Source organism: Serratia grimesii (genome assembly GCF_900186025.1).
GTDB lineage: Bacteria > Pseudomonadota > Gammaproteobacteria > Enterobacterales > Enterobacteriaceae > Serratia > Serratia grimesii.
Map to the genome: position 1 here is coordinate 3,461,214 of NZ_LT883155.1, position 57,671 is coordinate 3,518,884.

51 protein-coding genes, 3 tRNA genes and 1 other RNA gene (2 of these 55 cut by a window edge) are annotated in these 57,671 nt (G+C 51.4%); 20 read left to right on the forward strand and 35 right to left on the reverse strand.

Going from position 1 to position 57,671, the window contains the following annotated elements:
• On the reverse strand, positions 1-509 hold the 5' portion of the coding sequence (gene rsuA / locus SGBXF1_RS16335; protein WP_130381450.1) for a 16S rRNA pseudouridine(516) synthase RsuA. It extends 205 nt beyond the left edge of the window; the window shows 509 of its 714 coding nt (coding positions 1-509); it begins with the start codon at positions 507-509; the stop codon falls past the left edge of the window.
• Between the two features lie 308 nt (positions 510-817).
• Here rsuA and radD point away from each other — a divergent pair, with 308 nt between their 5' ends.
• Both radD and rplY read left to right on the forward strand, forming a co-directional pair.
• Positions 818-2,575 carry a DNA repair helicase RadD gene (gene radD, locus SGBXF1_RS16340; RefSeq protein WP_186427191.1) on the forward strand — a complete coding sequence of 586 codons (1,758 nt, stop codon included), beginning with the start codon at positions 818-820 and terminating at the stop codon, positions 2,573-2,575.
• 206 nt (positions 2,576-2,781) lie between these two features.
• Complete coding sequence (gene rplY, locus SGBXF1_RS16345) at positions 2,782-3,066, forward strand: 50S ribosomal protein L25 (protein ID WP_037420864.1); 285 nt, start codon at positions 2,782-2,784, stop codon at positions 3,064-3,066.
• Between the two features lie 84 nt (positions 3,067-3,150).
• Here the strand turns inward: rplY and yejK are convergent, their stop codons facing one another.
• Positions 3,151-4,161, reverse strand: a complete 1,011-nt coding sequence (gene yejK / locus SGBXF1_RS16350) for a nucleoid-associated protein YejK (RefSeq protein ID WP_037420866.1) — start codon at positions 4,159-4,161, stop codon at positions 3,151-3,153.
• A gap of 357 nt (positions 4,162-4,518) precedes the next feature.
• Here yejK and SGBXF1_RS16355 point away from each other — a divergent pair, with 357 nt between their 5' ends.
• The 5 genes from SGBXF1_RS16355 to SGBXF1_RS16375 all read left to right on the forward strand — a co-directional run bounded on the left by SGBXF1_RS16355 (position 4,519) and on the right by SGBXF1_RS16375 (position 7,211).
• Positions 4,519-4,746 carry a YejL family protein gene (locus SGBXF1_RS16355; protein ID WP_006317912.1) on the forward strand — a complete coding sequence of 76 codons (228 nt, stop codon included), beginning with the start codon at positions 4,519-4,521 and terminating at the stop codon, positions 4,744-4,746.
• 9 nt (positions 4,747-4,755) lie between these two features.
• The gene (gene yejM, locus SGBXF1_RS16360) at positions 4,756-6,537 is read left to right on the forward strand and encodes an LPS biosynthesis-modulating metalloenzyme YejM (RefSeq protein ID WP_037420869.1); all 1,782 of its coding nucleotides are present in this window, start codon (positions 4,756-4,758) and stop codon (positions 6,535-6,537) included.
• Between the two features lie 78 nt (positions 6,538-6,615).
• Positions 6,616-6,692: transfer RNA gene (locus SGBXF1_RS16365), tRNA-Pro, on the forward strand.
• A 3-nt stretch (positions 6,693-6,695) separates the two neighbouring features.
• Positions 6,696-6,825: non-coding RNA, RtT sRNA (locus tag SGBXF1_RS16370), on the forward strand.
• A 143-nt stretch (positions 6,826-6,968) separates the two neighbouring features.
• Complete coding sequence (locus SGBXF1_RS16375; RefSeq protein ID WP_037420871.1) at positions 6,969-7,211, forward strand: DinI family protein; 243 nt, start codon at positions 6,969-6,971, stop codon at positions 7,209-7,211.
• 275 nt (positions 7,212-7,486) lie between these two features.
• Here SGBXF1_RS16375 and SGBXF1_RS16380 read toward each other — a convergent pair whose 3' ends face one another.
• The 17 genes from SGBXF1_RS16380 to SGBXF1_RS16460 all read right to left on the reverse strand — a co-directional run bounded on the left by SGBXF1_RS16380 (position 7,487) and on the right by SGBXF1_RS16460 (position 24,797).
• Entirely contained in the window at positions 7,487-9,463 is a 1,977-nt protein-coding gene (locus tag SGBXF1_RS16380; RefSeq protein WP_186427192.1) for a phage tail fiber protein, read from the reverse strand.
• Positions 9,460-10,617 (reverse strand): tail fiber domain-containing protein, encoded by a 1,158-nt coding sequence (locus SGBXF1_RS16385; RefSeq protein WP_186427193.1) that lies wholly within the window; start codon positions 10,615-10,617, stop codon positions 9,460-9,462. Before SGBXF1_RS16385 ends, SGBXF1_RS16380 begins: the two co-directional genes overlap by 4 nt.
• Positions 10,618-11,403: 786 nt before the next feature.
• Positions 11,404-12,051: a hypothetical protein gene (locus SGBXF1_RS16390; protein WP_186428525.1), complete on the reverse strand. Its 648-nt coding sequence runs from the start codon at positions 12,049-12,051 to the stop codon at positions 11,404-11,406.
• A 334-nt stretch (positions 12,052-12,385) separates the two neighbouring features.
• Positions 12,386-15,553, reverse strand: a complete 3,168-nt coding sequence (locus SGBXF1_RS16395) for a TipJ family phage tail tip protein (protein WP_186427194.1) — start codon at positions 15,551-15,553, stop codon at positions 12,386-12,388.
• A 53-nt stretch (positions 15,554-15,606) separates the two neighbouring features.
• On the reverse strand, positions 15,607-16,233 hold the full coding sequence (locus tag SGBXF1_RS16400; RefSeq protein WP_186427195.1) for a tail assembly protein: 627 nt from the start codon (positions 16,231-16,233) through the stop codon (positions 15,607-15,609).
• Positions 16,234-16,684: 451 nt separating this feature from the next.
• Entirely contained in the window at positions 16,685-17,389 is a 705-nt protein-coding gene (locus SGBXF1_RS16405) for a C40 family peptidase (protein WP_186427196.1), read from the reverse strand.
• Between the two features lie 8 nt (positions 17,390-17,397).
• Entirely contained in the window at positions 17,398-18,150 is a 753-nt protein-coding gene (locus SGBXF1_RS16410) for a phage minor tail protein L (RefSeq protein WP_186428526.1), read from the reverse strand.
• 9 nt (positions 18,151-18,159) lie between these two features.
• Entirely contained in the window at positions 18,160-18,498 is a 339-nt protein-coding gene (locus SGBXF1_RS16415; protein WP_061807991.1) for a phage tail protein, read from the reverse strand.
• A complete protein-coding gene (locus tag SGBXF1_RS16420) occupies positions 18,498-20,792 on the reverse strand; it encodes a phage tail tape measure protein (protein ID WP_186427197.1) in 2,295 nt (764 codons plus the stop codon). The genes SGBXF1_RS16415 and SGBXF1_RS16420 overlap by 1 nt, the downstream gene beginning before the upstream one ends.
• Positions 20,785-21,006, reverse strand: a complete 222-nt coding sequence (locus tag SGBXF1_RS16425; protein ID WP_186427198.1) for a hypothetical protein — start codon at positions 21,004-21,006, stop codon at positions 20,785-20,787. Before SGBXF1_RS16425 ends, SGBXF1_RS16420 begins: the two co-directional genes overlap by 8 nt.
• Positions 21,007-21,023: 17 nt before the next feature.
• On the reverse strand, positions 21,024-21,389 hold the full coding sequence (locus SGBXF1_RS16430; RefSeq protein ID WP_186427199.1) for a phage tail protein: 366 nt from the start codon (positions 21,387-21,389) through the stop codon (positions 21,024-21,026).
• Between the two features lie 126 nt (positions 21,390-21,515).
• Positions 21,516-21,971, reverse strand: a complete 456-nt coding sequence (locus tag SGBXF1_RS16435) for a hypothetical protein (protein WP_061807994.1) — start codon at positions 21,969-21,971, stop codon at positions 21,516-21,518.
• A 44-nt stretch (positions 21,972-22,015) separates the two neighbouring features.
• Complete coding sequence (locus SGBXF1_RS16440; RefSeq protein ID WP_186427200.1) at positions 22,016-22,408, reverse strand: HK97-gp10 family putative phage morphogenesis protein; 393 nt, start codon at positions 22,406-22,408, stop codon at positions 22,016-22,018.
• The gene (locus SGBXF1_RS16445; RefSeq protein ID WP_061807996.1) at positions 22,405-22,794 is read right to left on the reverse strand and encodes a hypothetical protein; all 390 of its coding nucleotides are present in this window, start codon (positions 22,792-22,794) and stop codon (positions 22,405-22,407) included. The genes SGBXF1_RS16440 and SGBXF1_RS16445 overlap by 4 nt, the downstream gene beginning before the upstream one ends.
• Before the next feature lie 161 nt (positions 22,795-22,955).
• The gene (locus SGBXF1_RS16450) at positions 22,956-23,396 is read right to left on the reverse strand and encodes a lysozyme (protein ID WP_186427201.1); all 441 of its coding nucleotides are present in this window, start codon (positions 23,394-23,396) and stop codon (positions 22,956-22,958) included.
• Positions 23,393-23,704, reverse strand: coding sequence for a phage holin family protein (locus SGBXF1_RS16455; protein ID WP_061807998.1), 312 nt, complete (start codon positions 23,702-23,704; stop codon positions 23,393-23,395). Before SGBXF1_RS16455 ends, SGBXF1_RS16450 begins: the two co-directional genes overlap by 4 nt.
• A 730-nt stretch (positions 23,705-24,434) precedes the next feature.
• Positions 24,435-24,797, reverse strand: coding sequence for an antiterminator Q family protein (locus tag SGBXF1_RS16460; protein WP_061807999.1), 363 nt, complete (start codon positions 24,795-24,797; stop codon positions 24,435-24,437).
• Between the two features lie 175 nt (positions 24,798-24,972).
• On the opposite strand from SGBXF1_RS16460, the gene SGBXF1_RS16465 reads away from it, so the two are divergent.
• The gene (locus tag SGBXF1_RS16465; RefSeq protein ID WP_186427202.1) at positions 24,973-25,659 is read left to right on the forward strand and encodes a S24 family peptidase; all 687 of its coding nucleotides are present in this window, start codon (positions 24,973-24,975) and stop codon (positions 25,657-25,659) included.
• 136 nt (positions 25,660-25,795) lie between these two features.
• Here the strand turns inward: SGBXF1_RS16465 and SGBXF1_RS16470 are convergent.
• The 4 genes from SGBXF1_RS16470 to blaSPR form a co-directional block, all read right to left on the reverse strand.
• A tRNA-Thr gene (locus SGBXF1_RS16470) sits at positions 25,796-25,871 on the reverse strand.
• A gap of 6 nt (positions 25,872-25,877) precedes the next feature.
• Positions 25,878-25,965 (reverse strand) — tRNA-Ser (locus tag SGBXF1_RS16475).
• A 156-nt stretch (positions 25,966-26,121) separates the two neighbouring features.
• Complete coding sequence (osmE, locus tag SGBXF1_RS16480; RefSeq protein WP_037420878.1) at positions 26,122-26,451, reverse strand: osmotically-inducible lipoprotein OsmE; 330 nt, start codon at positions 26,449-26,451, stop codon at positions 26,122-26,124.
• Positions 26,452-26,654: 203 nt separating this feature from the next.
• Positions 26,655-27,551, reverse strand: coding sequence for an SPR family subclass B3 metallo-beta-lactamase (blaSPR, locus tag SGBXF1_RS16485; protein WP_037420882.1), 897 nt, complete (start codon positions 27,549-27,551; stop codon positions 26,655-26,657).
• A 79-nt stretch (positions 27,552-27,630) separates the two neighbouring features.
• On the opposite strand from blaSPR, the gene SGBXF1_RS16490 reads away from it, so the two are divergent.
• The gene (locus SGBXF1_RS16490) at positions 27,631-28,533 is read left to right on the forward strand and encodes a LysR family transcriptional regulator (RefSeq protein ID WP_037420884.1); all 903 of its coding nucleotides are present in this window, start codon (positions 27,631-27,633) and stop codon (positions 28,531-28,533) included.
• A 6-nt stretch (positions 28,534-28,539) separates the two neighbouring features.
• Here the strand turns inward: SGBXF1_RS16490 and SGBXF1_RS16495 are convergent, their stop codons facing one another.
• Positions 28,540-29,007, reverse strand: a complete 468-nt coding sequence (locus SGBXF1_RS16495; protein WP_186427203.1) for a nuclear transport factor 2 family protein — start codon at positions 29,005-29,007, stop codon at positions 28,540-28,542.
• Positions 29,008-29,119: 112 nt separating this feature from the next.
• Here SGBXF1_RS16495 and SGBXF1_RS16500 point away from each other — a divergent pair, with 112 nt between their 5' ends.
• Entirely contained in the window at positions 29,120-29,698 is a 579-nt protein-coding gene (locus SGBXF1_RS16500) for a TetR/AcrR family transcriptional regulator (protein WP_186427204.1), read from the forward strand.
• Here the strand turns inward: SGBXF1_RS16500 and SGBXF1_RS16505 are convergent.
• Positions 29,692-30,108, reverse strand: coding sequence for a VOC family protein (locus SGBXF1_RS16505; RefSeq protein WP_037420893.1), 417 nt, complete (start codon positions 30,106-30,108; stop codon positions 29,692-29,694). The genes SGBXF1_RS16500 and SGBXF1_RS16505 overlap by 7 nt on opposite strands.
• 153 nt (positions 30,109-30,261) lie before the next feature.
• The gene (gene ompC, locus SGBXF1_RS16510; RefSeq protein WP_037420895.1) at positions 30,262-31,392 is read right to left on the reverse strand and encodes a porin OmpC; all 1,131 of its coding nucleotides are present in this window, start codon (positions 31,390-31,392) and stop codon (positions 30,262-30,264) included.
• A gap of 711 nt (positions 31,393-32,103) precedes the next feature.
• On the opposite strand from ompC, the gene SGBXF1_RS16515 reads away from it, so the two are divergent.
• The 4 genes from SGBXF1_RS16515 to rcsB are packed head-to-tail and all read left to right on the forward strand — an operon-like array spanning position 32,104 to position 37,085.
• Positions 32,104-32,508 carry a DUF4186 domain-containing protein gene (locus SGBXF1_RS16515; RefSeq protein ID WP_073963469.1) on the forward strand — a complete coding sequence of 135 codons (405 nt, stop codon included), beginning with the start codon at positions 32,104-32,106 and terminating at the stop codon, positions 32,506-32,508.
• A gap of 55 nt (positions 32,509-32,563) precedes the next feature.
• Positions 32,564-33,718 (forward strand): MFS transporter, encoded by a 1,155-nt coding sequence (locus SGBXF1_RS16520; RefSeq protein WP_037420900.1) that lies wholly within the window; start codon positions 32,564-32,566, stop codon positions 33,716-33,718.
• A gap of 21 nt (positions 33,719-33,739) precedes the next feature.
• A complete protein-coding gene (gene rcsD, locus SGBXF1_RS16525; RefSeq protein WP_186427205.1) occupies positions 33,740-36,442 on the forward strand; it encodes a phosphotransferase RcsD in 2,703 nt (900 codons plus the stop codon).
• On the forward strand, positions 36,435-37,085 hold the full coding sequence (rcsB, locus tag SGBXF1_RS16530) for a response regulator transcription factor RcsB (protein ID WP_037420903.1): 651 nt from the start codon (positions 36,435-36,437) through the stop codon (positions 37,083-37,085). Before rcsD ends, rcsB begins: the two co-directional genes overlap by 8 nt.
• Positions 37,086-37,137: 52 nt before the next feature.
• On the opposite strand, the gene rcsC is transcribed toward rcsB, so the two are convergent.
• Together rcsC and gyrA are read right to left on the reverse strand one after the other, a co-directional pair.
• A complete protein-coding gene (gene rcsC, locus SGBXF1_RS16535; RefSeq protein WP_186427206.1) occupies positions 37,138-40,008 on the reverse strand; it encodes a two-component system sensor histidine kinase RcsC in 2,871 nt (956 codons plus the stop codon).
• 160 nt (positions 40,009-40,168) lie between these two features.
• Positions 40,169-42,820 (reverse strand): DNA topoisomerase (ATP-hydrolyzing) subunit A, encoded by a 2,652-nt coding sequence (gyrA, locus tag SGBXF1_RS16540; protein WP_037420909.1) that lies wholly within the window; start codon positions 42,818-42,820, stop codon positions 40,169-40,171.
• A gap of 212 nt (positions 42,821-43,032) precedes the next feature.
• On the opposite strand from gyrA, the gene ubiG reads away from it, so the two are divergent.
• The 4 genes from ubiG to yfaE all read left to right on the forward strand — a co-directional run bounded on the left by ubiG (position 43,033) and on the right by yfaE (position 47,949).
• Complete coding sequence (ubiG, locus tag SGBXF1_RS16545) at positions 43,033-43,758, forward strand: bifunctional 2-polyprenyl-6-hydroxyphenol methylase/3-demethylubiquinol 3-O-methyltransferase UbiG (RefSeq protein ID WP_037421060.1); 726 nt, start codon at positions 43,033-43,035, stop codon at positions 43,756-43,758.
• A gap of 437 nt (positions 43,759-44,195) precedes the next feature.
• Positions 44,196-46,484 carry a class 1a ribonucleoside-diphosphate reductase subunit alpha gene (gene nrdA, locus SGBXF1_RS16550; protein ID WP_037420912.1) on the forward strand — a complete coding sequence of 763 codons (2,289 nt, stop codon included), beginning with the start codon at positions 44,196-44,198 and terminating at the stop codon, positions 46,482-46,484.
• A gap of 70 nt (positions 46,485-46,554) precedes the next feature.
• Complete coding sequence (gene nrdB / locus SGBXF1_RS16555; RefSeq protein WP_061808010.1) at positions 46,555-47,685, forward strand: class Ia ribonucleoside-diphosphate reductase subunit beta; 1,131 nt, start codon at positions 46,555-46,557, stop codon at positions 47,683-47,685.
• 3 nt (positions 47,686-47,688) lie between these two features.
• Complete coding sequence (gene yfaE, locus SGBXF1_RS16560) at positions 47,689-47,949, forward strand: class I ribonucleotide reductase maintenance protein YfaE (protein WP_037420919.1); 261 nt, start codon at positions 47,689-47,691, stop codon at positions 47,947-47,949.
• Positions 47,950-48,131: 182 nt separating this feature from the next.
• Here the strand turns inward: yfaE and SGBXF1_RS16565 are convergent, their stop codons facing one another.
• Complete coding sequence (locus tag SGBXF1_RS16565; RefSeq protein ID WP_037420922.1) at positions 48,132-49,328, reverse strand: nicotinamide mononucleotide deamidase-related protein YfaY; 1,197 nt, start codon at positions 49,326-49,328, stop codon at positions 48,132-48,134.
• 244 nt (positions 49,329-49,572) lie between these two features.
• On the opposite strand from SGBXF1_RS16565, the gene tyrP reads away from it, so the two are divergent.
• Positions 49,573-50,781, forward strand: a complete 1,209-nt coding sequence (tyrP, locus tag SGBXF1_RS16570) for a tyrosine transporter TyrP (protein ID WP_037420925.1) — start codon at positions 49,573-49,575, stop codon at positions 50,779-50,781.
• A gap of 48 nt (positions 50,782-50,829) precedes the next feature.
• On the opposite strand, the gene SGBXF1_RS16575 is transcribed toward tyrP, so the two are convergent.
• Positions 50,830-51,372, reverse strand: a complete 543-nt coding sequence (locus tag SGBXF1_RS16575) for a YfaZ family outer membrane protein (protein WP_037421065.1) — start codon at positions 51,370-51,372, stop codon at positions 50,830-50,832.
• A gap of 335 nt (positions 51,373-51,707) precedes the next feature.
• Between SGBXF1_RS16575 and katA the strand changes: the two genes are divergently transcribed.
• Positions 51,708-53,144: a catalase KatA gene (katA, locus tag SGBXF1_RS16580; RefSeq protein ID WP_130381474.1), complete on the forward strand. Its 1,437-nt coding sequence runs from the start codon at positions 51,708-51,710 to the stop codon at positions 53,142-53,144.
• Positions 53,145-53,186: 42 nt separating this feature from the next.
• Here the strand turns inward: katA and menE are convergent, their stop codons facing one another.
• The 5 genes in view from menE to menD are tightly spaced (at most 11 nt apart) and all read right to left on the reverse strand, a layout consistent with a single transcriptional unit that may run on beyond the window.
• A complete protein-coding gene (gene menE, locus SGBXF1_RS16585) occupies positions 53,187-54,572 on the reverse strand; it encodes an o-succinylbenzoate--CoA ligase (protein WP_186427207.1) in 1,386 nt (461 codons plus the stop codon).
• Positions 54,560-55,531: an o-succinylbenzoate synthase gene (menC, locus tag SGBXF1_RS16590; protein ID WP_186428527.1), complete on the reverse strand. Its 972-nt coding sequence runs from the start codon at positions 55,529-55,531 to the stop codon at positions 54,560-54,562. The genes menE and menC overlap by 13 nt, the downstream gene beginning before the upstream one ends.
• 11 nt (positions 55,532-55,542) lie before the next feature.
• Entirely contained in the window at positions 55,543-56,400 is an 858-nt protein-coding gene (gene menB / locus SGBXF1_RS16595) for a 1,4-dihydroxy-2-naphthoyl-CoA synthase (RefSeq protein ID WP_037420936.1), read from the reverse strand.
• 11 nt (positions 56,401-56,411) lie between these two features.
• Positions 56,412-57,179: a 2-succinyl-6-hydroxy-2,4-cyclohexadiene-1-carboxylate synthase gene (gene menH, locus SGBXF1_RS16600; protein WP_037420939.1), complete on the reverse strand. Its 768-nt coding sequence runs from the start codon at positions 57,177-57,179 to the stop codon at positions 56,412-56,414.
• A protein-coding gene (gene menD, locus SGBXF1_RS16605) for a 2-succinyl-5-enolpyruvyl-6-hydroxy-3-cyclohexene-1-carboxylic-acid synthase (RefSeq protein ID WP_186427208.1) crosses the window boundary here: on the reverse strand, positions 57,179-57,671 show its end. Its footprint extends 1,181 nt past the window's final position; 493 of the gene's 1,674 nt are visible here — the last part of the coding sequence; the start codon falls outside the window, past its right edge — the gene reads right to left on this strand; the stop codon is at positions 57,179-57,181. The genes menH and menD overlap by 1 nt, the downstream gene beginning before the upstream one ends.

The window sequence follows — 57,671 nt, forward strand, 5'->3', positions numbered from 1 at the left end:
TCAATTTTTTCCAGTTGCGCAGGTCGTGTCAGATCTTTTTCGTTATGCAGTTGCACACCGTCGGCAAATTGTTGCGCAGTATCTTCCGCCAGTGGATGTTCCAGCGTCACCAAATAGGTTTTCTCACAATGATGCTTCGGTGAGGTAATACGGTGTGACCATTGACCGTCGTCGGTCATCAGCACCAAACCCGTGGTATCAATGTCCAGGCGGCCAGCAGCATGAAGCTTGTAGGCAACCGGCTCATCGAGAAAATACAGCACCGTCGGGTGATCGGGATCGTCAGTAGAACAGACGTAACCCTGTGGTTTGTTCAGCATAAAGTAACGTGGGCCGTTCTGACGCTGCAGTGGATTACCGTCAAACGCCACTTCCTGCTCCGGCGTTAGCTTAAGTGCGCCGCTCTTCACCACTTCACCATCCACGGTGACGCGTTTTGCCCGAAGTTCACGCGCTACCAGCGCGCGGCTAACACCTAACTGCTGAGATAAAAACTTGTCCAGTCGCATTGAATCTGCTTTGCCTGTCGTTGTTATGATCGCATTGATCGTATTGCTAAAATATGACACCCGCAGTTGCACCAAGTGCAACAGGGCAGGATCGAAGGGGGGGAAACAGCGATTACTGTCACACGAGTATAGCGGCGGAAACGGCACCCTGACAGAGCTAATTTCCACATGTCTCGCACCACAAGCGCTCAGAAGGCATAATATAGAAATTATTTAGCCGTCAGGGGAGTAAAATGTCACTGTTTTTTTGGGTTCAGATGTTACAAAACCTGTTCCTGACGGCACCCATCAATTCAAGGCGTTAATTTATGGCCTTTACTTTACGCCCTTACCAGTTGGAAGCCGTCGAAGCCACCATCAAACATTTCCGCCAACATCCGCAGCCCGCACTGATCGTGCTGCCCACCGGCGCGGGCAAAAGCCTGGTGATAGCCGAGCTGGCAAAACGCGCTCGCGGCCGCGTATTGGTGCTGGCCCATGTAAAGGAGCTTGTGGCACAAAACCACGCTAAATACTGCGCCTATGGGCTGGACGCAGATATCTTTGCTGCCGGATTACAGCAAAAAGACAGTGCCGGTAAGGTGGTATTCGGCAGCGTGCAGTCGGTGGCGCGTAACTTGCCGCTGTTCGACGGCGCCTTTTCCCTGCTGATTATCGACGAATGCCACCGCATCAGCGACGATGACGACAGCCAATACCAACAGATTATCCAGCATCTGCAAAAAACCAATCCGCAGTTACGCCTGCTGGGCCTGACAGCGACCCCTTACCGACTGGGGAAAGGCTGGATTTATCAGTACCACTATCATGGCTTTACCCGCGGCGATGCCAGCAGCCTGTTTCGCGACTGCATTTATGAGTTGCCGCTGCGTTATATGATCAAAAATGGCTATTTGGTCCCGCCGGAACGCCTGGATATGCCTATTGTACAGTATGATTTCAGCCGTCTGGAGGCCAGAAGCAACGGATTGTTCAGTGAGGTTGACCTGAACCGTGAGCTCAAACAGCAAAATCGTATCACGCCACACATCATCAGCCAGATCGTTGAATATGCTGAAACCCGCAAGGGAGTGATGATTTTTGCTTCCACCGTTGAACATGCACGTGAAATCTACGGCTTACTGCCACCTGGCGAAGCGGCACTGGTCAGCGCCGAAACCCCTGCCGCTGAGCGTGATGCACTGATTGAGGCGTTCAAACAGCAGCAATTACGCTACCTGGTCAATGTCGCGGTGTTAACCACTGGCTTTGATGCGCCGCACGTCGATCTGATTGCCATTCTTCGCCCGACTGAATCAGTCAGCCTGTATCAGCAAATTGTCGGTCGTGGGCTGCGGTTGTCGCCCGGCAAAGAAGATTGTCTGATCCTCGATTACGCGGGTAATCCGCACGACCTGTTCACGCCGGAAGTCGGTGTCAGTAAGCCACGCAGTGACAGCCAACCGGTACAGGTGTTTTGTCCCGGTTGCGGTTTCGCCAACCTATTTTGGGGTAAATGTACCGAGAGTGGCGATATCATCGAACACTACGGACGCCGTTGCCAAGGCTGGCTGGAAGACGATGAAGGTCATCGCGAACAATGCGATTATCGTTTCCGCTTCAAAATTTGCCCGCATTGCGGCGCAGAAAACGACATTGCGGCCCGCCGCTGCCATCAGTGCCAGGAAGTGTTAGTCGATCCCGACGATATGCTAAAGGCAGCATTGAAATTAAAAGATGCCCTGGTACTGCGTTGTGGTGGTATGGAATTACAAAGTGGTCGCGATGAAAAAGGCGAGTGGTTGAAGGCCACCTATTACGACGAAGAAGGTACCAGCACCAGTGAACGCTTCCGGTTACAGACACCGGCGCAGCGTAAAGCCTTCGAGATGCTGTTTTTACGCCCTCACCAGCGCGCACCGGGGGTGCCATTCAGTTGGCAAACGGCTGCCGACGTACTGACTCAGCAAGCGCTACTACGCCATCCAGATTTCGTTGTGGCACGCAAGCGCGGGCAATTCTGGCAGGTGAGGGAAAAAGTGTTCGATTATCAAGGCCGCTTCCGCCGTGCCAATGAACTGTACTGATGTTGGCGGCAGGCACATTGGGTAGGTTTCCATTGCCCTGTGGCTGGCTTTCCGTTAAAATGCCGCCCGCTTTGCCTGGGTTCGCCCGGCGCTAAAGCAGGTTATACCTTATGCATTACAGGCTAGGGTCTGGAAGGCAGCGGGTAAATCGAACTTGCTACTGGGTCGCCTGTAGCAGGGTAAATTTTCTTTTAAGAGAAAAAACAATGTTCACTATTAAAGTAGAAGTACGTAAAGACCAGGGTAAGGGTGCGAGCCGCCGCCTGCGTGTTGCCAACAAATTCCCAGCTATCGTTTACGGTGGCGAAGAAGCTCCAGTTTCCATCGAACTGGACCATGATTCTGTTAAGAACATGGAATCCAAACCAGAATTCTACAGCGAAGCAGTAACTCTGGTTATCGACGGTAAAGAAACCAAAGTGAAAGTTCAGGCTGTACAGCGTCACCCGTTCAAGCCGAAACTGGCTCACATCGACTTCCGTCGCGTTTAATCGCAACGAAATCGAACCTTTCGGGACGCCGAAGTAGAAAACGCCGCAATTGCGGCGTTTTTTATTGTCTGCGATCTGGTGTAGTTACTTGTTGCCGCTGTTAAATCGACGTTGCAACTGATCGCGCAGGTTCGGCGGAGTGCCTTTAATCGTCAATGTGTCAGTCGCTGCATCCCAGAAAACGCGTTCACCCAACAGCATGGCGTCAAAGTTCATGCTGATACCGCCACCGCTGCCAGCAAATTTGGTCAACTGGCGCAGCGTACCGCGATCGGCAGGGAAGCTGTCTTCCAACTGATAGCCCTGCTCGCTGGAGAACTGCAAAAAATCCTTTTCGCCTACCGGCGCGATCTCTTTTGACAGTTCTTGCAGTTCAATCTCTTCACCCGCCTGCAACTGTTCATTGCAATAGCTGTAAACCTGCTGGCGAACCGACTGACGTTCGTTCTTATCCAACTGCGCGTCGGCACAATAATCATCAACGGCCTGCAGTAAGCCCCGGTTTTGGGCCTTGGTGTCCAACCCTTCAGACGCCGCCAGGAAATCCATGAAGAAATCGGATACCTTACGCCCCACGCGCCCTTTCAGGAAGGTCAGATAGCGGGTCGACTCTGGATTGGTTTCCCATTCGGTCAGATCGATACGCGCCACGATATCGGCATGGTTGATATCGAGATAATGCGTGGTGTTGATATCCAGCTCTTCATTAACACGCGAACTGTTGCGACTGTTCAGCACCGCGATCAGCAAGTATTCCACCGCCAGGTAACGGTACTGACCGAACAGCACTACGCCACCTTCAGCAAACGGATACTTGGCCAATTCATCGCGCAGGCGCCCCGTCGCTGCTCGGCTGAACGCCAGAAAATCCTTATCTTCCTTACGGCAGGTACGCAGCGCATCCGCCAGCTCACTGCCTTCATTGAACAGGCCATAGGCCTTGCTCTTGGCACTGTAGACACGGTGCAGCTCTTCCATCATCTCTTCCACCGCCGCATTGGTGGGAAGCAGAGAATCGCGTAGCACCACGTCCAGCGTTTGTTCGTCGCGTTTGACCAACTGGTGCAGAGCGATCTGGTCGATATCCAGACTCATGGTAAATCCTCCTGTTCTTTAGCCGCGTATTCAAACACTGAAGTCCCTGCCCTGCAACTTTAAAGACCAGCGAGAAAGTGAAATTCAAAGGGCAATTCCCAAGGTTGTTGGCACGACCATAGGACGGGTAATGTGGGAGTCCTGATGTACGAATGCCGGTTCGTTGATGTGAGAATGAGCCTGAAAGGCGCAGATTTGAGCGCGGCTTGCAGGGCAAGCTCTCTCAGAGAGTGCGATGAATCCAGAACAGCCAGCGTTGCTGTTGCATCAAGTATGAAGGGGATCGATAAAAGAGCGGAAAATCACTGCCCTATACGGTAAGATATGGGACTTTGTCAGGCTACGAAGCGCAATTTTATGCCACAATCATCCCGTTACAGTGACGAACACGTTGAACAGCTGCTCTCTGAGCTGGTTAATGTTCTGGAAAAACACCATACTCCCACCGATCTATCTCTGATGGTGCTGGGCAACATGGTAACTAATCTGATCAACACCAGTGTTGCTCCCGCGCAGCGGAAAACATTGGCAAGATCGTTTGCAGAAGCTCTGCAGGCTTCTATTCGTGAAGATAAAGCGCATTAATAAATACTTATGGTGACAAACCGTCAGCGTTATCGTGAAAAAGTCTCCCAGATGATTAGCTGGGGGCACTGGTTCGCCTTATTCAATATTCTGCTCGCCCTCGGGTTGGGCAGCCGCTACCTGTTTGTCACCGACTGGCCCTCTTCCCTGCTGGGTCGGGTTTATGCCCTGGTCAGCTTACTGGGGCATTTCAGCTTTATCGTTTTCGCCGGCTACCTGTTGGTGATATTCCCGCTCACCTTTGTGGTGATGTCGCAACGGTTGCTGCGGTTTATTTCCGCCGCGCTGGCCACTACCGGGCTCACATTACTGCTGGTAGATAGTGAAGTGTTTACGCACTTCCACCTTCACCTTAATCCCGTCGTATGGGAACTGGTGATCAACCCTGATCAGAGTGAGTTGGCGCGTGACTGGCAGCTGATGTTTATCTGCGTGCCCGTTATATTCCTGGTGGAGATGTTGTTTGGTACCTGGAGCTGGCAAAAGCTGCGCAGCCTAAACCGTCAACGTTTCGGCAAGCCGCTGGCCGTGCTGTTCATCAGCGCCTTTTTTGCATCGCACCTGATTTATATCTGGGCTGACGCCAATTTCTATCGCCCGATCACCATGCAACGAGCCAATCTGCCGCTGTCATACCCAATGACTGCGCGTAAATTCCTTGAGAAACACGGGCTGCTCGATTCGCAAGAATATGAGCGCCGGTTGGTACAACAAGGGAATCCAGAGGCCGTTGCGGTTGAATATCCACTTAGTGACCTGAGCTATAGCGACAAAGGCAGTGGTTATAACCTGCTGATGATCGTGGTTGATGGCGTACGGGAACAGGATATGAAGCAGGATATGCCTGCCCTTACGCGTTTCGCGCAGGAAAATGTCCGTTTCAGTGATCATTACAGTTCAGGTAATCATGCTGATACCGGTCTGTTTGGCCTGTTCTACGGCATTTCACCGACCTATCTGGACAGCATTCTCGCTTCACGCAAACCGTCAGCGCTGGTTAGTGCGCTCAGCGCCCAGGGCTATCAGTTTGGTTTGTTCTCATCTGATGGCTTCAATGCCAGCCTTTACCGGCAGGCACTGCTGACAGACTTCTCACTGCCAGCACCGACCAAACAAAACGATTCGGTCACAACGCAGCAATGGCAAAACTGGCTGGCCGACCAGAGCGGTAATGGCCCATGGTTCTCTTACATCAATTTCCGCGGTGCTGAACCCGCAGCCGATGAGAAAACCCCTGCCCCCGCTGATTTTATTCAGCGCTACCGCACTGGCGCGCAAGATGTGGATGCACAAATTGCACAGGTAATCAGCACGCTGAAAGAACGCGGCATGCTGGATAAAACCGTTGTCGTGATTACGGCAGAACACGGCGTTGAATTTAATGATACCGGTAAGGGCAACTGGGGGGCTGGTAGCAGTTTCAACCAGCAGCAATTGCAAGTGCCGTTGATAATCCATTGGCCAGGTACCCCGGCGCAGACCATCAATAAACTGACCGGTCATAACGACGTGATGCGCACACTGATGCAACGCTTGCTGCACGTGAAAACAGCCCCTAATGACTATTCTCAAGGGGAAGACCTGTTTACCGCACAGCGCAGGAACAACTGGATTGCCACGGGCGATAACAATCTGTTAGTTATCACCACACCAACACAAACCCTGGTGCTGGACAACAATGGCACCTACCGTGCATACGATAAGAACGACAAAGAGATAAAAGACGAGAAACCACAACTCGCCCTGCTGTTGCAGGTGTTGACCGACGTGAAGCGTTTTATCGCCAACTAATTGCTTAAAATACAATCAGTCAGGCGTGAGTAGTCTTGCTTTGGCGTTCGGAAAGGGTAGTATAATTTTCCATAGTATCGGCATGTAGCGCAGCCTGGTAGCGCACCGTCATGGGGTGTCGGGGGTCGGAGGTTCGAATCCTCTCATGCCGACCAAATTTGAACACCTGCGTTGAAAGGATAAGAACCTCCGAAGGAGGTTTGAACCGAGTGCAGCGAGATCACGTTGCTTTAGCAACAGCCCGTAGGGCAAGCATCGAAGATGCGCGTAATCCTCTCATGCCGACCAAATTGAAAAACCTGCTAAAAAGCAGGTTTTTTTATGCCTGCAAATCGCTCTTCGTGCACAGGATAAAATTATCTATTTTCCCTTGCCAAGACCGCATCGCCAAGCCAATATACTGTATATTAAATCAGTGTTGTAGGTAAGTTATGTTTGTAGAATTGGTGTTTGACAAGCGCAACGTTGATGGACTGCCAAATGCGGCAGAAATTATCCGCCTCGAGCTGGAAAAACGAGTTCATACGCTGTTTCCAGATGCAGAAGTCCGGGTAAAACCAATGCAGGCCAACGGGTTAAATTCAGATGCCAGCAAAAGTGATCGTGAGAAGCTGAACCGGATGTTAGAAGAGATGTTTGATGAATCGGATCAGTGGCTGGTTACTGATATTTGATAGAGACAGGCCGTTTTCGAGGAAATTAAGAGTAACTTGTACCATAAACACCTCGAATAAGCTGAGTTGGTAGCTAGCTGTTCACTAAAAATGAGATTGGGAAAGATGATTATGCGCCAGCACTGTCTATCAGACACAAACAGTGCCAGCAGCATTTTCAGATAGGAATTAGTAGTAAAGCAAAGCAGTCGATACGTTGCCAAATTTCAACTAATCAACGTCCAGAACATTGTCAACGTATGCACCGCCGTTAACGCTAAAACTCATTTGCAAGTTCAACCATCCAGCAATATGCCATCGGAAACTGAAAGGGCTGGCATTTTAAGGCGCAGATCTATCCAGCGACCATCCGGAATATCCATTGGCTCACCGGCCACTATCGCCGCTGTATCAACATCAAAGCGGCGTTTACTGACCTTCACATAGATTGTGCCGTCTTTGCCGGCGCTGGTTTCAACAAAGCATAGGCGGTTACCGTTAACGTCCTGGGGGACCTCGATAGTCCAGCCCTCTACCGCCAGCCCCAGCGAACCGGTGATCTGGTACACGCCGGTGGAAACTCGCTCTGCACCAACCCCACTTGCTTCGCCGTTGACGGCCACACAGCCAACTGGCGTGAAACCGCCATCCAGGTAATCAGCCTGCATTTTTTCTACCGCGCAGGACAGCCTGGCTATCGGCGAGGCCTTTTTGATAAAACCGTTACTGTCGACCGTAGTGTTAGCTTCCGACCACATCCAGACCCATGGTGAAAATGTGGATCCGCTCCAGCTTCGCACCGCGATTTTACCCACCTGAGATGAATTAACGCCATAGCCGTAACAGGTCTGTACCGTTCGATAACTATCGTCGGTCCCCGCCTGCGTGACAGCCCACGAACGTGTATCGAGGAAGTAGGTGCCGGTATCCTTGAACGGATTGCCAATCGGATCTGTGGCAACATAACTCCGTCGGCTTTGCATTTGTGCGTTAAAGTTACCTTTAACCGCCGCCGTGACGCCTTTACTCAATCCCCAGTCTTTGAGGTTTGAGATGTCTGCGACCGTAGGTTGATCGGCAGTGCTAAATAATCGAGACCAAGTGATGGCCGATGGCAGCACATTATTTGAAGTACCCACCCAAGCCTGTCGCAATGCCGAGATGGCGAAATACGAACATGATGGCCCGCCATCCACCGGCAGTGTTAATAATCCCCCAGACACGTTGCCCGGCCGATTAGCCGTCGCAGCCGTGTAGCGTTGAATCGAGGATTTATTGTCTTTCGAAAATGCATCAACCACATGAATTGGGCCTGTACCAAAACCAGCAAGCGCTGATTGAGCAACGGTGGCATAATCAGGTAATGCCAAACCTTGCGAAAACGATACGCCGGTACGAATATCAATTTTCATCACCCCGACCGGATCCGTCGATTGTTTTTCCGCTCGGTGTTCCCAACGCAGACCCGCCGCATTGGCATAAGTGATTTGCTCAACGGTGTACCAGCAGTTGATGGTAAAGGCGTTAACTTTCACATAAATATCGTAGTTATCACGGCTAGATTCAATAATCTGAATATCTGAAATCGTCGTTCCGGTATCGTTGATAAAAATGCCGCCAATGCGATTGACCTTATTTGTTGTATCACTGGCGCTAAGATTACCCGTTCTTAGCATTAATCGTGACAAGCCTGAATTATAAGTGAACCCGTTAAAGCCGCTTGAACCATAAAAATCAATCGCAATACCAACGCCATTTTGCCCTGCATTTTTAAAACGCCCAAGCAGGAACCATACAGCAACATTGGTATTGTTTTCCGGGAATTTGAATCGTGCATTATCAAAGGCAATTGCTACCTGAACGGCACTCTTTGCCGCATTCTGTTCACTGACTTTCGCCGCCACAGCGGATGAAGACGCTTTGCTAGCAGATGCTGCCGCTTCTATACGTAGGCGATCGACGGTTTGCACAATCTCTGGCGTGATGTCGATTTCACCCGGGCGCCCCAAGAAATCATTGAGCGTGCCTGGCAATGAATCGTTATAAACCTCAATGGTGCCTACCCGATCAGGCTGTGCACCGTAAACCGAGATGATAACATCATAGGCGCCCGGTTCTACGGACAGGGAGTATTTACCGCTTGCATCCGTCACCGACTGAGATTTTGCCAGACTCAATACCGTTGACGAAGTTTTTACTGCGCGCATCGTAATGGTTACGCCGGAGCGAGGGTCACCATACGGCCCCTTTAACACACCGCTGATTAATGTCATTTCAATTTCTCCATTATTTTTTCGATTAACTCGTCCTGACGTTCTATTCTGTCCAGAGCCTGATTAAGCGCTGTCAGAGCCACATACCCCAGTGTTGAATAATCGACAGATTTTACTCGATTAATAGTTTCCCCGTTTTGCAACTGTAAAGAACCGCCTTCAGCAACTACCTGTGGCAATTTCTCTTCAATCTCTTGTGCTACCCCACCGATAAATGGTTTGCCATCGCGCTTGCCGGTATAAAGCTTAAGCCCGCGAATGAGTGCTATAGGGTCTTTTATTTCTTCTACTTCAGTTTTAATTCTACGATCTGAGCCGGTAACCCAATTTCCGGTTAGGTTATTCATGTCACCATTATTTTGCAGACGGACTTCATGCCACCTTCCAGCCCAGTCCTGAAAAGAAATAAACCCATAATCGGTGACATTTAACTCTTGCCGCAATGACATTGTCATTTGCTTAACAACACCCTGGGCCTTAATCTGCGATGTAATTGCTGGCCCTTGAACTGTTCCTGAATTACTTGTGAATGTATTTGTCGCAGTAATTGACGTAGAATAGTTATCTGCAGGGCTCAATTGCACTGCACTTTTGAGTAACATGTAGTCATCAAACGTGACCGATTTCCTAAACCTCGCATAGCCACCGACATCAAGATTTGCCTCTTGCCCTGTAATAAGGGAACCTTGTAAAGATAGCGCACCTTTTATTTCCTGGGCAGTAGTAACAGTCTTGTCTAATTTATCATTAAGCGAATTCGTAATATTACTCCAAGCCTGACCGGTATAGGTGCCTCCATCTGGCAGTTTGACGGTAATATTTCCCGCACCCCTGAATATCTGCTGCCAGTTGTCTTTATCGTAATTCATACCACGCATGGCCTTGGCCGTCTCAGCTGCCAACTGGGCAGTAATGACGTTCATCGCATCGCGTGGCACGGCATACCAAGCTGCAATGGCCTGCGTTGGCCCGTCATAAGCTTTGACTAATACCACCTGTGTGGCGTTATCTACAGCTTTCACTGGCAGTGTATAGGTGATACCGCCGACAACGCTCACAATCATATCGCCGGGTTTTAACTCGGTATTGAACGCCGTGTCAGCGCCTTTCACTATTGCAGAGTTATTTGTTAGGGTTAGAGTGCCTGTAGGCATGATGCTCTCCTGAACTTTGGAAATAAAAAAACCGGCACGGTGGCCTAGTGTTATAACCTTGTTGTTCTACTGTTGAAATTAAGCATGAAATGATTGCTTCGCTAATTTTTCATTCACTTTTTTCTCCAACTTCAAAAAATGAATAAATAGTAAATAGCAATTCACCATGTGATATTTTATTAAATTAAATTCGACTACATAACGGAATGATTATGATACTTCAAACCAATTCTAATCCATCGATAATTTCACATTTCAAGTACTATGTATTAAGTCTGCAGATAGCGAGGTTATCGCATTGAAAATGGTTGTCAGAAATTTATTTTACTTCCTGCCGTATGAGTACAAAACATCTCATCTTAATGCCTTGTAACCTTTGAATTCTAAGATATGATAAATTTTTCCACATTCCTGCATAACTTTATGCTAAAGCAAGAATCCGCAAGCGCTCAAGCTCTTTAAATTATCGCCATCCACTCTCGAAAAAAATCTGAGTGCCGCATTTTTAATTACCTCTCTCTCCATGATTCTCCGGTTCTTCACTTGATTATCTACAGAGCTGCTGAATATATATTTAGGTTATTTATTACTCTTACATTTCAAGTCATCTCTGAATCACTAATGTAGCATACAATATGTATAAACCCTGAAAGGCTAAAATTAAAAATCATTTCCAGGCAATTAATTTAATTTTCCATAGCATTAGATATCAAAACATACATTAAATTATAATCTCTCGCTTAATTTTCAGCTTTGAATTTAAGTTAACTTTCAAAAAAAATTGTATTACTCTAGATTAGGAAGTATTGCATATGGAATTCTCAAGCCATACGGTCGCATTGTTTCCTTCCAGGAATTCTGATGTTTACTTATCCATTGACATGATAACGCACCACCGATAAATTGGAAGAAAAGCCCGCTATATCCAGTAACCTCTCCATCGTAGGAGATATTTCCCGGCGCATTACTTGCCAGTAACCATGTATTTACACCAATTCCCTGAGTGTATGCATTATTATCCAGATCAAAATTTTTTGGAATGTCAAAGAATCCAATAATGCGTGGAATTTTCGCTGAGTGTACGACGGACCAAACTAGCTCACCCTCTGCATTAAATACATCTCTATAACCACTTTCAACAGGCATATCACTACGTGTTCTCGCCATTCTCCCGGCATTCACAGTCATCAGGTCTGTATCGCCGAAAATCATTTTTGCACCACTGTTTGGCTTAAACCATCGAAGGCTTTCATTTATAGGGAAACGATTTGATACATATCCCATATCTGAACTATTACCTATAGTTGTTGATATTTGATAAAAACCAACATCTGAGATGCCACCATATATCATGCTATCTTGATAATAGGTACCCTTATTGTTTGAATCAATCATAAGAGCACCATGTTCATTCCAATACTGAAATCCGCTCACCATTCCTCCTTAAAGGAAACTGAACACATCTATAGTTACCGTTACTGTCTGATTAAAGCTGGGATCTATGCAGTACAGCCGCATACCGCCATCGTAGGCACGAGTCATATAACGGTCCGGGGGATGGGAAGCATTGCTAGTTGATATAATAACGCCGAATGAACCACTTTCAATTGATCCCGGATAGGGGGCTGTTGTTTGAAAGGACTGCGCAGGCATGGATATCTGCATCCTGCCAATATAGCGAGTATTATAGTCTCCGAGATCCACAATTAATTTTCCGCTAGCATCCCAGCACTGAATTCCTCCAGTCATAATCTCACCTCACCTCACCTCACCAAAGCCCAGAGCGCATACGAAGCCTGCCATTAGAATCAAAAATTTGTTCAAGAGTGCTAGTGATAACTTTTCTACCCGCGCCATTACTGCCGTTAATCTCAAAATTCCCACTCTTATCCAAGCGCCACCCCATCCTGCCAGCAACATAATCATTCGACTGAATATAGTTCCCTATCTTCGCGTTGCTTATAGTCCCGTTTTGAATTAACCCTTCATTAATAAACACTTGTCCATCCACCACGGCAAACGGCGAATACTGATTATTGTTTCCCCCGCTCATCAGAACGAACTGATTGGCGTTAAACCCAACGCGGGTTGTCACTGGCTTGCCGCTCTCGGCCAATACCGCGATAGACATACCGGCGTTGTAGAAGGTGCCGTTCACCCGAACGCCAGCTTTCAGTGTGTGGATGGCCGTCGCGCCGTCTGCATCTACCGTCGCTGTCAGTTTGTCCTCAAGTACCGCCGTCACGCCGTCAATCTGCGCCTGCACCTGGGTTTTCATCTCAGCCAGACCGCGATCAACTTCCGCAATCGTGGTTTTCACCACCAAAATATCGGCGCGCACTTCGCCGTACTGCGCCCATTGGTGCTCTACCGTCGCGTTGTTGGCCAGCGCATTCTGCAAGATGGCGCCGATGTTGGTGTCGATATCGCCCACCAGACGTTCACCGTCTTTTGTGGTCAGCAGATCGTCGCCGATGCTCTCGAGATAATCGCCGGCGTCTGCATTCGCCTGCCCGTCGATCCAACCGGTCCAGTCGCCCTGATTGCCGGTGCGATCCTGCAGCCGCGCACGGAACCAAAAAGCCTGCCCTGCCTTCAAGCCAGTCATGCTATGGGTATGGAGCGGATATGGAATATCGGCCAGCAGCAGGGCGTTGCCGCCAGCAGCGTTATCCGCGTATTGGATTTCAGTTTTCAGCGTATCTTCAGCGCCAGCGGGGAAACGCCAATCAAGCTGGATTCCCCACAGCAGCGGGGATGCCTTGAAGCCGACCGGCATCGGCGGCTTACCCTCTTTGCCCTTGAGGTGAGTTTCCATCGATGCCGCCCAAACAGACGAAACGTTGCTGGCGTTGATGGCTCGAGCCCGTACAAGGTAACGCCCAGCATAAATACCCGGCACTTCGAAACCGAGCGCGGACGTACGCGGTACCGACACCCAGTTACCGTTATCCTTGCGCCACTCCGCCTCATAGGCGATCGCACTCTCAACCGCGCCCCAGGCAGCGCGCATCGTGGTGACGGCAATACCTTGGCTCACGGAGGAATAACTGTCTATGACAATGTTTTTCGGCGGCGCCTGAACACCGGGTGGAATAATCGAGATTGGACGTTCATCGATACGCGCGCCGGTATCGATACGGCCATATTTATACGGATCATGTTCCATCGCGTTGATCGTGAAGGTGTTATCGCCATTATCGGCGATGCCCGCCACGCGATAGAGCTGAACGGCCAGATCGTCCGCGTCGATCGACCAAGCAGACTCAGGTGTCGGTATCTCGCTGTATGCAGTGGTGACCGTCACGACGCGCTCATTCACCGCCTGTACCGTGCGCGCCTGTGCCTTGCCGGAAGGTAGGTTAACGAGCAGGCGATCGCCAGCTTTAGCACCCGGCTTTCTGTCCAATGTCAGTTTACGGCCATCCACGCAGCTGATGCGTCCGCCAATTGCCCGGCCTGCCAGCATCTGGTCCGCCACGCCGACAATATGCCCCGGCATAGGGATCATGCCATCCAGACCGACGGAGAAGCTCACCGTGCGGTCTTTGCTGTTGGTCAGTAACGCCCAGCGCCCCCGGCGATTAGCCTCACTTTGACGGGTACAGCCGATAGCTGTTAACTCTGTCTGGTTAACGTCATAGCGACGGACCAAGTCATTATCAAAAACAGCCTCAATCGCGTCAGCATAATGGTTGGCGGGATCGGACCAACTAACCATCGCCGTGCTATAGCGGGTGCGCTCGCTGGCAGATGAATAGGTAAACTTGCCGTCAATAACGTTAGCGCGGGTATAGGTGAAGTCCATATCGCGCGGCATATCCGCCAGGGCGACCATTTGGTTTCGCCCCCAATAGGTCATACCCCGAAAGATACCCGCCAAATCGCTCAGAACTGTCCAGGCATCCTCGCGCGATTGAATGTAAACGTTACAGGTGAAGCGCGGTTCGGTACCGTCGCCGCCCAGCCCGTCAGGAACAAGTTGATCGCAATACTGCGCAATACGGTATAGCTCAGACTCGGATACCTGGGAGGCGTCGATGCGATCGCCAAGACCAAAACGCTCAGCCAGCATAATGTCGTAAAACACCCACGCCGGGTTATCGCTGTAGGCCCACTTGAAGCCACCGGTCCAAACACCGTTATAGCTTCGTGTTTCTGGGTCATAGTTATCAGGCACACGGATCAGGCGGCCGCGCGGTTTGCAGCTGATCTTCGGAATGTTCGGGAACTGTTTGGAATCGAACTCGACATACAGCAGTGCCGTGTTCGGGTAGCGCAGTTTGGCGTCGATGATTTCGGTTAGCGCCCCGAGATTCATGCGATCGACGATTCTGGCGCTGTTAGCATTGGGCGTCAGCCGGCGTACGCGCAACTGCCATCCCGTAGTGGCCTTCGGCAAATTGATGCGGTGTGAACGTTCATACAACGAGGTAGTTTTATCGTCGATCGCTGCCGTTAACACCTCTTGGTAGCTGCCGCCGTCAGTCGCCACGTCGATGGCATATTCGATGCGATAACCGTTGACGTCCCCGTTGTCTTCCTGCTTTTGCAGCATGGGCCAGCCAAGCCGAAGGCGAACGGCGGAAAGTTGCAGATTCGAGACCGAACGCACCCACGGTGTACCGCTTTTCAATTCGCTGCCTATCACGATCTCATTTTCGACGGCGGGAATGCCCTGGATATACTCCTGCACCTGCGAACCAGGACGGAATTCCCAGCGGAAACCGGGAAAGTTCTCCGTTCCGTCGCTGCTCAATACCGGCGTGCCATCAACAAAAATGTTCGTGCCATCCAGCCCGCCGGCAAACTCCCCTTCGCCCAATGCGAATAGCATCTTCGCTCTGGCGATCGACTGAATGCTGTCCGGCGATTCTACCGGCGTGTGGCCGCCACCGCCGCCGCCTTTTCGCCCACGGATAATGTTCTGTGCCATATTTCGCCCATAAAAAAAGCCGCTATTGCGGCTGTCTGTTCAAACGGATGTCGTTATTGCTGGTCTTCGGTATAAATGCCTGCGGAGATAATCGCCCCGCCAATCTCACGCGTGCCATACAACACGCCGACGGGGTTGCCCTGCGCCGTTGTGTTGACCGGGCCACCAAAGGCATAGCTTGGTTTATTTTCCGGGCCTTGCCGCATGCGCAACCCCCCCATTTGCGGGGAGAGCATTTGGAGGATGCCGCCGAGGGCGAGGGAAGCGCCGGCCATCGCTGCCATGCCGGTGGCGCCACCAGCAGCAAATGCTCCCATAGCTCCCGCAGCAGTCCCCGCAGATATGTACATAGCGACGGCTACAAGTGCCACACCCAGCACAGTCTGGAATAGACCTGCACGCTTGCTCCCAATCACAACGGGAACAAGGTGAATATCTTCCGTCCCTTTGGTTAGCTCCAGCTCGTCCTGCCGGACATTACGCTTACCGACAAAAATAGAAAATGTCAGGCCGCGTTTGTGAGCTTCAAGCATGTAGCGTTCGAAACCTGGTAACAAGTTCTTCATTGCATCAATGGCTTTGGGTACCGTCGTAGCACGATACTTGAATTCTCTCCCAAAAGCTTTGATCAACGGTCCGTGAAACCTTACCGTTCTGAGTGGAGTTTCAATTAACGACATGTATTTTCCCTTATAAAAAACCCACCGATGGTGGGTTTTATTGAAAATGTATGTTTACAGACATGACTTAATGTCAGATATAACCTCACCATTTCTATTGGTTATTTCCCCCAATTGGTGTTTGCGGCTTCACCTCTATACACAACTTGCCACTGAGCTTCTTTCTCTAATATATCTATATAGCCACTACCGTTAATTAGCACCAGTGCAATACCACTTTCTAATTAGGCTTACTTACTATTTCTATACGCATACCATTGAATGTACGCTTATCTGATTTTTTCTATAATGCAGGCAGCCAGATAATTTACATCCTTTTTAGACGTAAACTCTGCCCTAACCCTTTTGTTAGCTCTGGGTTTGCACAGCTTGCCTGCATCAGTAAGGTAATGGGTAATACTAGTTTTTTTATTAATATTCCCCTTATTGTTTTCAACATCGTAACAAAGGACTACATCATTTCTCTATGCCGCAGCACCTTCACCGTGCGTTCTTTCCAGTAGCCGCCATAGGGCACCCGCTGGCTTAACATACCGTACATATGGTGCAGTAGCATGCCATCTTCCAGCAGAATGCCGGCGTGATTGGCCACCGGCGCCGAGACCTGCATGATCGCCATATCCCCCGGCAGCGGTGGGCCGCCGAACTCACGAAAACCACATTTGTGCCAGTTATCCAGATAAAGATTTTCCTCCCGCTCCCACCACGGATAATCAACGCGATAATCTCGTAATTCGATGCCATGCTGCTGCCGGAAATAGCTCATGATAAGCCCCCAGCAATCAGTATGCCCCAGCACAAACTGGCGCCCGACTAACGGCAAATCTCCACGCGGCATAATCGTGCGTAGATCGCCCTCCGGCCAACTGGCGATCACCCAAGGCAACTCTAACGCGTCACATTGTGCCTTATCCAGCTCGCTCGGCTGCGTGGTGGCATCAGGGTGGCTGTGCACAATCATGGTGATCGTGCCCCACCCGGTAGCGGCCACATAGTCTTCAGGCGCCAGATAAAACTGTTCGGTGGGATCCTCCGCCAAGTTACGGCACGGGAAATAACGCTCCACGCGGGACTTTTGCGCCACCACGCCGCAGCATTCGCGCGGATACTCGGCCATCGCGTGCGCCATAATGGCCGCTATGGTTTTCTCTTTCATCTCTCCCCCTACTGCCGGATTAATGAGGCACCGGGGAACCCACCGAACGGCAACGGTTCGTTCTCGCCAAAACGTTTTTGGCAATCGCTCAGTAGCCCGCCGCAGCGATCCTTGCTCGGGTCATCCACCGGATTGCCCTTGTCGTCAAAGTATCGGATACCGGCATAATCGCAGCCCTTGCCGGTGCGATAACCGCCGCGCGAGCACCAGGTACACAGGCTATGAATTTGCCGGGTCGGAATGCGCAATCCCCGTAGGTCTGTCGGGCTGGAGAGCTCGAACTCCACCGCTTCGTCGCTTTCCGTCGCCTTGCGGTCGATATAGAACACCTGCAGCTTTTCCTGCAGCGGATCAGCTGTAGGATTGCCCTCAGGAAAATTATGGGCATCGAGATAGTGCATCAATGTATCGTGGATCAGCACTTTGGCCTGTGCCATATCCTCGAACTGCAGGCAGAGCGCCGTAATCAGGCCGTTTATATTGGCCACCGTCAATTTAGGCGCGCTGCTCTGACTGTCAGAAGAGATTTCAAGCCCCTCGACACTAAACGGCCACGGCCCGTACTCCTTGCCCTGCCACCAGATCGATTTTGCAGGTAGTTTCGTTTCGTCTCCGCCTGCTGCAGCCAGTTCTTCCGGCGTATAGGGCAGTGTGTCACTATGAAAGCGTAGAATATCAGCACCGAACTTTGTCCCGTCCACTTCAACAAGGCGAACGCGATTGCCCGGCTCCAACTTCTGCAGGTCTGTATTCAGCATGATTAATCTCGGTTAAACGTGAAACGCCTCGGTAAACGTGGCCGTCAGTGAATAGTTATCGCCGCCCATGGCAACAGGCTTATAGCCTTCGCAGCGGTAGAGGCCGGGAACATTGGTCGGTGGTGTCCATTGAAAAGATCTCACCCCGTAATGATTTTCCAAGAAGACGATGATCGGCGTGATGTAGTCATACTTACCGACAAAGGTCAGATCCCAGGAACGCACGATCGGATTAATGCCGTCGCCGGAGACCTGCGCATATCCGTCGCCGAACTGCGCCTTTCTGACGCGAAAACGCATATCGCCGGCAGCATTGACGCGCGCCGGAAATTCAAATGTTTGAATACCCATTACATCCCCTTGATTGCTTTCCAAATCGGCTGGCCCGGCATCAGGTTTCTGTTGATCACCTTCTGGCTCTCCTGCGCGGCGATACTCCCCATCTGCTTGCCAAACTCTCCCCAGCCAGGATCGGCCTGTGTACCGACGTTGCCACCGCTCTCGATCGTAATGTACACATTCGGCGCCGCCGCAGCCTGTTGGCCACCGCCCATCGCCCTCACCCCCAGAGAACCATCGGCGCCACGCTTGAGTGGCATGATGGCTTCAGGCCCAGCCTCGCCCATTACCCCTGCGCCTTTGGCGAAGGCGAACAGAGTCGGATTGTTCACCACCTGCCCGCTGTAAGCACTCAGCGAAGGAGATGCATAAACCCCACCTTTAGCGTTGGGAACGTAACCTTGCCATCCCGTAGACATACCCATCGCACCGGAACCTGCCGCACCAGCGCCAGCACTGGCTGCACCACCCATTAAGCCGCCGCCGATGCTCATAAAGGTAGAGAGAATGGTTTTCGTCAATAACGCTTGCATCGCCATATCGATAAGTTGCTGAACGACAGACTGGGTAATGGAAGAAAACAACCCAAGCATATTTTGTTTAAAACTCTGCGTGCCGGTCAGCAGATCAAACATCATGCCGGAGGTGCGCTCCCGCGTCATATCCACCAGCCCCAACGCCATCTTGTGCACGCGGCTCTGACCACCGTACAGGCTTAGCGCTTGCTGATACTGAGCGTCCGACGATTCCTGTGTCACCGCCTGCATCAGTTGCTCATAGCGCTGTTTATCCAGAAAGCCCTGCTGATAGTAGGCCTGGTATTGAGCCTGTTGCTGCACAAGTTGATTATTCAGGCGAGCGACGGGATCTACATCGCCCGCGATATTCAAGCGCGGCGCGGCGAGCGTGTCAGTTTCGGCCTTCAACCGCTGGCGCTGAGTTTCTTGCTGCTGGATCCGGCTGGCGGTCTGGTATTCGCGTTCGGTCAACAGTCGCCCGTCATACAGCGCTTTCAGCTCCTTGCTGACTTCCTGACCCTTGCGCACCGCCGCCTGCCCCGGAGCGTACTGCTCGGCCAGCTGTTGCCGCTGCTGCTGATACTTCTCGGTATTCAACGCCATCATGCGCTGTACATCCGCTTGCCCGGCGCCAGCGGCTTTGGCAGTTAATACCAGCTTTGCCTGTGCGCTTTGCTCATCCAAAGCGATCTTGTCGAGGCTGCTCAGATGCGCCCGCTCCATCTCCTGACGTAACTGCTGATACTGCTCAAGAGCCTGCTGCTTGCTGTTATCACTGAAGGTACGATCGACAAAAATAGCGCTTTCTTGATGGTTTTTAGGTTTGTCAGGCTTAGTCTCAACATGGCTGCCGTTGCCATTTAGTGCATTGACGGCGTTGTTTCGACGGGTTCTGATCGCTTTCTCGCTCTCAATGGCATCTTCCAACTGCCCTCGCAAAACGTTCCGTTCTTTCCTCAACTCTTCTGGATCTGAATAGAGGAACCCAAAAGTCCCCTTGCGGCGACGTTCCAGACCCGCAAGGCGGGTATCACTCAAATACGACAACTGGCCTTCAATCTTCGTTTTCTCCTCACGAAGATTTTTTAACTGATCGTCAAAACTATCAATTTTAATGGCTAATTTCGCTTTGGAGAGCTTATGAAGATCGTCGGCAGTTTCAACTACCGCATCTTTCAATGCCAAAGCCGATTGGCGCGCCAATTGGTTCTGCTCATGAAAATACAACATCCCCAAGCCCGCCTGGATGGCAACACCAACCGGGCCGCCAAGCGCACCCAACGCAACATTGGCAACGCGGGATGCGGCACCCGCCCCACTCGTCGCCTGCGCTGCGCCGCGCGCAGCCGCTGCCTGACCGCGCCAAGCCGCCGCGCTGTCATTCAGACCTGAGGCCAGTTTCAGCACCTCCTCGGTTCGGCTACCTCCCCCATCCCCAGAACCATTACTCGCCTGCCGAGCCGCTTCGTCCAGTTGTTTCATCTGCGCCGTCGCTGCCGTAGTGACGGAAGAAAGTTCGGTAAGCACCTGTCCATACTGCCGGGCGGTGGCAACGAGCTCCCTCAGCGACAAGTCAACCCCAGCCAAACCTGCCAATTTTCCCGCCAGGCCGCCAAGAGTACTGCCGATACGTTGATAGGTTTCGTCGGTCTTTTTCGCGTCCTGTTGAGCCTGACGATTGAACTTTGTGGATTGATCGCCGGCGGTACGGTAAGCCGCCGTCAGTTTGTTTTTAAAGTTGGCGTCATTCAGGTACAACCCGACCGCCAACGATGCTACCTCAGCCATTTCCCAGCACTCGCATAACGTCAGCACACTGCATATCAATACTGCTTTGCGCGGGCTGAACGGATTGGTGAATAGGGGCACTCTCCACCGCATCGGCCGTCATGCCTTGCAGTTTAAAATATGCCCGCCAGTGATTCAGGATTTGCGCCGGCAATGCGGCGATCTTGCGCGGATCCGGCTCACCCCAGCGATCGGCCAGTTGGAACACCAGCATCAGCCAGGGCGAGTCAGTCAGTTTTTTTCCGCGTCCTCCAGGCTGCCGACCGCATGGCGTTTGACGGCACCGATGGCTTCGACCAGCGTCGGGTTGTCGTGCGCCACCAGCAGCTCATCCACGCTGGGCAGCGCGCTGGCCGGAATGCGCTTGCCGTCTGGGGTCATAAAGCAAGACAGCAGGAGTTGAACGTTGAGCTTTGCCGCCTGGCTCATATCGCCGCTGTCGATGGCGGCTTTCATGCCATCTTCGTTTTCCTGCAGTTCCGCGGCTTTCAACCGACGGATGAAGGTCTTGGTGCCAAAAATTTGCGTTTCAATCACATGGTCGTCGGATTTCAACAGCGCCGCTTTCAGGGCCTTAAGATCATATTTCTCAGTCATGATTATTCCTTATTCATAATGCGTGATTTATGCAAATGATCGCCGCAGGTCATACTTGCCTGCGGCGCAAAACATCGCGCCAAACGCCTGGATACGATAGTTCACTCAACGCGACTTTTCGGTTTGTCACACCTTCGCTGTTACCGCTCCCCAGGTGTTGCTGTTCTGTTTGCCCTGTACGGTAATTTGAATAACTTCACTCGCTGGGGCGGTGATCTCATTCATTTTCCAACCGGACAAAGACAGGATAGAAGTGGAAGTGCGGCCATTCGGCAGCTCAACATAAAACTGCACGGTTTCACGCTTATCTGCGGCATTCAGGAACGCAGCAAAATCGGTATTGGCAGGATCGTCGATAAAGCCAAGGGATTTCTCAGCCCCCTCAGGCAGGTCGGAAATAAACTGTTTCGTGGTATCAAGCAGCGTCGTGCAGTCAACAAAACTGCCCGTTTGCCCCATTTCACCTACTGCTTTACAGTTCGTCAGTGCTTTCATCGTCGCCGGCGTGGCGCCTACTGTGCCCCACTTAACGATAGTTCCAGCAGGCAGCATGGCGTACTCTGGCGAAGTTTTATCAGCCATAATTTTTCTCTCTCTTTTTTGATGAAGAATGGTGGTAGCAGTCGCTACCGGTTTTCTATGCCATAGCGGATGTTGGCCGCCAGGATGCGTAACACTTGAGTTTTGTTGTGATCCAGTGCTGGCCGGATAAATGGAGCGGCAGCTTGAGATGCCGTGCCGTATTCCTGTGCCAATGCTTTTTGGTAATGCTGTTTACTGGGGCCGACACGCAGGGTCAGTACTCCCCAACCGGCAACACCAGAAACGATGGCGATGCTGTCGCGCAAATATGATCTGTTTTCCATTGCGCTATCGCCGATATACTGCGGCATATCCCTGAGTACCGGAGCCAAAGCGGAACATCCGGCGTCATGCAGAATTCTTGAGGCGACATCACGCTTCACGGTCTCCAACCTACGTGCCAGCTCAGCCATGCCGGAAACGTTGGCACCGATCACGCTGCATTCTCCGAATGACAAATGATGTAATCGCGCACCATGCGGTATTGAATGCGGTTATCCGCCAACGTTGTGGCACCTTGCAAGATAGTGCTGCGTGTCACGGCCTGCACCGGCCAATGCCCAATATGACCATGCTGAATCCCTTCCCAGGCGGTAAGAATGATCTTATCCAGCGCGATTAACCGGGCGTAGTCATCAATAACGTACAGCACGATTTGAAAGCGACTCTGCACCAGCGAGGTATTAACCAAACCGGTATTAAGCTTCAAATCGCTGATTTTCTGATAAGTCACGCCTTCTAGTCCGGGATCCGACAGCACCAGCGGATATACCGGCATATGAGTTAATTCCTCCAGCGCAGTTTTAATTTCAAATTCAATCATTATGAGCATCAGCCTCCGTTGTCATATGAAGTCGAGTAGCTTGAGGTGTAGGCGAGCTACACATCGTGGTCTATCGGTATTCATGGTTTTTTACGATAAGAAGTGCTGTGGCATAAGCATTCAGCAAGCAATAGAAAGCTTGGGGAAGAAGGAGCGGGAATTTAGGATAAAAACAATGCAGACTCCGCTGCGCGCCTTGTCACCAAACCATCGAGTCTTATACCACCGGCATTTACCCACCGACCAAACTCGTTAGCTGCACCTTGCTTATCACCAGCATTCACTCTGCGAAGCAAAGTCGAGGACGCTAGCGAACGTAAGCCGAGGTTATAAGCAAAGCTCACCAGAGCATCAAATTGCCCCTGGGTGATGGATACATTCACCAATTGATTGACACCTTGTTCAAACTGAACAAGGCCACACCTCAGTAGACGTTCAGCCATCGTCTGATTAATCTGCATGCCGGGGCCGATTTTCTTGCCTTCTACCGGATGCGTCCAGCCATAACCGATGGTCCAGACACCCACCGAGTCCTGATATGCCTTCAAGCGCAACCCTTCCGCATGCTTAATCAGTGCCATTCCGTTTTTACTGAGTTTCATTGGCTTCCTCCTGACACTTTGTTGAGAAATCGGCGTTCCAACGATTTAATCAGCGACGCGCCTGACCAACCAGCCATGCCGCAAACGCCGCCCATCACCTCCGATGGCCAGTCGTAATGCAACGCAATCATCACCATGGTCAGACCAGCGAAAATAGAGACAAAGAGCTGTAGAAATAGCGTTCGCCAACTGAACGCCTCACCGTTCAATACCTTGAATGAGTAACTGGCTATGGCGCCCAACAAAGTCATGCCAACGGCGATCAGCATAGAGAGGATGTTAGGCTCACTTTTCCAGGGCATTTTCATAACCTCCCTCCCACTACCGGGGCATTGCCCGAACATCGGGAAATTGAAATAAAAAAGCCACCCGAAGGTGGCCTCATTTTGACTGATACAATATTCACATCATATCGGCATACTACATTTTTTAAATATCGTAAAAATCACCAATAGCTGGCGACCTCATACTGCAATTTCAACCCACAGGCTAAAAAAACAAAATTACGCTAAAGCGATATTTTAAATTTGGTTATTGCGTCAAACAATTAACTACTTTTATCAGATTACAGCCATTTTTGCGTACGCGTTAGTTTTTTTTAAACTATTTTAGCCCTAAAAAAGAAACACCAGCGACGTAAAAAAACTTTCACTACCGTGCAAGCAACTGCCATTTACATCAGATTATCAGTGTTTTTGCGTACGCGTTATTTTTTATGTAAAAACATAACAACATGACATTACTGATGCTTCACGATCAAAATGTAATACACTGAATTGTAATTATTTTTATCAATAGTGCATTTGAAAGAGGAGATAAAAAAACAAAACCCCGCCTTGGCGAGGTTTATGATTGGGTAATTGCGTACTGACTCATCACTAATATCAGACTACAAGAGTTTTTGCGTACGCGTTAGCTTTTTATTATTAAAATTTTACCCACTTATTCAGAATAAAAATCAGCTTTCAATTGATGATTTTAGTTCTCTTTAAAAATAATGCCAACACAACGAGGGGAATAAAAAGTACCTAGAGAATTTCAGTAATCCATACTCAACTTCACATCCAGCATCGCCAGACATCCCCCCACGAAACCTTCAGCAGTTTGCATCTCTTTTCGTATCGTGCCATCTGAGCATTTTCTCTTTCTCGCTATTTTGCGAAGCGATACCCCATAGACATGATGTGCAATCAACAAATCGAACTCTTCAGGTTTGTACTTCTTCAAGCGAATGACGCAGCCGTCGATAACCAACCCATCATCATCGCAGCAGGATAGTTCACCACATGAAGTATGCGGTAATAATCCCTTAAACCCAGCGGCAATTGGAGAATAGTCAATCCCGCTGCTATCACGGGCCCACACTCCCCACCGTTCCAAAATTTTGTGCATATCTCTCATACTGACCTCTCCGGGGGTTGCCAAACCGCCAATGACTCCGTGTCACCAAATGTTGAGAAACTCTCACCCCAACCGATTACTGTATAAATAAACAGTATTAAGTATACCCAAAGGTATTTTTTTATCAACACCAGAAAGTCATTTACCTAACGGTAAATTTGGGTACGATGGCCCTATGAAAAACGAGCAGAAAAATCAACTACAGGAAACACGACGGGAGCGTCTTTCCTCCCTGATCAGCAGCCTTGGCGTTGGGGGACAGAAGCGTCTGGCAGAAGCCCTTGGCATCGCTGCTGATTACGTTTCCAGAATGCTCTATCCAGCTGGTAAAAAAGGCAAGAAAGGTATCAGCGGAGATATGGCCAGAAGGATCGAGCAATTTTTCTCTATCCAAATCGGCTGGCTTGATGGCTTGGAACAACCTGAAAAACGCCGTAGCCCCAGCACCCTACAGCAAAACCAAGATGCCCATATTAGAACTCTGCCATTATTGGAGTGGGAATTGCCTTTGTTGTATGGCAAAAATCGAAAGAACAGCATCGTAAAATACCCTGCCGTCGTTAATTGCAGCTCCAGTGCTTACTGGCTGACGGTGCGGGACAACACGATGAGTGGTTCTGTGGGTGTAAATTACCCTAAAGGATCATTAATACTTGTAGAACCAATAACATATGGAGTGACGGAATTAGTTTCCGGTGACAAAGTCATTGCCAAAAAACAAGACTCTGACGATCTTGTCTTTAAAATTTATGTCGAAGACGCAGAAAATAAATGGCTTAAGGGGATTATGCCTGGGCTCCCCCCGTTGAATGGTAATGAGTACGATATCCTTGGAGTAGTGTTGGGCGCCTGGCTCCCTTAGTAAAATCGCTATTCCATTTCCCCGACGACCAAAATAACTCACTGACTTTCAATTGATTACCGGAAAACGAAAAACCCCAGCAATCTTAAAGATTACTGGGGTTCGTAGACGTTGTGAAACGTCAGTACAACTTATATGGTGCCGGCTACCGGAGTCGAACTGGTGACCTACTGATTACAAGTCAGTTGCTCTACCTACTGAGCTAAGCCGGCTAAATTTGGCGGAAGGACAGAGATTCGAACTCTGGGAGCTGTTACACTCGACGGTTTTCAAGACCGTTGCCTTAAACCACTCGGCCATCCTTCCAATGGGCGCAGATATTAGCGCTACCGTTATGAAATGTCTATCGTTTCATTCGAAAAAATGCAGGAAAAAGTGCGTTTGGTTAAACTTCGTGCCGTCAGTGGTTAAAAAATGAAAAACCCCGCATAAGCGGGGCTCAATTATTCAGCAACAGACAGATTATTTAGGTTGGGAGTCATAGTCTGAACAGGTCTGATATCCTTTATTCATTACATGACCGGTATCGTTGTAGCTGACAAAATAGGTCTGCACTTTACCGTCACGCGGTGCCACCGCATAAGTATCACATGTGCCTTGTGCATGAACCAGGGTAGCTGTGGTTGACGGTGGGCCCGCAATGGCCCGAACTTGCTGCTTGGTCATCCCTACTTTTACGTCGCTGACCACCGGCTCATCAACATAACTGGCGGCACGGTCATACGCAGTACAGCCAGCCAGGATGGAAAATGCCGCCGCTGTGCAAACGGCTAAAACCAGCTTCTTCGTCATAGCTTGTCCTCTTAGAGTGCGTTTATTGTCCCCTAACTCTAGAAGAAGAAAGGCTTTTCGACAAATGCCGCTTTGTCTCTCGGTGCGCTTTTTCATTTTGTCAGCAGATTACGCAACAGGTCACGCCCAAAACACCAGCATTTGCCTACGGCGATCGGCCACTATTTCCTTCTTGGCCGGATCTGTCCCCCAGGCTGCGGGGTTTAAATATCCTTCTGCTGTTTTGCTAACTGCGCCTCAAATACTTTTTGTGATTCTTTCACATAGTGCTGCAACCCCTGACGATCGACAAAAGCATCCAAATCTCCTGCTCGCAGCCGCACCATTTTATTTTCCAGATCGAAGCGTGTTCCCTTATTGGCGATGAAGATATCTGCCTGCTGCTCCGCAAGTCGAGCAAAGCTACCGCGAATATCCTGCACCAAATCGGGGTAGTTTTTATTGTCGATCAGATAATAATCCGGCGTTGCCAGACTGTCGGCATAGACCAGTCGGTAGTTTTGCTCCCCCTGACGTAACGTGGTTAGCCACGAGGTTGCCCCCGGCAGATGACCTGGCGTCATCAGCGCTGTTAACGTCAAACCGCCCAATGTAATGCTGTCGCCTTCACCAACAATAATATCGGCCTTCACTGGTGGGAAGCTCAGCGCATCACCGAGAGCAAAATCCTGCTTTCCTCCCAGCGCTAGCTGCTCGGCATTCGCTGCGCTGGCAACAACTTTCGCCCCGCTCCATGCCTTCAACCGCGCAATACCACCAGCCTGATCAAGGCGTGCATGGCTATTGAGGATATAACGCAAGTCCTTAATGTCGAAGCCCAACGCCTCAATGTGCGCTTTTATCGTTGGTGCGCTGGCATCTAATGCAGCGTCGATCAGAATCAACCCTTCCGGGGTGCTCAACAATACAGATGAAAGGTTGCGGGTACCGACATAATAAACATGCGGGAACATCTGGAATGGCGCGACCGGCTGCGCCCATTGTTCAAACAATGTATACGGAGGAGCGCTGGAAAGCGGCTGTGCGGGATTGAGCTGTGCCTGTGCGTTGAAACACAAAGTGATAGTCATGGCAGCCAAAAAACCAATGTTCTTTTTCATATTCCAATTCTATGGAGGTAAACGGGGCTGAAGTATACTCAGAGCAATATTGAGGCGTATTCAATTTATAAGGCCATTAATGAACATCCTGCAAATGGACATGAACCTGCTGAAAGTGCTCTATCTCTTGACCATCACGGGCTCCAGTCAGAAAACAGCGGACAAGCTGAGCATCAGCACTTCAGCAGTCAGCCATGCGTTAGCCCGCCTGCGTGAGGTACTGGATGAGCCGCTATTCCGCAGAGAGGGGCATACCCAAGTCCCAACCCTGTTTGCTCTATCGTTGAAAGAGAAGCTGACGCCGCTGTTCTCTTCGCTGGACAATGAACTGTTCGGCCATATGCAGGACACACCACGACACTTCACCTTAGTCGCCCCTCCTGCACTGCATCCGATTCTACTGCCGCTTTTGGCGCAGAAAAGCACGCTCGCCAATGCAGATATTCGCTGTCAGAATTTTGAGCGGCGTTCATGGCGAAATGAACTCCTTGAAGGCAGTATCGATATGGTGATCGCCGTCGGCGATCACCAACAGCGAACCAGTGCACTGCGTTATGAACTCATTGGCAGTACACGTCTGGTAGCAGTATTCGGGCAGCCCTTGCATCAGGCGTTACAGCATAAGAGTGGACTGCGATTCAGCGAATTGGCTGACTACGCACACTATTACTGCCATCCGTGGCCGCAGGAAGAAAATGAGCTGGACCGCCAATTAAAACGACAGGGATTACAGCGTAGAATTCAGCTCAGTTGCGCCGATTACGCTCAATTACCCCCAGTGCTGCGGACGGCCCCTTTGATGGCTGTCGTTCCGCTGCCCTGGTTCAACGCCCAACCCGATAAACAAGGACTACACGCACTCCCCATTCAGGACAATCTGGCGGTTGGCCATCTGTTTTCACATTATCGTCAGGGTGAAATAGAGTGGAAAAAAAGGCTTATATCCACTCTTCATGCAGAACTGCGGCCCTATTATCAGTAACAACAATCAGAAGCCAAATTCACTCAGCGCCGCAATATCATCCGGACGACGGCCAAGCGGCCAGTGGAATTGGCGATCCTGTTCGTGGATAGGCATATCGTTGATGCAAGCATGTCGGTTAATCATCTGACCGTCTGGATTAAACTCCCAGTTCTCGTTGCCAAAACTGCGGTACCAGTTGCCGGAATCATCACGCCATTCATAAGCAAAACGAACCGCAATACGCGCCCCATCAAATGCCCAAAGCTCTTTAATCAGCCGATACTCCAATTCTTTCGCCCATTTCCGCTGTAAGAATGCACACACAGCGTCCCTGCCATCAACGAATTCAGCCCGATTACGCCACTGGGTATCCACAGAATAGACCTGCGATACCCGTTCAGGATCGCGACTGTTCCAGGCATCTTCAGCCAAACGGACTTTCTCAATAGCCGACTCACGGGTAAACGGGGGTAACGGGGGTTTAATGCTCATCACTCACCTCTCAGGTTTTAATCATGTAGACAAGTCTGTCTACGCAATTAAGCTAGCGCATGTAGACAGACTTGTCTACAATCGCTGTAATCAATATTTCTGGAGATGTTTGATGCCTGTTGCCAGCAACACTCTACCGCCGCGCCAGCGTATTCTGCTGACAGCCCACGATTTGTTTTACCGTGAAGGGATACGTGCTACCGGGATCGATCGCATTATTAGCGAGTCAGGTGTGGCTAAGGTCACGTTTTATCGCCACTTTCCTAGCAAAAACGAGTTGATTGCAGCGTTCCTGGCTTACCGCCATGAACAATGGTTGAGTTGGTTCAGCGCATCGCTGGAGAAACATGTGGCCCAGCGTGGGGATGTGCTGCTCGCTTTGGTACCTTGTTTTGAAGAGTGGTTTACCGATCCACAATATCGCGGTTGTGCTTTTATCAATACGGCAGTCGAACTAGCAGAGATGCTGCCGGAAAGCCTGAACATCGCGCACCAACACAAAAAACAGATGGCTGAAGAGATAGCCCGCCACCTTCCCGCGGGCCCGCAGCAGGAACAACGGGCAGAGATACTGGCGATGCTGATCGACGGAGCGATCGTCAAAGTACAAATTGAGCAGCAAGCACAGCATGCACTGCTGCTGCTCGGAGAGATGTTGAAGACGCTGGCTACAGTCTGGAACACTCAGTAATTGGCCCAGATCCCCGGCGTCACTAACTCCAACAGATGATTGTCGGGGTCCCGGAAGTAGATACTTTCACCACCGTGATCCCAACTCATGCGCCCTTCGATCTCAATGCCATGCACCGTAAGGTGTTGCTCCCAATGCGGCAACTGTTCTTTCGTCACCGCAAGTCCAATATGCAGCGGTCCATTGCCATCATGTGGAGGAATATATCCTTCGGGATAATGTGCCCCCTTTACAGAATCACCCTCAATAAACAACAACAACACACTTTGCTGACCCACGTTGTAGGCACGGAAACGCGCGTTAGCCACCATAACCGGCAGCTTTAACACTTCCTGATAGAAAGCAGCGGCACGCTCGATATCTTTGACATACAACACGGTTTCAATCACCCGCTCAATATTGAGTTCCATACTAACCTCCTGATTTATTTGTATAGAGGAAGTTTAGGTAAACGGCAGAACATCAAAATGGCAATCCGTGCCGCATTAATATCAATTCGTGCCAAATCACAGGCAAAAAAAACGCGGCCCGAAGGCCGCGTGGTCACATTCACACTCTGTTGCTTAGAACTGGTAAACCAGGCCCACGGCAACCACGTTGTCGGTGTTGATACCGGCAGCTTTGGTGAAGTCATTCTCATCCAACAGGTTGATTTTGTAGTCAACGTAGGTGGACATGTTTTTGTTGAAGAAGTAGCTGGTACCCAAGTCCACAAATTTGACCAGATCTTCGTCGCCATAATCCTTGCCGTTAGCTGCCAGACCCAGGTTTTTACCTTTAGTTTGGTTATAACCAACAAATGGACGCAGACCGAAGTCAAACTGGTAATGTGCATAGGCTTCGAAGCTTTGTGCCTTGTTGGCATAGCCATATGCATCACTGCTTGAAGACCCGAAACGTGCAGCATTGTAGGATTGAGTGAACATCACGGCCAGGTAAGTGTCGTTGGCGTCATATTTCAGACCACCTGAATAACCTTCTGCGCGATCACCACGGCCCATGATGCCGCTGTAACCGTCACCGCCGTTCTGCTGGGTGGTACGTTTAGAGTTGAAGAATGCACCTGCAGCGCTGATGCCATAGCCCAGATCGTAGTTCACCGACATGCCGTAGCCGTCGCCGTTTTGACCCAGTACATCACGGCCATTGTTAGACTCTTCACCGCTGCCGTTTTTACCTTGGTACTGCAGGGCAAAGTTCAGGCCGTCTACCAGACCGAAGAAGTCGGTATTACGGTAAGTCGCCAAACCGCTAGAACGCTGGAACATGAACTGGTCAGCGCCATATGTGGAACCATCAAACTCAGGCTGCAAGTCGGTATAAGCGGCTACGTCATACAGCACGCCAGTATTACGACCGTAGTCGAATGAACCGTAGTCACCAAACTTCAGACCGGCAAAACCGTAACGGGTAAAGTTTTTGTTGTCCTGGCTTTCCGCGTGATTGAGGTTGGCCTGATATTCCCACTGGCCATAACCGGTCAGTTGATCGCTGATTTGTGTTTCGCCGCGCAGGCCGAAACGCATATAAGACATGTCACCATCTGAGCCACTGTTATCGGAGAAATAGTGAAGACCATCGATTTTACCGTACAAATCCAGTTTATTACCGTCTTTGTTGTAGATTTCCGCCGCGCCTGCTGTGCCTGCAACCAGCAGAGCGGGTACTATCAGAGAGAGTACTCGAAGTTTCATTGTTATTATCCTCGTTAATTATGTCGAGCTATGGCCACTGCCCTTTTGAGCATTATTAGCACGACTGTGCATTACCATTCTGGTAACAAGGGTAATATTAATCCAGAAAGAAAATGATACCAAGTATCCGATAGTGTTTCATTGTGATTAATAAAGGTTTCCAAATGTAAACTTGAGCGAACTTCCACAAAACATTACAGACAAACAAAATAAGGCACATAATGCCAAAAAATACACTTATAGATATAAAATCATGTAGTTATACAAAACTTTAAGAAAAAACAGACTGCCATACAAAAGTCATTTCCAATAAGCACATTGTGCCAAAAACACCGCTTAACACTGCCGTTATAATAATCCCGCTATCATCATTATTTTCATTATTACCTTCATTATCTGTAAGATAATTTCTGAACACTTCGACCGGCTTCTGGCCGGTTTTTTATTGCCTCACATTTTTCTCATATTCTGCTTTTACCGCACTTTTCGCTAAAAAATAATCACCTATAGAGATCATCCCGCCAATTAACTTCCGCACTAATCGCTAATCTTTTCTTCTATTATAGTCTACATATTAAGCGCATTAATTTGGAAAGCGTTCTATTGCTTAAATACCTACCACTTGAGCTGTAAAACTGTTTAAGACGACAACATTGGCCGCACAGTGTCTATTTTGATAGTCTGCAATAAATACCCAAATGAAAATGACCTATGCTACTTCAACCCGAAGCGCTATGGCGCCGGCTACAGAGTTCCCCTTTCCGCGCCAAGTTCCGTCTTAACGTCAAAGACCAACTTTATTTTGAAACCAAAGGCCTGCCGCTGATCCTCAGTCACGCACGAGACTTTATCGAACAACGACTTGCCGCACCCTTTCCAAAAAATGACGGCAAACAAACGCCCATGCGAGGACATCCGGTATTTGTCGCCCAGCACGCCACAGCCACCTGTTGCCGCGGCTGCCTGGCCAAATGGCATAATATTCCACAAGGCCAAGCACTGGACGAACAACACAAGCTGTATATTGTGGATGTCATTGCCCTGTGGTTGGAACACAGAGCCAGTGTAAAGGCCGATGACAGCGCAAATCCTTTCGACCCGGATCGCGGATTGTGATAAAAACACTCCATAACTTTTAGCCCGTACTCCCACAATAGATCCTGATGCCCACATGACATCCACCTTGTGCAGTGAACAGCAAAAACCTGGCGTCCCGGCGCAGATAGCCACGCGATTGGCCTTTTTTGTTGCCGGTTTCGGCATGGCCGCTTGGGCACCACTCGTGCCATTTGCCAAAGCACGTATTGGTATAGATGACGGCTCCCTGGGTTTGCTGTTGTTGTGCATTGGTGCCGGTTCGATGTTGGCAATGCCATTAACCGGTTATCTGACCGGTAAGTTAGGCTGTCGCCCGGTTATTTTGCTGGCCGGTCTGGCATTGTGTATTGATTTACCCCTGCTGGTGCTGATGAATACCACGACAGGTATGGCGCTTGCCCTGCTGCTGTTTGGAGCGGCGATCGGCATGATTGATGTGGCGATGAACGTACAAGCAGTGGTGGTCGAACGCGCCAGTGGCAAAGCAATGATGTCGGGTTTCCACGGTTTCTTCAGCGTTGGTGGCATTGCCGGTGCCGGCGGAGTCAGCGTGATGCTATGGTTGGGATTATCGCCCTTGCTGGCAACGTGGATCACCGTATTAACCATTGCCGCGCTATTGATGCTAGCCAGCCGCAATTTACTGCGTGAAAGCGGCGGCGAAGAAGGTGGCCCAATGTTCGTGCTGCCACGCGGTTGGGTCATGTTTATCGGTATTCTGTGCTTTATTATGTTTCTCGCCGAAGGTTCGATGCTCGACTGGAGTGCGCTGTTCCTCACCACATTGAGGGGAGTCGATCACAGTCAGGCAGGGCTGGGCTATGCATTATTCTCTATCACCATGACCATCGGCAGGCTGAACGGCGATCGGGTGGTGAACACGCTGGGTCGATATAAGGTATTGCTGCTCGGCAGTTTATGCGCGGCGATCGGCCTCAGTCTGGCTATTGTCTTCAATAACGCCATAATTTCGTTGGTAGGGTTTATGCTGGTCGGCCTTGGGGCCTCTAATGTGGTACCGATTTTGTTCAGTGCAGCAGGCAATCAGCATGATATGCCCGCAAACCTGGCCATCGCCTCCGTCACCACAGTGGGTTATGCCGGTATTCTCGCTGGGCCCGCGCTGATCGGGTTTATCGCACAATTCTCCAGTCTGACAGCGGCTTTTGCCTGCGTTGCAGTATTACTTCTGGCGGTTACCGCCAGCGCCAGAGCCGTAACCCGTTGATTCAGGAATGCGCAGTCAACTATGCAAAATAAACAACTGACGATTAGCTCAAGCAACATTACCCGCTGCTTCCTGTTATTTTCTGTACTGCTGACGATTGCTATCGGCCTGTATGGCTACAACTATACCAATGCCTGGCTGGCAGAAAAAAAGTATGCACTGAATAGCATCGCCAATGCCTTGCAAAAACGCATTGATAGCTACCGTTACGTCACCTATCAGATCTACGACAAGTTCGGCAATGCATCATCTTTGAACGTGGATCCCAGCTTGCAGGAAACCCGGTTGCGCCCGGACGTTTATTACCTGGAAAAACCGCATAAAAAAACGGATGCGATTATTTTTGGCAGCCATGAAGAAGGCACCCTGGCGATGATCGCCAATATTTCAGACTATCTGGATACCCGGTGGGGAGCCAAAACTGAAAATTACGCCATGTATTACCTCAATGGTCAGGATAACAGCCTGAGTTTAATCACCACTCAACCGCTGAAAGAACTGGCCTCACGCTTCAAAGAAAGTTACCTGACGACGTCGGCAGAGGATCGCCGGGCAGAGATGCTGCAGCAGGCTAACATGCTCGATGAACGTGAAAGCTTCTCTGCCCTGCGTAAGCAGCGCTTCCAAAATGCTTATTCATTTTCAATCCGCACCACCTTTAACCAACCGGGGCATCTGGCCACGGTGATCGCCTTTGATCTACCGATTAATGACATCATCCCGATCAATATGGCCCGCGCCAACTTTATGCTGCTGCCTGACGATATGAACCTGGATGACAGCGCCGTTTCGGTAGATACGGCTACCAATGCCGGTGTCTCAATGACCGGCAACTGGGTCGAGTTCAGCGCCCCACTGCCCAATGCGCCGCTGAAAGTGGTTTATCGCGTTTCTGCAATCAACCTGGCCATTGACCTGCTACGCAACAATATCTGGCTGATCGTCATTAATCTGTTGCTGTTGGCGCTGTCGATGGTGGGCATTTACTTTATCCGTCGCCAATACATTCGCCCGAGCGAAAATATGGCGGTTGAGCTGGAAACCGAGCGCGCACTGAATCAGGAAATCATCGCCAGTTTACCCTCCGGCCTGCTGGTGTATAACTTCACCAGTAACACAGTGATCGCCAGCAATAAGATTGCCCAACACCTGCTACCTCACCTCAGCCTGCAAAAAATCGCCCATATGGCCGAACAGCACCACGGCGTTATCCAGGCGACAGTCAACAATGAGGTGTATGAGATTCGTATCTTCCGTAGCCAACTGTCACCGGAAACCTATCTGTTCCTGCTCAATGATCAGGACAAGGAAGTGATGGTGAACAAGCGCCTACAGCAAGCACAACGCGAATACGACAAGAACGTACAGGCACGTAAGCTGATGCTGCATAACCTGGGTATTGAGCTGAACCAGCCAGTGCGTCAAATGCATGACCTGGCCGACCGCCTACGTACCCAGCCGGATGAAGAACAGCAGCAAGCACTTCTGAAACAACTGACGGCACAATCCTCATCGGTGCTGGGGCTGATTGAAAATATCACCCTGCTCACCCGTCTGGAAACCCAGGACTGGCAACCTTCGCGCCATCCCTTCAGTCCGTCGGTCTTGATTGATGAGTTACTGCGTGAAGCCTTGCCGTCCATCAATCAGAAAGGGCTGACGCTGTTTAACCATTTCCAGCTTGATGTTGAACAGCACTACGTGGGGGACGCCAACGCGTTACGCAAAGTGCTTTCACTGTTGGTGCATTACGCCATTATCACAACGTCCTGTGGCAAGATCTCGCTGGTGATCGATCATGAACCTGAACACCCCGATCGTCTGGTGTTCCATATTAATGATACCGGCTCCGGTATTTCCAATGAGGAAATCAGCAATCTGAACTACCCGTTCCTCAGTCAGACGTTGGTGGATCGCTTTAATCATGGTTCCGGCCTCACTTTCTTCCTATGCAACCAACTGTGCAAAAAGCTTAACGGACAGTTGGATATCCGCAGCAAGGTGGATATCGGTACCCGCTATACCATTCGCGTGCCGATGGAGATGGAAAAAAAGGATGCGGAAGCACAGGAAAAACTGCTCGATGGCGTAACGGCGCTGCTGGACATCACCTCTGAGGAAGTCCGCGGCATTGTTACGCACTTGCTGCACGCCTATGGCGCAAGCTGCATCATTGCCGATGAACGTCAGATCAACCGCGATTACGACGTGCTACTGACGGATAACCCACAACGAGCCGACGATTATACTTTGCTGCTGACCAGCGATGAGGCCGGATGGCAACAGCTTGAAAAACGGTACATTCGAGTAAACTATAACCTGAGTGGTGCAATGATCGACGCCGTATTAATGCTGATTGAACAGCAAATGGCCGCTCTGGAACAGCAGGAAAGTGCGCTTTCACTGACCACAAATGACATCCAACTCTATGAAAAACAATTGAAATCAAGTGATTACTATGGCCTGTTTGTCGATACAGTACCCGACGATGTCAAAAAACTGTATACTGAGGCGGGCAGCAGTGATTTCAATGCTCTGTCACAGACCGCACATCGCCTAAAAGGCGTGTTTGCCATGTTAAATCTGCTTCCCGGTAAGCAACTGTGTGAATCGTTAGAACAGCACATCGCAGACGGTGATGCGCTCAAGATCGAGAATAACATCAGTCAGATTGATTTTTTCGTCAGTAGACTGCTGCAGCAAGGTAGCCAACAACATGAATAACCTGAACGTAATTATTGCTGATGACCATCCTATCGTACTGTTTGGCATCCGGAAGTCACTTGAGCAAATTGAATGGGTGAATGTCGTTGGGGAGTTTGAAGACTCAACAGCACTGATCAACAATCTGTCCAAACTGGACGCTAACGTCCTGATCACCGATCTTTCGATGCCTGGTGATAAGTATGGCGACGGCATTACGCTGATCAAATACATCAAACGCCATTATCCGCAATTGTCGATCATCGTTCTGACCATGAACAACAACCCGGCAATTCTTAGTGCCGTGTTGGATCTGGATATTGAAGGCATCGTGTTGAAGCAAGGTGCACCAACTGACCTGCCGAAAGCACTGGCCGCATTGCAGAAAGGCAAAAAGTTCACGCCGGAAAGCGTCTCCAAACTGTTGGAGAGAATCAGCGCCAGTGGTTACGGTGATAAGCGTCTGTCACCGAAAGAGAGCGAAGTACTGCGCCTGTTTGCCGAAGGTTTCCTGGTGACTGAGATCGCCAAGAAACTCAATCGCAGCATCAAAACCATCAGTAGCCAGAAGAAATCGGCCATGATGAAGCTGGGTGTTGAGAACGATATCGCACTGCTCAACTACCTCTCTTCTGTCAGCATGGCACCGCTGGACAAAGACTAAAGTCGTCCGGTTGTTCACAGAGGGCGCGGCATTATGCCGCGCCTTTTTGCTTTTAAGCCTTCTCCTGCTCGATACGCAGGCGGCGTACCTGTTGACTGTAATATGCCAGCGTTTGATCTAACGTTTCTAACGTCACCGGTTTGGACAGACAATTGTCCATCCCCGCCTCGATACAGCGCTGTTTCTCTTCCGCCAACGCATTCGCCGTCACGCCGATTACCGGTGAGGTAAAGTGCAATTGACGCAAACGCTGAGTCAGGAGATACCCGTCCATGTTCGGCATGTTAACGTCGGTCAGCACAATATCGACCCTGTTGTGATTGAGTACATCTAATGCATCGACACCATCATTGGCCGTCACTACCTGGTACCCCAACGAGCTCAACTGATCGGACAACAACCGGCGGTTAATCGGATGGTCGTCCACCACCAGCAAATGTATATCGCCGTTATCTACTTTGCTGGCCTTAACCGGCAACGGCAATTGCATCAGGGTATTGCCACTTTCATCAAGGGTACCAAATAGTCGGTTGAGCAACGTGAGGGTTTCACGCGGCGTCGACGTACTGTGCATCCAGTAACCCGGCCGGGTTTCCTGCGACGGGCCAATATGCTCAATAGAGAATTGGATCTGCGCCAGCAAAGGCGTACTGACCATCAGTGGATGGTCACTGAGCATCACATCACTGGCGGCAGTCTCCTCTCCCTGATGGCGCAACACCCTAGCGCCATAACCGCCCAGAATTTCCATCAGATAGCTTTCTAGCCGTTGATTGCGGATATCCAGCCACAAGGTTCTACCTTGCCAGGTGTCACTGGCCTGCGGGATCGGGAACTGTGCATTAAACAGAGGGATACGGATAGTAAACAAACTGCCCAATCCCGGCTCAGACTCAACAGCAATGTCGCCATCCATCATGTTGATCAGCTTTTCACAAATCGCCAGCCCCAGCCCAGTCCCCTGGAAATGACGCTGAACGCCACTCCCCACCTGGAAGAATGGGTCGAACAAGCGGGTAATTTCTTTCTCGGGAATGCCGACGCCGGTATCGCGAACGCTGAACTCCAGATAGCTTCCACGCGTGCACACCTGCAAAATGATACAACCGGTATCGGTAAACTTAATGGCGTTGTTCAACAAGTTAGATAACACCTGTTGTAACCGCACTGGATCGCCTGAAATACGTTCCGGTACGTTTTGTTCGATAAAGCAGTACAACCCCAGGCGCTTCTTCACCACCAGCGGCAAATAGTTACCGGCAATATGGGTAATCACTTCCAGACAGGAAAACTCACGCGGCTCAATTTTCAGCTGTTCGGACTCGATTTTGGAGAAGTCGAGGATATCGCTGATGATCTTCAGCAGCAGTCCCGAGGAGTTGTTCATCGCATTGACCAGCCGATCAACACCCTGCGGCAGTGCCTTGGTTTGCAATAAATCGAGGTTGCCGATGATGCCGTACAAGGGGGTGCGTAATTCGTGACTCACCGTCGCCAGGAACATCGACTTCGACTGACTGGCCTGCTCTGCCGCCGCCGCCATCTCCTGCAGCGATTCTTCCATTTTCACGCGAGCACTGACGTCTACCAACACACAGATCGCCACATCCTCGTTGCGGTAACGGGAATGCACAAAGCTGATTTGCAGATTATTGTTATTACTGGTCATCACATCGACAAAATTTGCCTGCTGTTCGCAAATGATGCGTGTGATGCGATCACGGTCTTCGTGAGTCAGTAAATTGATGTAGTTATGCGCCAGCTCGTTACTCAGAATGTTAGTGCCATCGCTGATGCGTAAAATACAAATCCCCACCGGTGCCGAAGCAACAATTTTGCGGTTGAACTGCTCATGTTCTTCCAACCGGAACGCATTGTCTTCCGCGGGTAAAAACATTTTCCGCTCAAACAACCAGGCCAACGTGAACAGCACAATGGCGGACAGCAAATTGAGCAATACCGCATTGAGTATCAGCATCTTGAAACGCTCAACCACGGTCTTCACCGGCACAGAATACACAATACTGAGCGATGATGGTGGCAGCGCCTTTTTCATGATCAGGTCGCGGTAATTATCCACATAACCAAAATAGGCTTGCTCGTCTGGGTAGCTGCCGGACGCTTGCGCATCGCGCTCACCATCCGCCAACCGCAATATTGGATCGTTATTCTCATCCAGCAGAGTCACTGCAATCGGCAAATTGCCCGCGGTGACGAAATCTTCTAAACGTATCGTCTGCTCAATGCCCAGCAACGCCTCGAGCTTGTTGCCAATATAAATGGGTGTCAGCACATACAAATAGCCGACATCCGGCCGCTGCTGGCTTGGGCTGATCCAGTACAGGTTATTGTCTTTGTCCTGGTTTTTGGCATTGCGATATTTAAGGATGCGCTCGTGCAGGGTCTTCAGCGCATCTGCACGGTTGGTGACACCGCTGCTGCCACCAAACTCCGCCATGCACAGGCTGTCGCCGCCGATGAAAAACACCCTATTGAGATCATAGGCCGCGACAAAATTCTCTTTCCAGTATTGAATCAACCCGCTTAGCGAATTAAGCGAGCTGCGGTATGTGGTGTTGAGTGAACAGTTGGACTCCGGATACAACGGGAAAAACTCCGGTGAACTGCTCTTGCCAGGGAAGATACCGTTGAACATGTCCAGGCTGTTGACTGAACCATTGAGACGGTTTTCTGCCATGTACTTAATATCACGAATAATGTCGGCAGAATGGCGGATATAACCCTGGGCCTGATCAAAATTCAAATTGTAGTCCTGCCGGATATCAGATTCTTTCTGGTGCAGGATATTCAGGATATAGAACGTGGTGAGCAACGCTCCCAACGACCACAACATAATCGCCAGTACCCGAAACAGATAGCGGGATATTTTTAACGTGGTACGAAAAGAGGCTAAATATTTCAATCGGATACCATACAGAAGTAAGTGGCGACCAGCGAATTCATATCAGAGACTGGATCTCTGGTTTGGGTCTGGTAATTAAACCATATAACTGAAAAAGGGCCTAGCATCGCTGCCAGGCCCTTTATACCAATGCAATAGGGGAGACATGCTGCCCTACAGCTTAGGCGTTATCATCATCCGCATTGTCTACCGCGTCAGAATCATCATCGCCCTCGTCCAGCGGCGCTGCATCTTCTTCTACGCCTTCCGCACCCGGCTCCAAGCTGTCCAGCTCTTCGTCTTCCACCGGTTCGGCAACACGCTGCAGGCCGACGACGTTCTCGTCTTCAGCAGTACGGATCAGCGTAACACCTTGGGTATTACGACCAACCACGCTGACTTCAGATACGCGAGTACGCACCAGCGTACCGGCATCGGTGATCATCATGATCTGATCGGTCGTTTCGACCTGTACCGCACCAACAACCTGACCATTACGCTCGCTCACCTTAATGGAGATAACCCCTTGGGTGGCACGTGACTTGGTCGGGTATTCGGTCACAGCGGTACGTTTCCCGTAGCCGTTCTGGGTGACGGTCAGGATATCGCCTTCACCACGTGGCACAATCAGGGAGATAACGCTGTCGCCTTCGCCCAGATTGATACCGCGAACACCGGTAGCAGTACGGCCCATTGAACGCACCTGCGTTTCTGGGAAGCGAACCACTTTACCATTGGCAGAGAACAGCATGACTTCGTTGCTGCCATCGGTCAGGTCAACACCAATCAGCTCGTCACCCTCGTTGAGGTTAACGGCGATGATGCCGGCACTGCGTGGGCGGCTAAACTCGGTCAAGGCAGTTTTCTTCACGGTGCCGCTGGCAGTCGCCATAAACACGTGACGCCCTTCTTCGTACTCGCGTACAGGCAGAATGGCGGTGATACGCTCATTGGCTTCCAGCGGCAACAAGTTGACGATTGGACGCCCACGCGCACCACGGCTGGCTTCAGGCAATTGGTACACCTTCATCCAGTACAAACGACCACGGCTGGAGAAGCACAGGATCGTATCGTGGGTGTTGGCCACCAACAGGCGATCGATAAAGTCTTCTTCTTTAATACGTGCAGCTGACTTGCCCTTACCGCCACGGCGTTGCGCTTCATAGTCACTCAACGGCTGATACTTCACATAGCCTTGGTGCGACAGCGTAACTACCACGTCTTCCTGGTTGATCAGGTCTTCAATATTGATATCTGAAGTGTTGGCGGTAATTTCAGTACGGCGAGCGTCGTTATACAGCTCTTTGATTGCAATCAGCTCTTCGCGGATCACTTCCATCAGACGGTCTGGGTTTTCCAGAATAAAGATCAGCTCAGCAATCGCTGTCAGCAGCTCTTTATACTCGTCCAGCAGCTTTTCATGCTCCAGGCCGGTCAGTTTCTGCAGACGCAGATCCAAAATCGCCTGAGCTTGCTGCTCGGTAAGGTAGTACTTACCGTCACGGATACCGAACTCCGGCTCCAGCCACTCAGGACGAGCAGCATTGTCACCGGCGCGTTCCAGCATGGCGCTCACGTTGCCCAGTTCCCACGCTTGAGCAACCAGCGCGACTTTGGCTTCCGCAGGGGTTGGCGCACGACGGATCATTTCAATAATCGGATCGATATTTGCCAGTGCAATGGCCAACGCTTCCAAGATATGGGCGCGATCACGGGCCTTACGCAATTCGAAGATGGTACGACGTGTAACCACTTCACGGCGATGGCGAACAAACGCCTGCAAAATATCCTTCAGGTTCAGCAGTTTCGGCTGTCCCTGATGCAATGCCACCATGTTGATACCGAAGGTCACCTGCAGCTGAGTCAGCGAGTACAGGTTATTCAGCACCACTTCACCGACCGCATCACGTTTGACTTCAATGACGATACGCATACCGTCTTTGTCAGACTCGTCACGCAGCGCGCTGATGCCTTCCACACGTTTTTCTTTGACCAGCTCGGCGATCTTTTCGATCAGACGCGCCTTGTTCACCTGATACGGGATCTCGTGAACAATGATGGTTTCGCGGCCAGTTTTGGCGTCGGCTTCTACTTCGGCACGCGCGCGGACATAAACTTTACCACGCCCAGTGCGATACGCCTCTTCGATACCGCGACGGCCATTGATGATTGCCGCCGTCGGGAAGTCTGGCCCCGGGATGTGCTCCATCAGGCCTTCGATGCTGATGTTTTCATCATCGATATATGCCAAACAACCGTTGATAACCTCTGACAGGTTATGTGGCGGAATATTGGTCGCCATGCCCACTGCGATACCTGACGAGCCGTTTACCAGCAGGTTCGGGATCTTGGTTGGCATGACGGCTGGGATCTGCTCGGTGCCATCATAGTTAGGCACGAAGTCGACGGTTTCTTTTTCCAGATCCGCCAGCAGTTCGTGAGCAATTTTGGACATGCGCACTTCGGTATAACGCATTGCCGCAGCGGAGTCGCCGTCGACGGAGCCGAAGTTACCCTGACCGTCCACCAGCATATAGCGCAGCGAAAACGGTTGGGCCAAACGCACGATGGTGTCGTAAACCGCGCTGTCACCGTGAGGGTGATATTTACCGATCACGTCCCCGACGACACGGGCCGATTTCTTGTATGGTTTATTCCAGTCGTTACCCAGTACATTCATCGCGTACAGTACGCGGCGATGCACCGGCTTCAGTCCATCACGAACATCTGGCAGCGCACGTCCGACAATTACGGACATCGCGTAGTCCAGATACGAGTTTTTCAACTCGTCTTCGATGTTTACCGGTGTGATTTCTCTGGCAAGGTCGCTCATGGAGCTGCTATCCCTCTACTAATGATTCATCTGCCCGCTGCCATAGTGGCAAAGGTGTAAAACTATATCACAAAGCACGCTTTACGGGAAAATAACCGCCGCTCTTTAACTGAAATTGTGCATATATGTGCAGTAAAAATGCATCGGCGCAGACGGTGCTGCGCTGGAACATGTATAATCCGCGCAACGAGAACCAGGAGCTAAATACGCCCATGAATGCAGAATCATCCAGCCAAGCGCAAAACGTAGACCATCATGAAATCGCCAAGTTCGAGGCCGTTGCCTCACGCTGGTGGGATTTGGAAGGTGAATTCAAACCGCTGCACCGTATCAATCCGTTGCGCCTGAACTACATCCTGCAGCGTGCCGGTGGCATTTTTGACAAGAAAGTGCTCGATGTGGGCTGCGGCGGCGGCATTTTAGCGGAAAGCATGGCGCGTGAAGGCGCTCAGGTCACCGGATTGGACATGGGGGCAGAACCGCTACAGGTCGCTCGACTGCATGCGCTGGAAAGCGGCATGGCGGTGAATTACATACAGGAAACAGTAGAGAGCCATGCACAGGCCAATCCGCAACAGTATGATGTCGTCACCTGCATGGAAATGCTGGAACACGTCCCCGATCCAGCCTCTGTGGTACGCGCCTGTGCTCACCTGGTGAAACCAGGTGGCCACGTGTTCTTCTCCACCATCAACCGCAACACCAAAGCCTGGTTGATGGCGGTAGTGGGTGCAGAATACATCCTGAAAATGGTGCCACAGGGTACACATGATCATAAGAAGTTCATTCGCCCTTCTGAACTGATCGGCTGGGTTGACGGTACACCGCTACGCGAAAGACACATGATTGGTCTGCATTACAATCCGATTACCGACCATTTCAAACTGGGCCGTAACGTTGATGTGAACTACATGGTACATACGCAGCACGAAGGCTGAGTCTTCCATCCCGCGCCGGGACTGGCTTGCCAGCTCCGGTGCGTAGCTAACATTAAGATAAATACCTAATTTATCCGGTTTCGATCAAAATCACCGTTGTAAACAGTTTTTAAGAATATTAAATCAGATCAATATGCCGTTTTTTTCTAACGTTTAATAAAGCGGCAAACGATCACGTTTTTCTGATTATAGGGAAATTCTTATCCCACTTATTGACAAGCTTGTCGCGCCAGTCACAGCGCGCACTTCCAAAGACAAGTCACATTTCACCCCCAAGTTATCCACAAATTAGGCCACTTTTGTTCACTTGCAAACGCCCTGTTTTCTCACTATCTTGTTACCTCACCGACATACAACCCCTATATATAGTGTTTACATACTGAGCAGAGCTACTACACTTCTGCTTAGGGGCACCATACGGACAGGTAAAACACCACATGAACCAAAGTCTGCTTGTAACTAAACGCGATGGCCGTAAAGAGCGCATCAACCTCGACAAAATCCACCGTGTCATCGACTGGGCCGCGGAAGGGTTAAACAACGTCTCGGTTTCTCAAGTAGAGTTGCGTTCTCACATTCAGTTTTATGACGGCATCAAAACCGCTGATATTCATGAAACCATTATCAAAGCTGCAGCCGATCTGATTTCGCGCGACGCGCCGGACTATCAGTATTTGGCAGCACGCCTGGCTATCTTCCACCTGCGCAAAAAAGCTTACGGTCAATTTGAACCGCCAAAGCTGCTCGATCACGTGGCGCGCATGGTAGAAATGGGCAAGTACGATAAGCATCTGCTGGAAGACTACAGCTCTGAAGAGTTCGAGCAGATGGACTCCTTTATCGATCACTGGCGTGATATGAATTTCTCCTACGCGGCTGTTAAGCAGCTGGAAGGGAAATATCTGGTGCAGAACCGCGTCAGCGGTGAGATCTACGAGAGCGCGCAGTTCTTGTATATCCTGGTGGCGGCTTGCCTGTTCTCCAACTATCCGCGTGAAACCCGTCTGGATTACATTAAACGTTTCTACGACGCGATTTCCACCTTCAAGATTTCACTGCCTACGCCAATCATGTCCGGCGTGCGCACCCCAACCCGCCAGTTCAGCTCTTGCGTGCTGATCGAGTGTGGTGACAGCCTGGATTCCATCAACGCCACCTCCAGCGCCATTGTGAAATACGTTTCGCAACGTGCAGGCATCGGTATCAACGCCGGCCGCATCCGCGCGCTGGGTAGCCCGATCCGTGGTGGTGAAGCCTTCCATACCGGCTGTATCCCGTTCTACAAGCATTTCCAGACTGCGGTAAAATCCTGCTCTCAAGGCGGTGTTCGCGGTGGTGCGGCCACCCTGTTCTACCCAATGTGGCATCTGGAAGTTGAAAGCCTGTTGGTTCTGAAGAACAACCGTGGCGTTGAAGGCAACCGCGTTCGTCACATGGACTATGGCGTGCAGTTGAACCGCCTGATGTACCAGCGCCTGATCAAAGGCCAGGACATCACCCTGTTCAGCCCGTCTGACGTTCCTGGTTTGTATGATGCGTTCTTCGCCAATCAAGACGAATTCGAACGTCTGTACACCCAGTACGAACAAGACGACAGCATTCGTCAGAAACGTGTGAAAGCGGTTGAACTGTTCTCACTGATGATGCAGGAACGTGCCTCAACCGGCCGTATCTACATCCAGAACGTCGATCACTGCAACACCCACAGCCCGTTTGATCCGCAGATCGCACCGGTACGCCAGTCTAACCTGTGCCTGGAAATCGCTCTGCCGACCAAGCCGCTGGACGACGTCAACGACGAAAATGGCGAAATCGCCCTGTGTACGCTGTCGGCCTTTAACCTGGGTGCTATCGAAAGCCTGGACGATCTGGAAGAGTTGGCTACCCTGGCGGTACGTGCGCTGGATGCCCTGCTGGACTACCAGGACTACCCAATCAAAGCCGCTCACCGTGGCGCGATGGGTCGTCGCACCCTGGGTATTGGCGTGATCAACTACGCTTACTACCTGGCGAAGAACGGCGTACGTTACTCTGACGGCAGCGCTAACGCCCTGACCCACAAGACATTCGAAGCTATCCAGTATTACCTGCTGAAGGCATCGAACCGTCTGGCTCAGGAACAAGGCGCGTGCCCGTGGTTCAAAGAAACCACCTATTCGCAGGGTATCTTGCCGATCGACACCTACAAGAAAGATTTGGATGTCATCTGCCAAGAGCCACTGCACTACGACTGGGAAACCTTACGTAAAGAGATCGTGGAAACCGGTCTGCGCAACTCCACCCTGTCAGCGCTGATGCCTTCGGAAACCTCTTCGCAGATTTCCAACGCCACCAACGGCATCGAGCCACCACGTGGTCACATCAGTATTAAAGCATCGAAAGACGGTATTTTGCGCCAGGTAGTGCCAGAATATGAGCGTCTGAAAAACGACTACGAACTGCTGTGGGAAATGCCGAACAACGACGGTTACCTGCAACTGGTCGGTCTGATGCAGAAGTTTATCGACCAGTCGATCTCTGCCAACACCAACTATGATCCGACCCGTTTCCCGGGCGGTAAGGTGCCGATGAAGCAGCTGTTGAAAGACCTGCTCACCACCTACAAGTTTGGTGTCAAGACGCTGTATTATCAGAACACCCGCGACGGTGCAGAAGATGTCCAGGAAGATTTGTTGCCAGCTAAAGAAGGCGATGATGACTGCGAAAGCGGCGCCTGCAAGATCTAAAGTTTGACACAGCGGGCCGGAACTCTTCCGGCCCCTTCTAATTCAGCACGGCACTAATGGATTCAGGCTTATGGCTTACACCACATTTTCTCAAAACAAAAACAACCAGTTACTGGAACCGATGTTTTTCGGTCAGTCAGTTAACGTTGCGCGTTTCGATCAGCAAAAACATGAAATTTTCGAAAAACTGATTGAGAAACAGCTGTCTTTCTTCTGGCGTCCTGAAGAAGTTGACGTCTCCCGCGACCGTATTGACTATCAGGCACTGCCGGATCATGAGAAACACATTTTCATCAGCAATCTGAAATACCAGACGCTGTTGGATTCGATTCAGGGCCGCAGCCCGAACGTGGCCTTGTTGCCGCTGATCTCGATCCCGGAACTGGAAACCTGGGTGGAAACCTGGTCATTCTCCGAGACCATCCACTCCCGTTCTTATACCCATATTATCCGTAATATCGTCAACGATCCGGCGATCGTATTTGATGATATCGTCACCAACGAAGAGATCCTCAAGCGCGCGAAAGACATTTCCGGCTACTACGACGATCTGATCGAGATGACAAGCTACTACCACCTGCTGGGTGAAGGCACACACCAGGTCAACGGTAAAACCGTGACCATCAGCCTGCGTGCGCTGAAAAAGCAGCTTTATCTGTGCCTGATGAGTGTCAACGCATTGGAAGCGATCCGCTTCTATGTCAGCTTCGCCTGTTCATTCGCCTTTGCGGAACGCGAACTGATGGAAGGAAACGCCAAAATCATCAAGCTGATCGCCCGTGACGAAGCATTACACCTGACCGGCACCCAGCACATGCTGAACCTGATGCGTTCTGGTGCAGATGACCCAGAAATGGCAGAAATCGCCGTTGAGTGTCAACAGCAATGCTACGACCTGTTTGTGCTGGCGGCAGAGCAGGAAAAAGAGTGGGCAGAATACCTGTTCCGTGACGGTTCTATGATTGGTCTGAACAAAGACATCCTGTGCCAGTATGTGGAATACATTACCAATATCCGCATGCAGGCTGTTGGCCTCGGTCTGCCGTTCGCAACCCGTTCTAACCCGATCCCGTGGATCAACGCCTGGTTAGTCTCCGACAACGTACAGGTTGCGCCGCAGGAAGTGGAGGTCAGTTCCTACCTGGTAGGCCAGATCGACTCGGAAGTACATGCCGACGACCTGAGCGACTTCGAACTCTAAGCGATGTCATCATCCATCGTGACGCTGCGTACCGCAGGTACGCAGCTACCCTGCCCCAAGAATGAACGTTGTCTGCTCGATGTGCTGGAATTGCACGACGTTGAAGTGGAATACCAGTGCCGCTCAGGCTATTGCGGTGCCTGCCGTCTGAAGTTGGTGAAAGGTGAGGTGGTTTATCACCAACAACCGCTGGCGTTTATCAACGACGGTGAAATCCTGCCTTGCTGCTGCATGCCACTGACCGATATCGAACTGGAACTGTGATTTCCAAGAGTGTTCTTCAATCATCTAGATATATTGGGGCTTTCATCTATCCGCCTTGCCACACAATGCCCAAGACGAATAGTCTCAAGCACCCGCAGCGATTGTAATAGCCTATCCTCAACGCGATAACCCCTTATAATATTATGATTAATAAGGGGTATATCACTACCATCAAGCATTCACTACTCGATAATCTCGACGATCTCCAACCAGCCGTTTTTCCCACACACTGGCCCACCGTTCAGCCAACGCCGCAGCATGTCCAAAGCCAGCATCGCTACCGACTCTTGCCGCAGCCGTAAGCCGTGACGTGCAGCCTGGTAACGAACTGTCTGCCCAATACCACCTTTTGGCGTGTGCAGCGCCACGCTCACCTGGTTGCCATTCATGGCACTGACCGCCAATGCCAGTTGCGCGCCGGTCAGTTCCGCCAGTGAACGCGCACGGGCCAGCGTGGTTTCCAGCGTTTCCACACAGTGCGACGGCAGCAGCTCGCCACCAGCCAGCGGTGCGCCTTCGGTCTGCAGCTGCAGATTGATCAATCCGGCGCTGAACTGTTCGCTCAGCGCCAGCTTCAACCCTTGCTGGTTCAAGCGTTGCGTCAGTGCTGCCGGCAAGCCGATAGTGCCCTCAAAGAGGGTGTTGTCACCCGCCACCTGGCGCACTCGCTCCCAGGCCTGTTCCATCGCCGCACGTTGGGTCACAGGGCCAGTCAGCTTCAGCTCAATGATCGGGCTGGAAGAGCGGTAACCGAGCACCACGTCAGGTGGCAGCGGCATACCATCGAGTTCGGCGGCCAGATCGCTTTCGGAGGTACCAAAGGTGGTTAAACGCAAACACAGCGGGGGTGAAGGCAAGGTAAAGCGCTCACGCAGGCGCGGGACGATTTGTTGCTCGACCATCACTTTGAATTCAGAAGGGACACCGGGGGTGAAAAACAGAATGCAACGGTTCAGCTTTAACGCAAAACCACAGGCGGTACCCACCGGGTTATCGAGCAACTCGGCGTTTGCCGGGATCTGCGCCTGTTTACGGTTTGAAGCCGCCATCGGCCGACCACGTTCGGCAAAATAAGCCTCCATATGCGCCAACCATTGGGCATGTTCCACCAGCTCAACACCACAAGCGCTAGCCGCCGCCTGTGCGCTGAGATCGTCACTGGTCGGCCCCAGACCACCGTTAACAATCAACACATCGGCGATATGGCTACGTTCCTGCAAAGTCTCGATCAGAGAGGAGAGGTTATCCCCCACGGTTTCACGGCCGCTCATCGGCATGCCCTGCTGGAACAAATAATCAGCCAACCAAGCAGCGTTGGTATCTATAATCTGCCCGTGTAGCACCTCATCGCCGGTGCTGAGCATCTCCACCCTTAACATTGATCTCTCCCACATTTTCTGATCATTCCACTATAGAAGCCTGTAAATAAGTTTTCACTACGCATTGCCGGTTAATTTCTGTCGAAGGCATTTTTTTGCGACATCACGTGGCTTATCACGGTGTAAATATAAGTTAACACTACCCGTAACGCCTGTTTGACACAAAATAATCCATCAACTATCCTGCCGCACTTAGAATGAGTTACCTATAATTTTCCAAAATCTTTGGCTGATAGAGAAAAACGTGAAAAATCGCACGCTTGGCAGTGTTTTTATCGTCGCAGGAACCACCATTGGCGCCGGGATGTTGGCAATGCCACTGGCGGCGGCTGGCGTAGGCTTCGGTGTCACTCTGGGTCTGCTGGTCGGACTGTGGCTCTTGATGTGCTATACCGCCCTGCTGCTGGTTGAAGTCTATCAGCACGAGCAAGCAGATACCGGCCTGGGAACCTTGGCAAAGCGCTACCTTGGCGGCGGAGGCCAATGGCTAACCAGTTTCAGCATGATGTTTCTGATGTATGCCCTGACTGCCGCCTACATTAGCGGAGCCGGCGAATTACTGGCGGCCAGTATCAGCCAATGGACCTCACAAGATTTCCCCACCACGTTAGGTGTGCTGCTGTTTACTCTGGTTGCTGGTGGCGTCGTTTGCATTGGCACCCACTCGGTCGATCTGTTTAACCGCATCCTGTTCAGCGCCAAAGTGGTATTTTTGATTGTCATGCTGGGCTTGATGCTGCCAAATATTCACCAAACTAACCTGATGACGTTACCACTGGAACAAGGACTGGCGCTGTCTGCCATCCCGGTGATCTTCACTTCGTTTGGTTTCCACGGTAGCGTTCCCAGCATCGTTAACTACATGGGCGGCAACATCCGCAAGTTGCGCTGGGTATTCATTATCGGCAGCGCCATTCCGCTGGTGGCCTACATTTTCTGGCAGTTAGCTACGCTAGGCAGTATCAGCTCTACCACTTTCGTCGGTATTTTAGCGCAACAAGCCGGTCTGAACGGTTTATTGCAGGCAGTACGTGACGTAGTGGCATCTCCACACGTAGAGCTCGCCGTGCATTTGTTTGCCGATCTCGCGTTGGCAACCTCATTCCTTGGCGTAGCACTTGGGTTATTTGATTTCCTCGCCGATTTGTTCAAACGACAGGATAACGTGCGAGGCCGTCTGCAAACGGGTGCCATCACTTTCCTGCCACCGCTGGCTTTCGCCCTGTTCTATCCGCGTGGCTTTGTGTTGGCACTGGGCTTTGCCGCCATTGCGTTGGCGATACTGGCATTGTTACTGCCGTCATTGCTGGTATGGAAAACACGTCAACAGCATCAAGCGAAATACCGTGTTTGGGGCGGGACGCCTGCATTGGCGTTGGTGTTTGTCTGCGGGATAACGGTGATTGCCATTCAACTGGGCATCGCCAGCGGCATACTACCCGCGGTAGGCTAATCGATTATCGGTAAAACAAGGGGCCCACTGGGCCCCTTATTGTTTGGATCAGAAGCTCAGACCGACACCCACATATGGGCCATCGGCCAAAGTGTTGTCACGACGTCCATCCTTCCCTTCCATCTTCATATAGCGGTAACCCACATCCACGCTGAGTGGACGGAAGATATTCCAGCGCAGGCCACCGCTAGCCTCGTTGTAGGCCTTCACGCCACTGGTCAGCGATTCAGGTGCAAAATAGCCTTCGCCATGCAGGCTGAAGTAACGGTTGATAGCCCAGTCCAGGCCACCACCTAATGCTAATGCACCACCGCTTTTACCGTCTTTCGGGCTCAGATACAGTGCCTTACCGCCTACCGTTGCGGTCAACGGCCCAAGTGGCAGACCGAAATTCAGCCCCAGGCTGCCAACGTTGCCGTCATGATCGCTGCGCGCCCAGTTGCCTGTTAATCCCAACCCGGAAGTACCGGTATCCTGGCCAAAGCCAAGGTTGGTGTAATGCTGCCCCGCCTCGCCCGACAGGCTCAGCGCGCTCGCGGCACCCGTAACAAACAGCATGCTTGCTGCGCAGGCGACCAAAGTCTTTTTCATCATCTATCCCTCTTGCTACTTCATCCATTACGGACGATATGAGTTAACCCGTAATAATACCGTCACGAGTCTATACCAAAGCACAACCAGTCTTTAAGGGATAAAAGCGAAAAAATCCTTAATTAATCAAATGAATGTAAAGTTGTGCAAGTAAAAGCCTTATCCCTAAAGGCAATGACAACGATAACTCAGACCTATTTGCCGCGAGCGTTCAATAGGTCTACAACTAGTAGTGGCATTACCCCAGGTCAGGGTAAGCCCTCTTGCAGGATTATATGATGAACGCTTAAGCCGCCCGAGTTTTGACTCGATTGCAATACGATAAGGAGCAAGTAATGAGCAAGAAAGGACTGACTACCGCAGCCGGCGCACCGGTTGTCGATAATAATAACGTGATTACCGCGGGTAAACGCGGTCCAATGCTGCTTCAGGACGTTTGGTTCCTGGAAAAGCTGGCCCATTTCGACCGTGAAGTTATCCCTGAACGCCGCATGCACGCCAAGGGATCCGGCGCCTACGGCACGTTCACCGTCACCCACGATATTACCCAGTACACCCGCGCAAAAATCTTCTCTGAAATCGGCAAGCAAACTGACATGTTTATCCGCTTCTCCACCGTTGCCGGTGAGCGTGGTGCCGCTGACGCCGAACGTGACATTCGTGGTTTTGCCATGAAGTTTTATACCGAGGAAGGCAATTGGGATCTGGTGGGTAATGACACACCGGTCTTCTATCTGCGCGATCCACTGAAATTCCCCGATCTCAACCACGTGGTCAAACGCGATCCTCGCACTAATCTGCGCAATCCAACCTACAAGTGGGATTTCTTCTCGCTGTCACCGGAAAGCCTGCACCAGTTGACCATAGATTTCAGCGACCGCGGCATCCCGAAATCCTATCGTCATATGCACGGCTTCGGCAGCCATACTTTCAGCTTTATCAATGCCAACAATGAGCGTTTTTGGGTGAAGTTCCATTTCCGCTGCGAACAAGGCATTGAAAACCTGATGGATGATGAAGCGGAAGCCATCATCGCCAAAGACCGTGAAAGTTCGCAACGTGATCTGTTTGAAGCCATCGAACGGGGTGATTACCCACGCTGGAAACTGCAAATCCAGATTATGCCTGAACACGAAGCCTCACAGACCCCATACAACCCGTTCGATCTGACCAAGGTATGGCCGCACGGCGACTACCCGTTAATCGACGTTGGTTTCTTCGAACTGCATCGCAACCCAGAAAACTACTTCTCAGAAGTTGAACAGGTAGCGGTGAACCCGGCCAACGTGGTGCCTGGCATCAGCTTCTCGCCAGACAAAATGCTGCAAGGGCGTCTGTTCTCTTACGGGGATGCACACCGTTATCGTCTGGGCGTGAACCATCATCAGATCCCGGTTAACAGCCCGAAATGCCCATTCCACAATTATCATCGTGATGGTGCAATGCGTGTGGATGGCAACAGCGGCAACGGCGCAACCTACGAGCCGAACAGTTTCGGTTTGTTCCAGGAACAACCCGACTTTAGCGAACCGCCATTGAGTATTGAAGGCGCAGCCGACCACTGGAACCATCGTGAAGACGATGATTACTACAGCCAACCGCGTGCACTCTTTAACCTGCTGAGCGCCGAAGAGCATCAGCGCATGTTCACCCGCATCGCCGGTGAGCTGTCGCAGGTACCAGAACAGATCCAACGTCGTCAGGTTGATTTGTTTACCAAAGTGCATCCGGACTACGGTGCTGGTGTAGCCAAAGCACTTGGCCTGAAATAACCCCGCACCGTTATCGTTGAGGCCGCCCTAGGGCGGCCTTTCTTATCGACTCGCTATCTGCTGCGCTACCCATTGCTGCAACTGACGGCGCGATACTTTAATACCACTGCTTTTCAGTTCGGCTGGCATCGCCAACAGCGCCATCGGCCGCTGGAAATTCACCAGTCGATCCTGCGACCAAGTCAGCAGTTCTTCCAACGATAGGGGCTCTTCACTGTCGATCACCGCCACCGGTCGTTGACCAAACTCAACGTCATTCACCGGCACCACCACCACCTGGGAAATCCTCGGGTGAGCGGCCAACACACGCTCAATATCCTCTGGCTGAACGCCTTCCCCACCGCTGAAAAACAGGTTGTCCAACCGCCCAAGAATCCGCAATTCTCCCTGTTCCATCACGCCGCGATCGCGCGTATGAAACCAGCCTTGATCATCGGCAAGGGGCTGCAATGCACCACGCTGCCAATATCCCCGCGCCAGGCTTTGGGCTCGGATCCATATCTCTTCATTGACCAGCTTGATTTCCCGGCCTGCCAGTGGCAACCCAACACCAGGCCGTGCATCAGCGCGTTTGGCACAGACTGTGGATGCGAGCTCAGTCAAACCATAGCCACACCAGCAGCTAATGCCCAGCTCTTCCGCCTGTTCAGTCAGTTCCACCGGGATCATCGCGCCCCCGAGCAGCACTTTTTTCAAGGTCAGTGTCGCTAGCGGTTGCGTCAGCAGACGCCAAAGTTGGGTCGGCACCAAAGAGGCATGTGTACAGCCCGCTAGCGCGTCTGCCAGCAGATGCATATCGCGGACAACCAGCCCACCTCCTGCCATCAACCAGCGCCAAACAATGCCCTGCCCGGAGACGTGAAACAACGGCAATGACAGCAACCAGCGGTCCTGAGATTGAAAATCCATCAGCTGTAATACACCTTCGGCACTGGCAAGATGCGCGGCATAACTGTGCGCCGCCGCTTTTGGTGTGCCGCTGGAGCCTGAAGTCAACGTCAATGTCGCCAATCGCTGAGCGTCCCAACGTGGTGGATTCAGCCAACGGTGTTCAGTTGAAGGCGGGTTTAAACGGATGACCGTCGCCGGTAAGGTCGGCAACAGGTCTGGGCTGAAGGCAAAATCGATATTCAGATCGGGCAACAGCGTTGCGAGCAGGGAAACAGGCAGCGCCGGATTAAGCGGTAACAGCCGCGCACCGCACTGCAACAGCGCCAGATAGGCTAACAACAGTGGATAGCTATTCTTTCCACACAACGCAACGCCACAGCCAGGCTCAACGCCCTGATGCTGAAAATCAGCCGCCAGTTTGTCCACCTGACGCCGCAACACCAACCAACTAACCGGCTGATGAGCAACCATCACCGCCATCGCCTGCGGACGCCGCTGCGCCCAATGTCGCCATGGCCAGTCGTTTAACTGTGCCATACACACTCCAGTGCCTGCAGGTCCAGCAGCGGCAGCGTGCTGTCTGGCCAGCCCCGTAGCAATTGAGCCTGCATCAGATCAAGCGTGTCGAGCCCAGGGACCGTGGCCGGAGTCAGCCAATGTGCCATGCGCGCCAATTGCGTCAATCCCAGACTCGATTCAATACTGGAGCTGATCACTGCTGTTAACCCTGCCGCATGTGCCTGTTCTACTAAGGCATGGCAACGATCCAGGCTACCGACCAACGTCGGTTTAATCACGATCGCCGCCACGCCCGGCTCGGCCTCCACCACAAAGTCCGGCTCACGCACACTTTCATCCCAGGCGATGGCAATGCCAGTCGCCTGAGCGAAATCCCGCGATTCATTACGGGTTTTGCAAGGTTCCTCGAGGAAAGCAATACGCTCACGCAGTGCCGGATCCACATATTTAGCGAACCCATCCGCCTTGGCCCGCGTCCAACTGCGGTTGGCGTCCAGCCGCAGTCTGAGATCCGGCAATGCCTCCAACAGCACGTTAACGATCATGCCGTCACGTACTGCCTCATATAACCCGACCTTCACCTTCGCAACCTTTTCCCCCGGTAAAGCGGTTAGCACTGCAAACAATTCATCGGGATCGCCCGTACACAATGGTGCTTTGCGGTAGTCAGCCTGCAACGGCAACCGTTGTTCCAGTTCCGCCAACGCACAGCTTGTGCCAAATGCCACCGACGGTAACAGGCTGTCTGGCGGCAATACTCCCGCCTGCCATGACTGTACCCAGCTCAGCGTATCTTGCTCGGCTTGCGCCAGCGTTTCCTGGCTGAACTCCGGCAAGGGTGCGATCTCACCCCAGCCTTCCTGCTCACCTTGTTGCAGATGGATCAGCACACCATCACGGGTTTTCAACCGTTGGTTGCGCAGTACCACGCCAGCGTCCATCGGCAGACTGTAACGGTAAACGGCGGCGTTACGGATAGGGGAAATCATTACGGGTTGCGCTTAAATTTGCTGAAGTCCGGCTGACGCTTTTCGTTAAATGCGTTGCGCCCTTCCTGGCCTTCATCAGTCATGTAGAACAGCATGGTGGCATTACCCGCCAGCTCTTGCAGACCAGCCTGGCCATCACAGTCGGCATTCAGGGCCGCTTTCAGACAACGCAGCGCCATCGGGCTGTTTTGCAGCATTTCACGACACCAGCGTACGGTTTCTTTTTCCAGGTCTGCCAAAGGCACTACGGTATTGACCAGCCCCATGTCCAAGGCTGCTGCGGCATCATACTGGCGGCACAAGAACCAGATCTCACGCGCTTTTTTCTGGCCAACAATGCGTGCCATGTAAGAAGCCCCCCAACCGCCATCGAACGAACCGACTTTCGGGCCAGTCTGGCCGAAAATAGCATTGTCCGCGGCAATGGTCAGATCACACATCATATGCAGTACATGGCCGCCACCGATCGAATAGCCGGCCACCATCGCCACGACCGGTTTTGGGCAAGTGCGGATCTGGCGCTGGAAATCGAGCACGTTCAGGTGATGCACACCGCTGTCGTCTTGGTAGCCGCCGTAGTCCCCACGTACTTTCTGATCGCCACCTGAGCAGAAGGCTTTGTCGCCGGCACCGGTCAGGATGATGGTACCAATGCCATCGTCATAACGGGCATTGGATAGCGCCTCAATCATCTCTTTTACCGTGTGCGGTCGGAACGCATTGCGCACCTGTGGCCGGTTGATGGTGATTTTAGCAATGCCGTCGCTGGACTTGTGATACAGGATGTCTTCGAAATCACCGGAGCAATCCTGCCAGTCGATGGCGGCATACAGTTGTTCTTCGTTCGGATAGAGCATGTTCTGTTCCTTTAACCAGGGTTAACGAGAAAGTCGTGCAACTCAGCGGCGAAATCCTGCGGATTGGCCAGATGCGAGTTATGCCCGGCCTGTGGCACGATGCGTAACGGCAATCCAGCGTCGCGCGCGAGCTGTTGAAATTTGTGATCATCCGCGCCGCACAGCACTACCAGCGGCACCGCCAGTTGCTGCAATTGCGGCACCAAATAAGGTTGTTTGCCCAGCGACGTAGCCTCCAACATGTCCGCTACCGCCGGGCCTGAATTATCAGACCGGGCGCCTATCAGTGCAGTACGGTGCACAGCACTCAGATTGGCGAAGACGGGCTGTTGATACCAGTCAGCCAGAACCTGTGCGATAGGTTCGCGACGAAAACGCTCGGCCCAGGCAGCATCATGTGCCAAGCGTTGAGCTCGCAGCGCAGTGTCAGCCAGCCCTGGATTGCCGCCTTCAATAACCACACCCTGCAGGCCAGTCGTATCACCGTAGCACGCGTGATACATGGCAATGCGCCCACCGAGTGAATAGCCCACCAACCAATAGCGCTCGATGCCATGCATCTGCAAGGTGGCGTTAATCTGCGCACTGATATCGTCAAAGCTGTTACAGGCCACCGCAACGGAATCTCCGTGGCCGGGTAAATCGATCGCGAGTGATGGCCATTCAGGGCAGCGGGAGGCGATCACCCGCCATTCATTATTGTTGCCCAGCATGCCGTGCAGCCAAACCAACCATGGGCGATCGGCCTCGCCCTGTTGCAATACTTTTGTTGCCAGCATTATTGCTCCGCCATCAATTGCACCAAATGCTGAAGTGTTTGCGCACCATCGCTCGGTGGCACCTGCAGCTCAATCAGCGTAGCGCCACTGTGGCGCCAGCCCTGCTCCACCGCTTGCAGCAACTGTCCCCAATTTTCAGGACGGGCGTAAGCGAGGTGGAACATTGCCGCCGCATGACTGAACTCGACATCCTGCGGCATACAGTAAAACCGTTCTCGATCTTCTTCCGGCGTAGGCAGCAGTGAGAAAATTTGGCCGCCATTGTTGTTGACCACGATCAACACCGTCGGCGCAGAACATTGACGCAGCAGCGCCAACGCATTCAGGTCGTATAGCGCGGACAGATCACCTACCACCGCCAGCGTGGGTTTGGCCGTCGCTCGTTGTACCCCTGCGGCGGTGGAAATCAGCCCGTCAATGCCACTGGCACCGCGGTTGCTAAATACCGGGTAACCGGCTGGTAACCGGGTCAACGCATCAATCAGCCGGACG

Excerpts from the sequence above, each read along its gene's own strand:
- menH (WP_037420939.1), bottom strand. The coding sequence starts at position 57,179 with ATGCTGGCAACAAAAGTATTGCAACAGGGCGAGGCCGATCGCCCATGG.
- rplY (WP_037420864.1), top strand. The coding sequence starts at position 2,782 with ATGTTCACTATTAAAGTAGAAGTACGTAAAGACCAGGGTAAGGGTGCG.
- SGBXF1_RS16425 (WP_186427198.1), bottom strand. The coding sequence starts at position 21,006 with ATGCTGGTGTTCCAACTGGCCGATCGCTGGGGTGAGCCGGATCCGCGC.
- SGBXF1_RS16520 (WP_037420900.1), top strand. The coding sequence starts at position 32,564 with ATGACATCCACCTTGTGCAGTGAACAGCAAAAACCTGGCGTCCCGGCG.
- SGBXF1_RS16380 (WP_186427192.1), bottom strand. The coding sequence starts at position 9,463 with ATGACATTAATCAGCGGTGTGTTAAAGGGGCCGTATGGTGACCCTCGC.
- SGBXF1_RS16420 (WP_186427197.1), bottom strand. The coding sequence starts at position 20,792 with ATGGCTGAGGTAGCATCGTTGGCGGTCGGGTTGTACCTGAATGACGCC.
- SGBXF1_RS16445 (WP_061807996.1), bottom strand. The coding sequence starts at position 22,794 with ATGATTGAATTTGAAATTAAAACTGCGCTGGAGGAATTAACTCATATG.
- yejK (WP_037420866.1), bottom strand. The coding sequence starts at position 4,161 with ATGAGTCTGGATATCGACCAGATCGCTCTGCACCAGTTGGTCAAACGC.
- ubiG (WP_037421060.1), top strand. The coding sequence starts at position 43,033 with ATGAATGCAGAATCATCCAGCCAAGCGCAAAACGTAGACCATCATGAA.
- nrdA (WP_037420912.1), top strand. The coding sequence starts at position 44,196 with ATGAACCAAAGTCTGCTTGTAACTAAACGCGATGGCCGTAAAGAGCGC.
- SGBXF1_RS16435 (WP_061807994.1), bottom strand. The coding sequence starts at position 21,971 with ATGGCTGATAAAACTTCGCCAGAGTACGCCATGCTGCCTGCTGGAACT.
- menB (WP_037420936.1), bottom strand. The coding sequence starts at position 56,400 with ATGCTCTATCCGAACGAAGAACAACTGTATGCCGCCATCGACTGGCAG.
- katA (WP_130381474.1), top strand. The coding sequence starts at position 51,708 with ATGAGCAAGAAAGGACTGACTACCGCAGCCGGCGCACCGGTTGTCGAT.
- blaSPR (WP_037420882.1), bottom strand. The coding sequence starts at position 27,551 with ATGAAAAAGAACATTGGTTTTTTGGCTGCCATGACTATCACTTTGTGT.
- yfaE (WP_037420919.1), top strand. The coding sequence starts at position 47,689 with ATGTCATCATCCATCGTGACGCTGCGTACCGCAGGTACGCAGCTACCC.
- SGBXF1_RS16490 (WP_037420884.1), top strand. The coding sequence starts at position 27,631 with ATGAACATCCTGCAAATGGACATGAACCTGCTGAAAGTGCTCTATCTC.
- SGBXF1_RS16405 (WP_186427196.1), bottom strand. The coding sequence starts at position 17,389 with ATGAAAGAGAAAACCATAGCGGCCATTATGGCGCACGCGATGGCCGAG.
- SGBXF1_RS16375 (WP_037420871.1), top strand. The coding sequence starts at position 6,969 with ATGTTTGTAGAATTGGTGTTTGACAAGCGCAACGTTGATGGACTGCCA.
- SGBXF1_RS16500 (WP_186427204.1), top strand. The coding sequence starts at position 29,120 with ATGCCTGTTGCCAGCAACACTCTACCGCCGCGCCAGCGTATTCTGCTG.
- SGBXF1_RS16505 (WP_037420893.1), bottom strand. The coding sequence starts at position 30,108 with ATGGAACTCAATATTGAGCGGGTGATTGAAACCGTGTTGTATGTCAAA.
- SGBXF1_RS16385 (WP_186427193.1), bottom strand. The coding sequence starts at position 10,617 with ATGCCTACAGGCACTCTAACCCTAACAAATAACTCTGCAATAGTGAAA.
- nrdB (WP_061808010.1), top strand. The coding sequence starts at position 46,555 with ATGGCTTACACCACATTTTCTCAAAACAAAAACAACCAGTTACTGGAA.
- rcsB (WP_037420903.1), top strand. The coding sequence starts at position 36,435 with ATGAATAACCTGAACGTAATTATTGCTGATGACCATCCTATCGTACTG.
- SGBXF1_RS16455 (WP_061807998.1), bottom strand. The coding sequence starts at position 23,704 with ATGAAAATGCCCTGGAAAAGTGAGCCTAACATCCTCTCTATGCTGATC.
- menE (WP_186427207.1), bottom strand. The coding sequence starts at position 54,572 with ATGGCACAGTTAAACGACTGGCCATGGCGACATTGGGCGCAGCGGCGT.
- gyrA (WP_037420909.1), bottom strand. The coding sequence starts at position 42,820 with ATGAGCGACCTTGCCAGAGAAATCACACCGGTAAACATCGAAGACGAG.
- SGBXF1_RS16355 (WP_006317912.1), top strand. The coding sequence starts at position 4,519 with ATGCCACAATCATCCCGTTACAGTGACGAACACGTTGAACAGCTGCTC.
- SGBXF1_RS16495 (WP_186427203.1), bottom strand. The coding sequence starts at position 29,007 with ATGAGCATTAAACCCCCGTTACCCCCGTTTACCCGTGAGTCGGCTATT.
- SGBXF1_RS16460 (WP_061807999.1), bottom strand. The coding sequence starts at position 24,797 with ATGAGAGATATGCACAAAATTTTGGAACGGTGGGGAGTGTGGGCCCGT.
- SGBXF1_RS16430 (WP_186427199.1), bottom strand. The coding sequence starts at position 21,389 with ATGACTGAGAAATATGATCTTAAGGCCCTGAAAGCGGCGCTGTTGAAA.
- SGBXF1_RS16565 (WP_037420922.1), bottom strand. The coding sequence starts at position 49,328 with ATGTTAAGGGTGGAGATGCTCAGCACCGGCGATGAGGTGCTACACGGG.
- SGBXF1_RS16575 (WP_037421065.1), bottom strand. The coding sequence starts at position 51,372 with ATGAAAAAGACTTTGGTCGCCTGCGCAGCAAGCATGCTGTTTGTTACG.
- SGBXF1_RS16395 (WP_186427194.1), bottom strand. The coding sequence starts at position 15,553 with ATGGCACAGAACATTATCCGTGGGCGAAAAGGCGGCGGCGGTGGCGGC.
- SGBXF1_RS16400 (WP_186427195.1), bottom strand. The coding sequence starts at position 16,233 with ATGTCGTTAATTGAAACTCCACTCAGAACGGTAAGGTTTCACGGACCG.
- SGBXF1_RS16450 (WP_186427201.1), bottom strand. The coding sequence starts at position 23,396 with ATGAAACTCAGTAAAAACGGAATGGCACTGATTAAGCATGCGGAAGGG.
- ompC (WP_037420895.1), bottom strand. The coding sequence starts at position 31,392 with ATGAAACTTCGAGTACTCTCTCTGATAGTACCCGCTCTGCTGGTTGCA.
- SGBXF1_RS16465 (WP_186427202.1), top strand. The coding sequence starts at position 24,973 with ATGAAAAACGAGCAGAAAAATCAACTACAGGAAACACGACGGGAGCGT.
- yejM (WP_037420869.1), top strand. The coding sequence starts at position 4,756 with ATGGTGACAAACCGTCAGCGTTATCGTGAAAAAGTCTCCCAGATGATT.
- radD (WP_186427191.1), top strand. The coding sequence starts at position 818 with ATGGCCTTTACTTTACGCCCTTACCAGTTGGAAGCCGTCGAAGCCACC.
- SGBXF1_RS16515 (WP_073963469.1), top strand. The coding sequence starts at position 32,104 with ATGCTACTTCAACCCGAAGCGCTATGGCGCCGGCTACAGAGTTCCCCT.
- SGBXF1_RS16415 (WP_061807991.1), bottom strand. The coding sequence starts at position 18,498 with ATGGGTATTCAAACATTTGAATTTCCGGCGCGCGTCAATGCTGCCGGC.
- osmE (WP_037420878.1), bottom strand. The coding sequence starts at position 26,451 with ATGACGAAGAAGCTGGTTTTAGCCGTTTGCACAGCGGCGGCATTTTCC.
- rcsD (WP_186427205.1), top strand. The coding sequence starts at position 33,740 with ATGCAAAATAAACAACTGACGATTAGCTCAAGCAACATTACCCGCTGC.